This window comes from Allobosea eneae (genome assembly GCF_042657265.1).
Taxonomy (GTDB): Bacteria; Pseudomonadota; Alphaproteobacteria; order Rhizobiales; family Beijerinckiaceae; genus Allobosea; species Allobosea eneae.
Genome location: NZ_JBHSLW010000052.1, coordinates 1 through 55841, shown reverse-complemented (window position 1 = coordinate 55841; position 55841 = coordinate 1). Strand labels below are relative to the sequence as shown.

Genomic DNA, 55841 nt, shown 5'->3' with positions numbered 1-55841 from the left:
CGCGCCACCCAGCCATCCGGATCGGCCCGGTTGGCCGCGACCGCGGCGTCGAGATCGGCCAGCGCCCGCTCGTATTCGCGGGCATGCTGCAGCAGCAGCGCCCGGTTGAGCAGGGCCGCGGCGTTGGCGGGCGCGACCGCGACGACGTCGTCATAGGCCTTGAGAGCGGCGCTGAGCTGGCCGCGCGCCGTCAACGCCCTCGCCCGCTGGAACAGCGCCTCGATCGAGAGCGGCTCGCTAAGCAGCGCCGTTTCCGCATCGGCCTGCGCGGCGGCGAAGGCACCGTCGCGGAAGCTCAGCCGGGCGCGCTGCACAAGCGCCGCCGGATTCTTCGGCTCGAGCAGCAGAGCGACGGCGAGATCGGCGCGCGCCTGCGCCTCCCGCTGCGGCTGGCCGATGCTGAACTGGGCCCGGCGGATCAGACGCGGCACGTCGAAGGCGTCGAGCGCCAGCGCCGCATCGAGCGCCGCGAGTGGATTCGGCGGGGTCGGCAGGGCCAGGGCCGGCTGCGGATGCTGCGGCCGCAGCATCCGATAGATTCCCCGAAGTGCCTCGCGCTCCCGCTCATAGGCGCCACCCGCATCGCGCCACAGCCCGGCGAGGCGCGCCGGCCAGACCTCGATCGAGCGGCCGAGCGCCGGCAGCAGCTCCTCGCGGCGTTCGCGCGCTCCCTCGTGCTCCGGATCGACCGCAAGCAGCGCTCCATAGGCAGCGGCAGCCGCGCTGCGATCGCCGCGGATCTCCTGCGCCAGCCCGAAGCCGAATAGCGTGGCGCGGTCCTGCGGCTTCAGCGCCAGCGCGGCGCGATAGGCTTCCAGCGCCGGCTCCGGCCGGCCGAGCGCCAGCAACGCATCGCCGCGCATGCCATGCCAGGCTCCGGCGTCGTGCCCGGGACCGGCTTGGTCGAGATCGCGCAGCGCCTTGTCGTTGCGGCTAAGCGTGAGCAGCAGCTGCGCTCGATTGCGCAGCGCATTGCCGTCGCCTGGAACGAGCGCGATGGCCCGGTCGAGATCGCGCAGCGCCTCTTCTCGCTTGCCGAGCCCGGCAAGCAGGCCGGCCCGGTTGTTCAGGCCGAAGGCAGCGCGCGGCTGAACCGCGAGCAAACGATCATAGGCCGCAATCGCCTCCTCGGTGCGGCCGATCCGCTGCAGCAGGAAGGCGCGTCGCGACAGCGCAGCTTCGTGCCGGGCATCGAGACGCAAGGCCCGCTCATAGCTTGCGAGCGCCGGCCCCTCGTGGCCGAGGGCCTCGAACGCCCGCCCGCGCTCCAGCCAGACCTGCACCACGGTCGGCTCCAGACGGAGCGCGCCGTCGAAAGTGGCGATCGCCTCTCGCGACCGCCCCAGCACGGCAAGCGACAGACCGCGGCGGTAATGATAGGAGGTGACCTGCGGCTCGAGCGCCAACGCGGCTTCGAAATCGGCCAGAGCGGCCTCGTGCTCGTTGTCGTCCTGCCGGAAGCGCCCCCGCGTCCCGCGCGCCCAGCTATTCGAGGGATCGAGCGCAATGGCGCCATCGAGATCGGTCCGGGCCCCGGCAAGATCGCCGGCGCGCTCACGCAGCAGAGCGCGATCTGCCAGCAAGGTTGCGCGCCCGCCGACCGCCATCGCCCGTTCGATCAGCGCTGCGGCTTCGACATGCCGGCCCAGCTCGGACAAGGCATGGGCTCGGCCACGTAAGGCCGCCAGGTGATTCGGCACCGCTTTGAGGGCCGCATCGAAATCGCGCAGCGCATCCTTCAGGGCGTTCTCAGCTTCGGACAGCCAGCCACGGCTGGCGAGCAGATCGGCGCGGAAGGCTCGGTTGAATTCGCTGCTCAGGCTCTCGTCGCAGGCAGCCCGCCGCTCGGCACGCTCGGCCTCGATGGCGCCCATGCAGATGCGCACGCGGTCCTGGGCTCGCTCGGCCCACTCCGGAACCGAGGCCGGCGCATAAGCCGCGGCTGACTGAATGCCCGCCATGGCAAACGCGCCGAGCGACATCAGGCGCAGCAACTTCATCGACGGACTCTCACCCTTAGCTCCCAGGCCGATCATGATGATGATCGGCAAAGGGCGCCAAAGGTCCAGAGGGCGCCGCGCCGGCAAAGCGAAAAAGCAGCCGCTGTGCCGCGCCGGTGACAGCGGCACGGGCGAACGCCTTCCATCCCTTCACACCGCCATTCCAGCTGAAGCGAAGCGGAGCGCCGGAACGACAGAGGATAGGATCTCGAGCGGGTGCGATCGGAGCAACCGATCCCGCCTTCGGGTCCCAAATGGCATCTTCGCGGATTGTCCCCGTCATGAGCGCCTGATACCAGCCTTGCACGCCGTCCCGGCGCGTCGTGGAGTTCGATCTTGACCTATTGCGCCGGCATCCTCGTGCAGGACGGGCTCGTGATGATTGCCGACACCCGAACCAATGCCGGGCTCGACGACATCTCGACCTTCCGCAAGCTGCACGTCTTCTCCTGGCCGGGCGAGCGGACGATGGCGCTCGCCACCGCCGGCAACCTCTCCGTCACCCAATCGGTCGTCAGCCTGCTGCACGAGGGCATCCCCAATCCGGAAACCGGAGAACCGGAGACGCTGCAGAACGCCCCCTCGATGTTCCGCGCCGCCCAGCTCGTCGGCCGCGCCGTCCGCAGCGTGCGCGAGAGCGATGGCGAGGCCCTGCGCGAGGCCGGCATCAAATACGACATGTCGTTCCTGTTCGGCGGCCAGATCCAAGGCCAGCCGATGCGGCTGTTCATGGTCTATTCGGCCGGCAACTTCATCGAATGCGGCATGGACGCGCCGTTCCTGCAGATCGGCGAGCACAAATACGGCAAGCCGATCCTCGACCGCGCCGTCACCTTCAAGACCCATCTCTACGACGCGCTCAAGGTCGGGCTGATCTCGATGGATTCGACGATGCGCTCCAATCTCGGGGTCGGCCTGCCGATCGACATGATCGTGCTGCGACGTGATGCCGCGGCTCCCGAACTCAATCGCCGCATCGAGGCCGGCGAGCCCTATTTTCACGATCTGCGCGAGCGCTGGTCGGCAGCACTGCGCGCCGCCCATATGGCCATTCCCCGCCCGCCCTATGAGCCGACCGGCGAATAGGGGCTAGTGCAGGCAAAAAGAAATGCAACTTCCGTGATTTCTCGGCTTCTCCGGAAACCGGATGGCAAGATTCCGCTGTGAAGGTCGGCTGTCTGCGCGCCACAGGTCAGGGCCTTTGCCGTTACTCGTCAAGATCGCGAATAGTGAATCCTCGGCACGCACGCTGACTCGGACCCTGCCGATGTTGGCGATCGCCTTCGCGCTCGTGCTCGCGGCGATCCTCGGCGTGATGATCGCCATGGTCCGGGATGCGAATCTGATCGAGGCGGAGCGGCAGCGCGACCGCGTCGAGGCGGCGCTCACGACCCAGGTCCATCTGCGCCGCCTGCGCTTCGAGAACCTTCAGGCGGCCGGCGTACTGACCCCTATCCTCAACAGCGTTCTGCCGAGCGCGACGCTGCAATGGGCCTTCGCCCAGCTGGCCAATCGCTTCCTCGACTTCGACGGGACCTATCTGGTCACGGCATCGGGCCGTGTCCTCGCCGGGGTCGAACAGCGCCAGACCGCCGCACAGACCAACTACGACGCCCTGGTCCGGCTCAGGCCGGACTTGCCCGGCGGCGGCGCCCGGGGCGCGATGCCGGGTATCGAGAACGGACCGGTCAGGGCCGTTCTCGTCTATCATGGCTCCGACACCTTTGGCATCATCTCAGCCGATCTGCGCCGGCCCGAACAGGCCGGTCAGCAGGAAGGTGGTGCCGAGACCGCCGCCTTCATCGTCGGCTATCGCAAACTGGTCCAGTCCCAGCTCGACGAGCTCGGTCAACGCTATCGCGTGCCGCGCCTGGAAATCGTGACCGAGCGGCCGGCCGACCCGTTGCGCCGCCGCGATGTTCCCTCGCCCGACGGCTCGGTCAATGCCTGGCTGAGCTGGACGCCGGAACGCCCGGGCGATGCCATGATCAGCCAGTTTGCTGGAGCGCTCGGCGCGGTCATCGCGCTGTTCATCGCCTTGTTCGCCTACGTCTACCATCGCTTGCGCAGCGCCGCGCAGCAGATCGCCTCGCGAGAGCGGCAGATCCACCGGCTCGCAGCCCAGGACGAGCTCTCCGGCCTACCCAACCGCCGGACCTTCGACCTCCGGCTCGATCAGGAGCTTGCGCAGCTCGGCCGGACCAAGAGCGCGCTCGCCGTGCTGCTGCTCGATCTGGACCGCTTCAAGGCGGTGAACGACACCTATGGCCACAATGCCGGCGACGAGCTGATCCGCCAGGTCGCCAGCCGCCTCACCACGATCCTGCGCCTCGGCGACACCGTCGCCCGCCTCGGCGGCGACGAGTTCGGCATCATCCAGACGCATATGACGGCGCCGAACGCCAGCGCCGCACTCGGTCAGCGCATCCTCGACGCGCTGACCGCGCCCTTCGAGATCGGCGGCGTCGCCGTCACCATCGGCTGCTCGATCGGCATCGCCCATGCGCCGCAGGACGGCGCCGACCGCAGCACGCTGCTGCGCCTGGCCGACACCGCCCTCTACCAGGCCAAGAACGAAGGCCGGAACCGCTATTCCTTCTTCGAGCCGCAGATGAACCGGGCGTTGCAGATGAAGCGCATGGTCGAGGAAGACCTGCGCAACGCCATCGCCAGCGATCAGCTGTTGCTCCACTTCCAGCCGCAGGTCTCGATCGACGGCGCCAGCATTGTCGGCGTCGAGGCCCTGGTGCGCTGGCCGCATCCTGAACACGGGATGATCCCGCCCTCCGAATTCATCAGCATCGCCGAGGAGCGCGGCCTGATCGTGCCGCTCAGCGAATGGGTGCTGCGCCGCGCCTGCGAGCAGGCAAGGCAATGGCCGGGCATCAAGCTCGCGGTCAACGTCTCGCCGATCCAGTTCCGCCACAAGGATTTCGTCGCCAGCGTGATCCGTGTCCTCGAGGAGACCGGCTTCGATGCCGAGCGGCTCGAGCTCGAATTGACCGAGGGCGTCGTCGTCGAGGATGCCGATGCCGCCGAAGCGGCGATGATGGATCTGCGCGCCCATGGCGTCAGCCTGGCGCTCGACGATTTCGGCACCGGCTATTCGAGCCTGATCTATCTGCGCCGCTTCGCCTTCGACAAGATCAAGATCGACCGTTCCTTCCTCGAATACATGGAGGCGACCGGGGAGTCGGCGATCCTCGTCCATTCGGTCGTGCATCTCGGCCGGGCGCTCGGCCTGCGGGTCTGCGCCGAGGGCGTCGAGACTGCCGAGCAGCACCGTTTCCTGCAGGCGATCGGCTGCCACGAACTGCAGGGCTTTCTGTTCTCCAAGGGCGTGCCGCCGGAGGAGATCGACCGGCTGCTGACCCTGGAACGGCCGTTCGAACAGGCGCTCGCAGCCTGAGCGAGAGGCTTAGAAGAAGCTCGCCAGCCAGCTCACCAGCGCATAGGCGAAGCCCGCCGACAGAGCGAGACCGGCGGCGCCGACCACGGCCCCGGCGATGATCAGCAAGCCGTCACGCTCGACCAGGCCGAGCCCGACTAGGCAGACGGCGAGTCCGAGTGGGATCTGGCCGATAAACGGCGCCGCCACGATCAACCCGAGCGCCAGGAACAGCAGCACCGCGCCAAGCACCGGCAAGGCGAAGGGGCCGCCGAGCATGGTCAGTCGCGGCCTCGAGAAGCGTTCGAGCCGGATCAGCGGCGGCAAGGCGCGCTGGACGGCGCGCGCGAGATCCGCTTGGGCGATGCTCCTGTCGAGCAGCCGCTGTGGCAGCCAGGGCGTGGTGCGTGCCATCAGCATCTGCGCCGCGACGAAGGCGAGAACCAGGCCGCAGACCAGCGGGATCGGCGGCGGCATCGGCAGACAGTTCGGCAGGCCGAGCAGCACGACCAGCAGCGCGTAGGCCCGGTCGCGCAGCGCGGCGACGATGTCACGGACGGCGACACGCGGGCCCGGCAGATGAGCGAGCGCGATCAGCAGTCCGGAGGTGCGCAAGGGGGAGGACAAGCAGGCTCGCCAAGCGATGAGCAGGGCCTGCGGCCTAGCATGCCCGGCGGCGGGCCAACAACCCCGCCGACTGCATGCCGGTCAGTGCAAGGTCAGGACGCCGTTCACATTGACGATCTCGGCCGGGCGGATCAGGTGCGAATGCGCCACCGTGACCGAATGTAAGGGACCGTCGAGCTCACGCCGCCAGAAATCGAGGAACCTATGCAGTTCCGGGAAGCGCGGGGCGAGATCGTACTCCTGCCAGACATAGCTCTGGAGGAAGTCGGGGTGATCCGGCATCCGGTAGAGGATTCTGGCGGTCGTCAGCCCGTAACCTGCAAGTTGGCGTAGGAAATCCTGCGAAACCATGACTGATACCCTCCTTGACCCAGGAAGACGATGAGCCGGCTGCCATCAGGCTGCGCCGCGATGGTTAACAAACACTTGCAGGAATTCTGCCAACTGCCACACTCATGACGTGTGTTGGCGCCGTCTGAGTATGCAACGGAAGGGGCGTGGGCGTGGCTTGGGGGGTCGCGAAGCGTTCGGGGTTGCTCGCGCGTGGATTCGGCGCGGCGGTTGCGCTTGCCTCATCGCCCCTGAAAGCCGATCCGGCGCTGATGGAGCGCAGCCCGCTCTCGCTGGCGATCTTCGGCTCGCTCGAGGCCGACGCCAGCAAGACCTACGGCTCCGTCGGGCTGAAATGGGCGTTTGGCAATAGCGGCGGGCTCGATGCCAGCGGCTTCCGCCTCGGCCTGAAATGGGGCGAGAGCGTCGAGCCGGCCCGGCGCAGACCGACGCAGGGGCGCCTCTACAAGACCGAACTCCAGGCGCTGCTCGGCTATGAATGGCGGATCGGCGACAGTTTCCTGTCGTTCGCTGCCGGTCCCGAGATCGAGGCCCAATATAGCGAGACACGCTCCGAGCGCAGCTTCGAGCAGCGCGGCATGGTGCGCTTGCAGGCCGATCTCTGGTCCAAGCCCATCGAAAATTGGTTGGTGCAGGCCAATGCCTATACCGTCCTCGCCGATGGCAACCGCTACTGGGGCCGCCTAGCCGGGGGCTGGCGGCTGACAGGCGAGCTTTATCTCGGCCCCGAGCTCGAAGCCTATCGCGAGCGCGCCTATCACAAGCTGAGGATCGGCCTGCATCTCACCGGCCTGCACCTGTTCGGTCTCGACTGGCGCTTCGCAGGAGGGCTTCAGAAGACGAGCGACGAAAAGTCTGGGGCCTATGTCACGCTGGGGCTACTCTGGAAGCGCTGACGATCAGCCGTGCGGCCCCTGCCCCGTCAACGCCCTGAGCGCTTCCGGCGTATCGATGTCGAGCGCAATGGCGGGGTCGTCGAGCGCGATCTCCTCGACCGCGTCGCCGGCTGCATCGAGCAGGCGGCGCGCGCCTTGATCGCCATCGAGCTTGGCGACCTCCGGAAAGAGCTTGCGCGCCAAAAGCACCGGGTTGCCACGCTGGCCTAGCAGGGTCGGCGCCACGGCGAGCGCATCGGGCCGGTCGGCGAAGGCCTGGGCCAGCCGATCGATCACCCCGGCCGTGACATTCGGCATATCGCCGAGCGAGACGACGACGCCCGGCACCTCCCCCGGCAGCGCTGCGAGCCCGGCCTTGAGCGAGCCGGCAAGTCCTTCGGCGAAGCCAGGGTTGTGCACGAAGCCGACATCGAGCCCGGCGAGCGCGGCCCGGACCTCATCCTGCTGGTGGCCGGTGACGACGAGCACCGGAGCAGCACGTGAGGCGAGTTGCGCCTCGACGGCATGGCGGACCAGCGGCTTGCCACGGACCTCCTGCAACAGCTTGTTGCCGACGCCCATCCGGGTCGACCGGCCCGCGGCCAACACGATGCCGGCGACGGGCGCCGCATCGCCGTGCCCCGGCGCGCGCGGCTGCGGCCGCGAGACGATCTCCATCAAGAGGCCGCCCACACCCATCTTCTGGATCTCGGCCCGCGTCACCGGCACGCCGGCGAGGCTGCGCTGCAGCACCCAGTCGAAGCCGTTCTCCTTGGGCGAACGGGCACAACCCGGCGCACCAATCACGAGCTTGCCGTCCAGCGCACCCAGCATCAGCAGATTGCCGGGATCGACCGGCATGCCGAGATGCTCGACCGTGCCGCCAGCCTCCACCAACGCCTTCGGCACGACATCGCGCCGATCCGTGATGGCGGACGCGCCGAAGACGACGACGAGCTCCGCCGACCCGGCCACCGCTTCGCGGATCGCCTGCGCCAGCGGCGGGCTCTCATGCGGGACGCGGGCGTCGCGCTCGATCGCGGCGCTGCCCGGCTGAAGCCGCTCGCCCAAGGTCCGCAGCGTCTTGTCGACCACGCTGGTCTTCAGGCCCGGCAGAAGGGTCGAGATCACCGCTACCGACTTTAATTTGTACTCGGCGATCGCGATCGGCTTGTCGGCGCCGAGCCGTTCGAGCGCCTCCGAGATGCGTTGCTCCGGCACGGCGTAGGGAATGATCTTGACCGTGCCGACCATCTCGCCTGCGACGACCGGCTTCAGCGCCGGCAAGGTCGCGACCGTGATCGCCTCGTCGACGGCGTTCAGCGCATCGATTACGCTTGCGTCGATCTGCAGCACGCCCGCCGCCGCAGCGAACAGGTTGACCCGGCCGGTGAACGGCGCCTCGGTCACCACCGCCCGGCCGGCCAGCGCCCGCGCCAATTGCTCGGCGGCGGCGTTCTCGTCGATGTCGCCGGTTTCGAGCTGCACCGCGACGATCTCGGTGAGGCCGGCAGCCGCGAGCTTGCGGGCGTCCTCCTCGCCGATCGTCGCGCCCTTGCGCACGATCGCCTCGCCGGCGCGCACGGTATGGGCTGCAACAGCGCCGGCGGCCTCAGCGATGGGGATGGGACCGAACTTCATCAGGCGTAGTCTCTCAAACCGGCTTGCGGCGCGGGCCGCGCAGGGCCTGCACGATCTCGGCGAGAATCGCGAGCGCGATCTCGGCCGGCGAGACCGCGCCGATGTCGAGCCCGATTGGCGCATGGATGCGTTTCACATCAGCCTCGCCGAAACCGGCCGCGGCCAGCCGCTCCAGACGCTTGCCATGCGTCTTCCGGCTGCCGAGCGCGCCGATATAGAAGCAGTTCGAGCGCAGCGCGGCGATCAACGCGGGGTCGTCGATCTTCGGATCATGCGTCAGCGCGACGAAAGCGGTGTATCCGTCAAACGGCACCTTCTGCAGCGCTTCCTCCGGCCATTCAGCCAGCAAGGTCACCTCCGGGAAGCGCTCCTGCGTCGCGAAGGCTGTGCGTGGATCGATGATTGCAACATCAAGATCGAGCAGCTTGGCCATCGGCGCCAGCGCCTGCGAGATATGGACCGCGCCGGTGACGACGATGCGCGGCGGCGGCGCCTGCACGGTCAGGAAATAGGCCTTGCCGTCGACCTCGACAGTGCCGCTCTTGCCGCTGCGCAACTGCTTGTCGAGCGCCTCCGCCATCTCATCGCCGGCAAGATCGGCCTCCTTGACCAGCCGCTGCTCGCCTGTCGCAAGATCAGTCACCAGCACCGTCGCGCGTCGCGCGGCGCGCTCGGCATTGAGCGTGGAGAGAAGCTGGATATCCACGGCGTCAACCCTTGTCGGTGGCGAGCTTGAGGCCGAGCCCGATCATCAGCGAGCCGCCGAGCCAGCGCCCGAGTGCGAAGCCGGCGCGGCTCGCCTTCATCGTCTTCATCACCAGGCTGGCGCCGAGCACGGTGACGAGATCGGCCGAGGAGAAGGCGAAGTTGACGATGGTGCCGAGGATCAGGAACTGCGCCCAGACCGGCAGCGCCGCCGTGGGATCGACGAACTGCGGCAGGAGCGCGATGAAGAACAGCGCGACCTTCGGGTTCAGCACCTCGACGATGAAGGAATCGACCAAAGCGCGCCGGACCGTCTTGGCCGGCGCTACGGCCTGCATCTCCCCACCCAGTTTGGAGCGAATCATGCCGATGCCGAGCCAGACCAGATAGAGCGCGCCGACGATCTTCACCGCGAGATAGAGCTCGGGCACGTGCTTGAACACGGCCGAGAGCCCGAAGGCCGCAGCGACGACATGGACGTAGCAGCCGAGATGGATGCCGAGCATCGCCATCAGCCCGGCCTTGCGGCCATGGGCAATGGTCTGCGCCGCCGTATAGAGCAGCGCCGGACCAGGAAAATAGGCGATCAGCAGCGTCACCGTCGCGAAGGCGAGGAGCGTTTCCCAGGAGGGCATCGACAGGCTCCCTTAAGCCCGGACCGGCTCGACATAGACCTTGATCCGGCCGCCGCAGGAGAGGCCGACCTGCCAGGCCGTCTCGTCGGCGACGCCGAATTCGAGCGTGCGCGGCTTGCCGTCGGCAATAACGTCGCCGGCTTCCGCGACGACCGCGCCCTCGACGCAGCCGCCCGAGACCGAGCCGAGGAAGTTGCCCTCGCCATCGATGACGAGATGCGAGCCGACCGGGCGCGGGGCCGAGCCCCAGGTCTCGACCACGGTGGCGAGCGCGACGCCGCGGCCAGACTTGGCCCAGGCCTCGGCGGTGGCGAGAATGTCGGTATCGGTGCTGATCATGGCGCGACCTCGTGAAACGAGCGGATGGCCGCTTCCGTCATTGCGAGCGCAGCGAAGCAATCCAGGAGCGGCCGAGCTCTACGACTCCTGGATTCCTTCGTCGCTATGCTCCTCGCAATGACGTTGGAGCCATCGACAAAACAGATCATGCCTCAACCCGCCTTCTTCAACCACTGGCGCGGATCGTTGATCTGCCGTGCGTCGGAGGACAGCGCGGCGCAGAGATCGGCCATCGCGGCGAGATTATGGATCGGCCGGAACTGGTCGACATGCGGCAGCATTGCCCGGATTCCGCTGGCCCGCGCCTCGAAGGCGTCGTAGCGCAACAGCGGGTTGAGCCAGGTCAGCTGCCGGCAGGAGCGATGCAGACGGTCCATCTCGAACGAAAGGTCAGGGCCGAGATGCCGCTCCAGCCCGTCGGTGAAGAGCAGCACCACCGCCCCGCCCGTGAGCACGCGGCGCGACCAGACCCGGTTGAAGGCGTGCAGCGCCGAGGCGATGCGCGTGCCGCCCTCCCAGTCCGGCGCCGCCTTGCCGGCGAGCGCCAGCGCCTCGTCCGGGTCGCGGGCGCGCAAGCTGCGCGTGACATTGGTCAATCGCGTGCCGAAGACGAAGGAATGCACGCGCCGGCGCTGCTCGGTGATGGCGTGCAGGAAATGCAGGAAGATGCGCGAATACTCCGCCATCGAGCCGGAGATGTCGACGAGCGCGACAACCGGTGGATGGATCTCGGCGCGCTCGCGGAAGGCGAGATCGATCGAGGCGCCGCCGCCTCTGAGCGAGCGACGGAAGGTGCGGCGCGGATCGATCCGCGCGCCCGCATGCGCCGCCTGGAAGCGCCGCGTCGGCACGGCGTCATCGGGCAGCCTGAGCTCGGCGATGAGCTGCCGCGCCTTGGCGATCTCGGCCGCGCTCATCTGAGCGAAGTCGCGCGATTTCAGCGTCTCGCGCTCGGAGACGGTGAGCCGCGCGCTGAGCTCGGTCAATTCGACCGGCGGCTCCTCCTCACGCGGCGGCGGGGTGAAGGCCCCGGCGACGCGCAAGGCTCCCGCCTCGGGTTTCTGCGGTTCGCTGTCGACCCGCGGCGTCACCGGCGACATCTGCGCCATCAATTTCTCGATCAGCCCGCGCCGGCGCCAGAACAGCCGGAACGCCTGATCGTAGACCACCGAATCCTCGTGCTTCTTCACGAAGATCGCATGCAGCGCCCAGTACACGTCCTCTCGCCCGCCGAGCGCGCCGTCCGCCAGCGCCTCGACCGCCTCGACGACGGCGCCCGGCCCGACGCGCAGGCCGGCGCCCCGCAAAGCGCGGGCGAAATAGGCGACGTTCTCGGGGAGTTTGCCGCTCAAGCGGCCGTCTCGGTCATGAAAACCTTCTGGGCCACGACCCATTTGCCATCGACTTTCAGGAAGGACAGAAGGTCGGTGAAATAGCGCGGTGGCATCTGGCACTTGACCTTGACCAGCGCCATGGACGGCCCGACCAGGTCGATCGCGAGGATATGGTCGCCGCGCTCCAGCCCGGACTCCCTCGGCGATTTGCGGCCGCGCACCGCTTCGAACCACTGCTCGCGCGGCACGACCTTGAGCTCGCCGTCGAGCGATTGGGTGAGCGCGCTGGTCGGATGAAAGACCGAGGCGAGCTTGTCGACATCGCCCTCGTACAGCCCGTCGAGATAGGTCCAGGTCGCGGCCTCGATCGCCTTGATGTCGTCGTTCATCGCTTGCTCCCGCTGCACATCATGGTCGGCCTTGAGCCGACCATCTCGGAAACCAGTGTTCTCTCGTCATGAGATTCTTGGGTCTGCGCGGAGTTTATCCTTGGGCCGGCCAAAGGCCGGATCCGAGGGCTGCACCCGAGAATGACGGCGAAAACTCATCCCCGCGCCGCCTGCTTGGCCTGGTCGAGCAGTTCGCCGACCTTCGAGCCCTGCATCGCCTGGATGTCGTCCTGATACTTCAGCAGCGCCCCGAGCGTGTCGGAGACGATGGCCGGATCGAGCGCCACCGCATCGAGCTCGACCAGCGCGCTGGCCCAGTCCAGCGTCTCGGCGACGCCCGGCGCCTTGAACAATTCCTCCTTGCGGATCGCCTGCACGAAGGACACGACCTGCTTGGCGAGCTTGGCGGGAGCGCCCGGCGCCTTCGCCTTCAGGATGGCGAGTTCGCGCGCAGCGTCGGGATAGCCGACCCAGTGATAAAGGCAGCGGCGTTTCAGCGCGTCATGGATCTCGCGGGTGCGGTTCGAGGTGAGGATCACGATCGGCGGCTCGGCAGCCTTGATCGTGCCAAGCTCGGGGATCGTGACCTGCGCATCGGCCAGCACTTCGAGCAGGAAGGCCTCGAAGGCCTCGTCGGTGCGGTCGAGCTCGTCGATCAGCAGGATCGGCGCGCCGCCCTCCTGCGGCTCCAGCGCCTGCAGCAGCGGGCGCTTGACCAGATAGCGCTCGGAGAACAGGTCGCTCTCCAGCTGCGCACGATTCCCCGCGACGCCGCCGGCCTCGGCGAGACGGATCGCCATCATCTGGCCGGCATAGTTCCACTCGTAGACGGCCGAGGCGAGGTCGAGCCCCTCATAGCATTGCAGGCGGATCAGCCGGCGCCCGAGCGCGGCGGACAGCACCTTGGCGATCTCGGTCTTGCCGGTACCGGCTTCCCCCTCGAGCAAGAGCGGGCGCTTCATCCTGAGCGCCAGGAAGAGCACGGTCGCCAGCGCCCTGTCGGAGACATAGCCCTGCGATTGCAGCAGGGAGAGCGTGGCGTCGATCGAGGTCGGAAGGCGCGATGAGGTCAGCATGGACAAGGTCTAGCGCGGCGCGGGAGGTGACGGAAGCCGCGCTGGCGCAGGGCGAGCGCCGCAATATGCAGGAGATCGGGCTCTACACGTTGAAGGACGGCAAGATCGTCGAGGAGCGGTTCTTTTGTTGAAGAAGCGCTCCATCCCGTTCCGTGTCATCCCGGACAAGCCGCGTCAGCGGCGCCGATCCGGGATCGATGCCGGAACCGTTCAGGAATGGCTCCCGGCTCTCCGCTTCGCTACGGCCGGGATGACCAGGCCATGTTGGGTCGGCTCAAGCCTTCCCAGTCGCCTGCGCCACCGCCTGCTTCGCCATCACGCCGATCAGATGGGCGCGGTATTCGGCATCGGCATGGATGTCGCCATTGATGCCCTTGGCGGTGTGCTTGAGCCCGTCGAGCGATTTCACCGCAAAGCGCGCCTTCAGCGCCGCTTCTGCTTCCGGCCAGCGGAAGACACCGCCCTCGCCCGCGCCGATGATGGCGACAGCGACCTCGCTGCCGCGCTTGGCGACGAAGACGCCGACCAGCGCATAGCGCGAGGCCGGATTGCGGAACTTGGCATAACCCGCCTTGGACGCGACCGGGAACGAGACCTTGACGATGATCTCGCCCTCGTCCAGCGCCGTCTCGTAGAGACCGGTGAAGAACTCGTCAGCCGGCAGCTTGCGCTTGTTGGTCACCACCGTCGCGCCGAGCGCCAGCAACGCCGCCGGATAGTCGGCCGCCGGGTCGTTGTTGGCGACCGAGCCGCCGATCGTGCCGCGATGGCGCACATGCGGATCGCCGATATGGCTGGCGAGATAGGCCAGCGCCGGAATCGCCTGCTGCACCTCGGGGGACGATGCGACCTCGGCATGGGTCGTCATCGCGCCGATGACGAGGTTGCGGCCCTTGCGGGCCATGCCCTTGAGGTCGGCGCAGGAGGAGAGATCGACCAGCGCGCCGGGCGAGGCCAGGCGCTGCTTCATCGTCGGCAGCAGCGTGTGGCCGCCGGCGAGCAGCTTGGCGTCCTCCTTCTTGGCGAGGAGGCTGGCGGCCTGTCGCGCGGTCGCCGGGCGGTGATAGGTGAAGGCGTACATGGTCTCGTCCTTTCAGATCACTCGGCAGCCATGCGGCTGAGCGTTTTCTGCGCGGCGCGCCAGACGGCCTGCGGCGTCGCCGGCATGGCGATGTCCTCATGGCCGAGCGCGTCGGTGATGGCGTTGATGACCGCGGGTGGCGAGGCGATGGCGCCGGCCTCGCCGCACCCCTTGATGCCCAGCGGATTCGACGGGCATGGCGTGACGGTCATGCCGACCTCGAAGGACGGCAGGTCGTCGGCGCGCGGCATGCAGTAATCCATGAAGCTCGCGGTCACGAGCTGGCCGTCGGCATTGTAGCGGGCGCCTTCGAGCAGCGCCTGGCCGACGCCCTGCGCGATGCCGCCATGGACCTGGCCCTCGACGATCATCGGGTTGATGACGTTGCCGAAATCGTCGACCGCGGCCCAGCGCTCGATCCGGGTCACGCCCGTGTCGGGATCGATCTCGAGCTCGCAGATATGGACGCCGGCCGGGAAGGTGAAGTTGGTCGGATCGTAGAACGCCCCCTCCTTCAGGCCCGGTTCGAGGTCCTGGCCGTTGAACTTGTGCGCGACATAGGCCTGCAGCGCGCAGGAGCCGAAATCGAGCTTGCGGTCGGTGCCCTTGACGGTGAAGTTGCCGTCCTTGAAGTCGATATCGGCCTCGTCCGCCTCCAGCACATAGGCCGCGACCTTCTTGCCCTTGACGATCACCTTGTCGATCGCCTTGAAGATGGCGGACATGCCGACCGCGCCCGAGCGCGAACCATAGGTGCCCATGCCCATCTGCACCTTGTCGGTGTCGCCATGGACGATCGAGACATTCTCGAGGGGCACGCCGAGCCGGTCGGAGACGAGCTGGGCGAAGGTGGTCTCATGGCCCTGCCCGTGGCTGTGCGAGCCGGTCAGCACCTCGATCGTGCCGATCGGATTGACCCGAACCTCGGCCGATTCCCATAGGCCCACGCCCGCGCCGAGCGAGCCGACCGCAGCCGAGGGCGCGATGCCGCAGGCCTCGATATAGGCGGATAAGCCGATGCCGCGCAGCTTGCCATTGCGGGCCGAGTCGCGGCGGCGCTTCGGAAAGCCCTTGTAGTCGATGATCTCCATCGCCTTCTTCAGCGAGGCCCCGTAATTGCCGGTGTCGTACATCATGATCACCGGCGTCTGGTGCGGGAACTTCCTGATGAAGTTCTGCGTGCGGAACTTGGCCGGGTCCTTGCCGAGCTGGCGCGCCGCGACCTCGACCAGCCGCTCGACCACGAAGGTCGCCTCCGGCCGCCCTGCCCCGCGATAGGCATCGACCGGGGCGGTGTTGGTGTAGACCGCGTCGACCTCGCAATAGATCGCCGGGATGTCGTACTGGCCGGACAAAAGCGGCGCGTAGAGATAGGTCGGCACCGACGACGAGAAGGTCGAGAGATAGGCGCCGAGATTGGCGGTGGTGTGCACCCGCATCGCCAGCATCTTGCCGTCGGCGTCCATGGCGAGCTCGGCATGGGTGACATGGTCGCGACCATGGGCGTCGGAGAGGAAGGCCTCGGTCCGGTCAGAGGTCCACTTCACCGGCCGGCCGACCTTCTTCGCCGCCCAGACGCAGACCGTCTCTTCGGCATAGATGAAGATTTTCGAGCCGAAGCCGCCGCCGACATCCGGCGCGATAACCCGAAGCTTGTTCTCAGGTGCGATGCCGATGAAGGCCGAGAGCACCAGCCGCGCCACATGCGGGTTCTGGCTGGTGGTGTAGAGCGTGAAGGCGCCCTCGCCCTGGTCGTAATCGCCGACCGCGGCGCGCGGCTCCATCGGGTTCGGCACCAGCCGGTTGTTGACGATGTCGAGCTTGGTGACGCGCTTGGCCGCCTTGAAGGCCGCGTCGGTCGCAGCCTTGTCGCCGAGATGCCAGTTGAAGACAGTGTTGTCCGGCGCCTCGGCATGAACTTGCGTCTTGGCCTTGGCCGCGGTTGCGGTATCGACCACCGCCGGCAGCACGCCATAGTCGACGACGATCGCCTCCGCCGCGTCACGCGCCTGCGCCAGCGTCTCGGCCACCACCACCGCGACATGGTCTCCGACATAGCGGACCTTGCCCTGGGCGAGCGCCGGATGCGGGCCTGCCCGCATCGGCGAGCCGTCCTTGTTGTGGATCATCCAGCCGCAGATCAGCCCGCCGACCTTGTCGGCGGCGAGATCGTCGCCGGTGAAGATCCCGAGCACGCCCGGCATCGCAGCGGCGGCCTTCGTGTCGATCTTGTCCAGCGTCGCGTGCGCATGCGGCGAACGCAGGAAATAGGCATGGGCCTGGCCGGGCCGGTTGATGTCGTCGGTGTAGCGGCCCTGGCCGGTGATGAAGCGGTGGTCTTCCTTGCGGCGGACGGGAGCGCCGATTCCGGTGGCGGACATGGATTCCTCCTGGCGTGACGCCTCTTGAGCGGGCGTTGAAGCAACTATGGCTGGATCACATCGGCGAGGGCCGCATCACGGCGCGGCCCAAGACGGCGCTTACTCGGCGGCCTGCCGCGGCGGCTCACGGTCCCTGGTCGAGCCACCCGCCATTGCCTCGGCGCCGGCGGCGATCGCCTTGACGATGTTGTGGTAGCCGGTGCAGCGGCAGATATTGCCGTCGAGGTCCTCGCGGATCGTCTTCTCGTCGAGGCTGTTGCCGCGGCGATTCACGATATCGACCGCCGCCATGATCATGCCTGGCGTGCAGAAGCCGCATTGCAGGCCGTGATGCTCGCGGAAAGCCTCCTGCATCGGATGCAGCGCCCCGCCATTGGCCAGCCCCTCGATCGTCGTCACCTGGGCGCCCTCGCAGGACAGCGCCAGCGTGGTGCAGGCCTTCACCGCCTTGCCGTCGAGATGGACAACGCAGGCGCCGCACTGGCTGGTGTCGCAGCCGACATGGGTGCCGGTCAGTCGTAGATTTTCGCGCAGGAACTGCACCAGAAGGGTGCGTGGATCGACATTCGCGGTGACGGCCTTGCCGTTCACCGTCATGGACAGATTGGCCATGGGGCACTCCTCCGAAAGCCTGTTTTCTGCACGGCCCGCGACATCCCGAAGGCCGCACGATCCACTCGCAGGCCCGTCACGAGCCAGCGGAGAATTTCCTTGGAACAACTTCAAAAAGCAGTGTGGACCCGGGATTTTCCGCGGTCAAGCGGGTGGCCATCCCGCAACGGGGCTCGTTTGGCGGCGTTTTTATATGGTTTTGAACACCGGCATGGGAAGGCGACGTTCGGCAGCTCGCAACCGGCGAGCGAACTCTTTGCGGAATCTTAACCACACATCTGCAACATCGCTGGTCGGAATGACGATCTCCGATCGTCCCGCTCACGGATGGCGCGGTTGGCCTCGATCCTCGAACACGTCCAGCGTCGCCTTACGGCGATCGGCTATGACGAGCGTCAGCGCAAGCGCCTGCGCCGCTATCGCGCCATCGTCGAACGCGTCATCGTCGAGGTGGTCGAGCAGGATTTCGCCCGCGCCTTCGCCATCCACCCGCTGCTGAAGCCGGCCGTCGAGCCGGTCGCGGCCGAGCTCTATGCCGCCGAGGCCGATCATTTCCGCCTGCTCTTCGACGGTGATTTCGACCAGCGCTATTGCGATTCGCTGGAACGCCTCACCGGGCTCGAACGGCACGGCCAGGTCGGCGCCCGCGCCCGCGCCTCGATCGCGTTCACGCTGTTCCGGATCTTCCTGGAGGAGAGCCGTACGCGGCTGGTTCTCTCCCGGCGCGACATCCCGCATGATCTCTTCATCATCGAGCGGGTGCTGACCTACGACGTCAACACCGCCATGTCGCTCGACCGCGAGTTCGAGGCGGCGGAGGCCCGCCGGCGCGGCGTCGCGCTCGACGAGGTCGCCGCGACGCTGACCTCGCGGATCGGCCAGCTCGACGGCGCGATCAGCAAGGCGGTCGATCTCTTCGTCGAAACCGCCGGCGAGACCTCGGCTGCCAGCAGCTTCATCAAGGACCAGGTCGGCTCGGTCACCCAGAGCTCGCTGCTCGTCCGCGAGAAGGCGATGCAGACCGCGGCCGCGACCGAGGAGATGTCGGCCAACATCGCCGAGATCGGCCAGCGCGCCCGCCAGAGCCTCGAGATCGCCAACCGCGCCGTCACCGACGCGCAGGCGATGGACGAGGCGATCACCCGCCTGCGCCATGTCACCAGCAGCATCGGCACGGTGGTCGGCATGATTGCCGACATCGCAGCGCAGACCAATCTGCTCGCGCTCAACGCCACCATCGAGGCGGCCCGCGCCGGCGAATCCGGCCGGGGCTTCGCCGTGGTGGCGGCCGAGGTGAAGTCGCTGGCGACGCAGACCGCCTCGGCGACGCAGGAGATCGCGGCCCAGATCGCCGAACTCTCGGCCAGCGCCGAGGCCTGCGGCGTGCGCGCCGCCTCGATCGGCGCGACGATCGGCGAGATCAAGGCGGATTCGGAGGCGATCTCGGACGCGGTCGCCCAGCAGAGCAGCGTCACCGGCGGCATCGCCCGGCACGCGGCCGAGGTCGCGCACGGTTCGGACGAGGCGATCGGCAGCGCGACCCGCGTCAACGACAGCCTCGGCACGACCGAGAAGGCGCTGGAGCGCGCCAATGCGGCGGCGGCCGACATCGCATTGCAGGTCGGCGCGGCGGAAGCGACCGTCAGCGAGGCGCTCGCGGCGCTGCGGCGGGCGTCGTGAGCCTCAGCCCTCGCTGACCGCCTTGGCGAAATTGGCGAAGAACTCGTCGGCCAGCTTCTTCGAGACCGAATCGATCAGGCGCGAGCCGAGCTGCATCAGCTTGCCGCCGACCTGGGCCTCGACCTCGTAGCGCAGCAGGGTCTGCCCGCCCTCGGCATCCTCGAGCATGACCTTGGCGCCGCCCTTGGCGAAGCCGGCAATGCCGCCCTCGCCCTCGCCGACGATGCGATAGCCGTTCGGCGGGTCGAGGTCCTGCAATTCGACCTTGCCCTTGAACGTCGCCTTCACCGGGCCGAGCTTGACCTTCACCACCGCCGAGAAATGCGTGTCGTCATCCTTGGTGAGCTGCTCGCAGCCGGGGATGCAGGCCTTCAGCACCTCGGCGTCGTTGAGCTTTGCCCAGACCACCTGCTTGGCTGCGGGCAGCGTCGCCTCACCGGTCATCGTCATCGCCATGGGCTTGCTCCTCACCGTGCTCCGAGGTCCGCAGGTTGCAGGCCGGCCCGCCTCGGGTCTATCCAAGTCTGCACAATCCATGGCCGGAAAGCACCGGCGCGCACAAGGGGACGAAACTCGGATGTGGATTGCACCGACCGCTCCGCACCAAGGCGCGCCCGGATATGGCTGAGGGCAGCCTCTATGGCGAACTTTTCGCCGATCGTGAAATGGCGGCGGTCCTCGACGACCGCGCCGCGCTGCAGGGCATGCTTGATTTCGAGATGGCGCTCGCCCGCGCCGAGGCGGAGACCGGCGTCATTCCCGCCGCGGCAGCCGACATCATCGCCGCCCACTGCAAGGCGGAACTCTACGACATCGCCGCGATCGGCAAGGCCGCGACGCTGGCCGGCAATCCCGCGATTCCGCTGGTCAAGGCGCTGACGGCCCGCGTCGCCGCTGCCGATGCCGAGGCGAGCAAATGGGTGCATTACGGCGCGACCAGCCAGGACGTGATCGATTCCGGCCAGGCCCAGCAATATCGCACCGCGCAGGACCTGATCCTCGCCCGCTCTGCCCGCCTCGCCCACGCGCTGGCCGAGCTGGTCCGGGAACACCGCCGCACACCGATGATCGGCCGAACTTTTCTCCAGCATGCCGTCCCGATCTCCTTCGGTCTCAAGGCGGCGAACTGGCTGAGCCCGATCGTTTCCTTTCATGACGACTTCATGATCGGGGGAGAATCCGCTCATCAGCTCGGCGGTGCCGCCGGCAGCCTCGCCTCGCTCGGCGACAAGGCCGATGCGGTCTCGGAAGCCTTCGCCCGCATCATGCCCTCGATCGGCGCCGTGCGCGTGCCCTGGCACACCCAGCGCCGGCGCCCGGCCCGGATCGCGACCGAGCTCGGCCTGCTGCTGGGCCATCTCGGCAAGATGGCCGGGGACATTGCGCTGATGGCGCAGACCGAGATCGGCGAGCTCGCCGAGCCGGAAGCGCCGGGCAAGGGCGGCTCCTCGGCCATGCCGCACAAGCGCAACCCGGTGCTGTGCACGCTGATCCTGACGGCTGCGAAGCGCGCGCCGGGGCTGGTCGCAACCATGCTCGCGGCGATGCCGCAGGAGCACGAGCGCGCCATGGGCGGCTGGCATGCCGAATGGCCGACCTTGCGCGAGCTCTTCCTGATCGCCGGCAGCGCGCTCAACCATGCGGTCGCGCTGGCCGAGGGGCTGCAGGTCTTCCCGGAGCAGATGCAGTACAATCTCGACCTCACCAACGGACTGGTCATGGCCGAGCGTGTCTCGCTCGCGCTGGCGCAGACGATCGGCCGCGGCGAGGCGCATCATTTGCTCGAGGAGGCCAGCCGCGACTGCATCGCCAGCGGCCGCCATCTCAGGGACGTCCTGGCCGAGCATCCAAAGCTGGCCGGCAGGCTCAGCGGCGAGGAACTGGACGATCTGTTCGATCCGACGACCTATCGCGGCGCGACCGACGCGATCATCGACCGCATCCTCGTCCTCTACGAGGAGGAGCGGGAGTACATGAGCGGCAGCGGCTGAACGAGATTGGGGCGCTCCCCGTCATTGCGAGGAGCGCAACGACGAAGCAAACCAGGGAGCGTCGAGCTCGACAGCCCTGGATGGCTTCGCTGACGCTTGCAATGACGAACGGAGCCGAGACGCCCTTTCAGAACCCGCCGAAGCGGCGATGGCGATAGACCAGCCCCGGCCCGGAGCCACCGCCGCCGATTGCGACCACCTGGCCGATCAGGATGCGGTGCGTCGTGACCCGGTGGACGGCGGATACACGGCAGTCGAAGCTGGCGAGCGCGCTCGCCAGGACGGGCGCGCCAGTCGAGAGCTCGCCCCATTTGCCGGCAGCGAAGCGCTCTTCGCCAGCCAGCCCACGCTGCCCCGAGAACACGGCCGCGAGCTCATGGTCGGCTGCCGCCAGCGTGTTGATGCAGAAGATGCCGCTCTCTTCGATGGCCGAGAGTGTGCGGCTGGCCGCCTCGATGCAGACCAGCATGGTCGGAGGAGCAACCGAGACCGAGCTCACGGCGGTCGCCGTCAGCCCCGAGCGGCCGCCGGGCCCCAGGGTCGTGACGATATGGGTGGCGCTCGCCACCTGCGCCATCGCCTCGCGAAAGGCCTGCGCATTCGGGAGCACCGCGCGAAGGGCGGCATCGACCATGCTGTTCATCGCCCAACTCTGCGCGAGAATACTGCCTTTATCTAGGCACGCAGCGGTAAAAGGCGAGTTGCATCAATTGTCGAGATCATGGCCAATCCCGTCGCAGGGTTAAGATATATCAGCATGCCGCCGCGATCCCCGGTCATTCCCGCTGCAGCGCCGCCAACAGCCCCTCGCGCAGATGCTGCATCAGGGTATCGCTCGCCTGCGCGGCGGCGCCCGGCTCGCCCGCGACCAGCGCCTGCGCCAGCGCTACGTGGTGATGCGCTGCCGGCACCAGATCGATCTGCCGGTCGAAGAAATACCAGGCTCGGCGGATCAGCGCCTGCAGCGGCTCGACGGCCCGATTGGCATAAGGGCTGCGTGCCGCCGCCGCGACCAGCGTATCGAGCTCCTTGTCGAGGCGCATATAGGCGTTGACGTCGTCGGCCTGCGCCGCCTCGCGCATGGCCCGGGCCTTGGCCAGGATGGCGCTGCGCTCGCTTGGTCCGGCGCGCTTCGCCGCCTCCACCGCGATCAGGCGTTCCAGCACTTCGCGCGCGTCGAGCGCCGCCATCACGTCGATCGCATCGATCGCGGTGACCACGACACCCTTGCGCGGGAGGATCTCCACCAGCCCCTGCTGCGCCAGCCGTATCAGCGCCTCGCGCACCGGCGTGCGGCCGACGCCGACGAGATCGATCATCTGCGCCTCGGTCAGCACTGCGCCCGGCCGCAGCGACAGGGTCACGATCGCTTCCTCGAGGCGGCGATAGGCCAGGTCGGACAGGCTGGCGGAGGCGCGGGCGCCGACGGAATCCTCGCCGGCAACGCGGGCATCCTCAGTCATGGGCAGCCCCCGTGATGCTTGACGCGTCAGACAGCATTGATATATCAGAACTTTAACCAGAACCGCAAGGCGGGCAAGCCGGCCGATCGACGGTAAATAATCCGCGCATGGAGGCGACATGGCGTTTACCTGCACGATCCCCGCCGTCGCCACGCTTCAGCAGGACGACGACACCGTGCGGATCACGCGCTGGGACTTCGAACCCGGCGCGGTCACCGGCTGGCACAGCCATGGCTGGCCCTATTTCGTGATCATGCTGGTCGCCGGCACCTTGCGCATCCACGACGGCACCAAGCAAACAGACGTGCCGCTGGCACAGGGCCAGGCCTATATGCGCCAGGCCGGCATACAGCACGACGTGATGAACGGCTCGCCCCACCCGATCGCCTTCGTCGAGATCGAGGTGAAGCAGCCGGCTGCGCTCAAGCTGCTGCCCACCACATGAAGATCGCGATCATCGGCGCCGGTATCGTCGGCACGGCGACCGCCCACGCCTTGCTCGACGAGGGCCACGAGGTCCTGATCCTCGACAAGGAGGGGCCGGCCTTCGGCCCTTCGCGCGGCAATGCCGGCATCATCGCGCATACCGACGTGCTGCCGATCGCCAGCCCGAACATGCTGCGCAAGGTGCCGGGCTTCCTGCTCGATCCTCTCGGGCCGCTGGCGATCCGCCTCGGCTATCTCCCGCAATTGCTGCCCTGGCTGGCGCGCTTCCTGCTCGCGGCCCGCCCGGCCGCCTATGAGCGCTCGATCGCCGGCATGATCGCCATCCAGCAATTGGCGCTGCCGGCCTGGCTGGCTCGTGCCGAAAAGGCCGGCATCAGCAACCATATCCATCGCCGCGGCGCGCTCTACACCTACAGCAATCCGGGCGACACCGCCGGCCTCGAAGCGCTCGCCCGGCGCCAGCGCGCCGCCGGCATCGCCGTCGACATGCTGCCGCCGCAGGAGCTGCGCCAGCTCGAGCCTGCGCTCAGGGATCGCCTCGCTGGCGCCGCCTTCCACCCCGATTGCGCCCATATCAGCGACCCGCTCGCCCTTACCATGGCCCTGTTCGAGACGGCACTGGCGCGCGGCGCCACCTATGAGAAGGCGGAGGTCACCAACATCTCCATGGGCGAGCGCCCTGCCTTGGTCGGCCCCGATGGCTGGCAGCGTGTCGTCGATCGCGTCGTCGTCGCGGCCGGCGCCTGGTCCAAGCCGCTGGCGGCGGCAATGGGCGATACCATCCCCCTCGACACCGAGCGCGGCTACAATGTCAGCTTCCCGGGCGTGACCGGCCTGACCAGCCGCCCGATCGGCTTCAAGGATGACGGCTTCGTCATGACCCCGCTCGAAAGCGGCTTGCGCATCGGCGGCGCGGTCGAGTTCGGCGGTCTCAAGGCGCCGCCCAACCATGCCCGCACAAGGGCGCTCTACGACAAGGCAACAAGGTTGGTGGACGGCCTGCCGGCTTTCGACAGCGGCAGGGTCTGGATGGGTTTCCGGCCCTCGTTGCCGGATTCCTTGCCGGTGATCGGCAAGGCAAGCCGCAATCCCAATGTCGTCTACGCCTTCGGCCATGGCCATTACGGCATGACCCAGTCGACCGCGACGGCCGATCTCGTCGCCGCCCTGATCGCCGGCCGTTCGCCCGCGATCGACATCGGCCATTTCAGACCACAGCGCTTTTGAAGCAGCGATACCTACTGCATCGATCTCTCAGCCGGCAGGGGCAAAGCCATGATCCGACTCAGCTTTGCGCTTTTTCTCGCAAGCACTCTCTCAGGCTGCGCCGGCCTCGGGCCGCAGACCTGCGCGCCCGGCCAGCAGGCAATGCTGAGCGCCGAACTCCTCTTCGGTCGCAAGATCGGCGACCGTGTGGGCGTCAGCGAAGGCGCCTTCCGCCGCTTCGTAGACGAGGAGGTGACGCCGCGGTTCCCCGATGGCCTCACCGTCCTCGACGCCAGCGGGCAGTATCGCGACCGCGAGCGCGGCGTCCTCATCCGCGAGCCCAGCAAGCTCGTATCGATCGTGATCTCGGACGAAACAGCGAATCGTGAGAAGTTCACAGCCATCGTCGAAGCCTACAAGCGCAGCTTCAACCAGCAATCGGTCGGGCTGATCTTGAAGCCGGCCTGTGCTTGGTTCTGACGTTTGTTCGGCAAATCAAGGAAAATGGAAACCTTACCGCCAAAAGACTCCATGCGATCAGTGGCGTAGCCAAGGGTCCTCAACTAGCCTGACGCTGCGGCATAGAAAATGCCGGCCAAAGGGGAACGCGCATGCAGGGCTCGATCCTGACCGATCTGCTGTTGCCGCTCGCCATCGGCATCGTCATGCTCGGACTGGGCCTCAGCCTGACGCTCGAGGATTTCCGCCGCGTCGCGCGCTATCCGCTCGCCGTCGGCTTCGGCCTCTTCCTGCAGGTGCTGCTGCTGCCGCTCGCCGCCTTCGCCATCGCGATCGGCCTGAAGCTGTCGCCGGATCACGCCGTCGGCCTGATGCTGCTCGCCGCCGCGCCCGGCGGCGCGACCGCCAACATCTACAGCCACCTCGCTCGCGGCGACGTCGCGCTCAACATCACGCTGACGGCGGTCAACAGCCTGCTCTGCCTCTTGACCCTGCCGATCGTGCTCGACATCTCGCTCGCCTATTTCCTTGGAGCCGACCAATATGTGCCGCCGCCGCACCGCAAGGTAATCGAGGTCGGGGCGATCATCCTGATCCCGGTCGCGCTCGGCATGCTGCTGCGGGCGCGGGCCGAGGGCTTCGCCCTGCGCGCCGAGACACCGATCAAGGTCTTCTCGATCCTCGTCCTCGTCGTGCTGATCGCCGGCGCCATCTATATGGAGCGCAAGGCGCTTCTGCCGAGCCTGGTCGCGGTCGGCGGCGCCTGCCTCGCCTTCAATGTCGTCAGCATGCTGGCCGGCTATCTCGCTCCGCTGGCGCTGCGCCTGCCGCAGGGCCAGGCGGTGGCCATCGCCATGGAAATCGGCATCCACAACGCCGCGCTGGCGATCTTCATCGCCCTCAACGTGCTGCGCAATCCGGCTGCAGCCGTGGTGCCCGGCATCTACAGCCTGATCATGTACGTGACCGCCTCGGCCTTCGCCATATGGTTGGTGCGGCGGAACGCGGCATTGCGTCCCGCCTGACCATCAGGCGAACCGCGCCGGCGCAAACGGCGTCGGATCGACGAAGACCTTCTGGCCACTGATCATCTCCGCGACCATGCGGCCGGTCACCGCCGCCAGCGTCAGCCCGTGATGGGCATGGCCGAAGGAGAACCAGAGATTCCGGTGCTTGGGCGCCGGGCCGATGATCGGCATCATGTCCGGCGTGCACGGCCGGTTGCCGAGCCAGGGCTCGGCGTCGAGCCGCTCGCCGAGCGGAAACAGGGTCTTGGCGATCGGCTCGGCCCTTGCAAGCTGCACCGGCGTCTTCGGCGCATCGCGATTGGCGAATTCGGCGCCGGTGGTGAGGCGCACGCCCTGGCGCATCGGCGCCAGGAAATAGCCGCGCTCGGTGTCGAGCACCGGGTGGTTCAGCACGGCTTTGCCGAGCGGCTTGTAGTGCATGTGGTAGCCGCGCTTGACCGCGAGCGGCAGGCGATAGCCGAGCCGGTTCGTCAGCACGTCGGCCCAAGGGCCGAGCGCGACGATCGCATCCATGCCGAGCGCCTTGGTGCTGTCGGCCAGCGTCACGCTCCAGCGGTCGCCATCCTGCGTCAGCGTGCCGGCATCGCCCTGGGCAAAGCGGCCGCCAAGCTTTTCGAACAGGGCGAGATAGGCCTTGGACAGGCCAAGAGGGTCGATCACCGTCACCGGATCGGTCCAGTGCAGGCCGCCGATCAGGCTCTGGTCGAGATGCGGCTCCTCGGCCCGCAGCGCCTCGGCATCGAGCGCGCGATGGTTCAGGCCGAAATCGCGCTTCCAGCGCTGCGCCTCGGTCAGGCGCGCATCGCGCTCGACCTCGGTCCGGAACACCTTCATCCAGCCCTTGCGGCGCAGCAGGTCGGTCGCACCGGCTTTCTGCGCCAGCGCGTCGTGCTCGCTGACGCAATGCTCGATCAGGGTCGCGTATTTATGGGCGATCGCCTCGTGCTGCGAGGCGCGCGAATGCATCCAGTACGACCACAGGAAGGGGGCGAGCTTGGGGATCGCGTTCCAATGGTAGTGCGCATCGATGGTGTTGTTCATCGCATAGCGGATGAGCGCGCCAAAATCATGCGGGAAGCCGTATGGGTAGACGCCCTCGCGCTGGATCAGGCCGGCATTGCCGTAGCTGGTCTCACCGCCGGGCTGGCCGCGATCGACCAGCAGCACCGAGCGGCCTGCCTTTTGCAGATGCAGCGCCACCGAAATCCCGACGATGCCCGCCCCAACAACGATCGCGTCCGTACGCATCGGCCCTATCTCCGCCAGCCTTCCCCGCCAGCAAGAATAGCGCCAGCCGCAGCGCTGTCAGCCATTTCGTTGAATCTTGCGAATAAACCGGCAAAGTTTCGCAGCTTCCGTCTCCATTCCGGAGATATCGCCTGCGCGGGCCATCTATCCATGAATGCAGCGCAACTTTCTGCGTAGAGCTAACCCGCTGTTGCGCGCCTCGCAACGGGAACTGCAAGTCATCGCGCGAGCGGGCTCGCATATCGTCGTTGCGTCGCGCTTCGCGATGACGGCGGAGCCACCCTGCACTACCGCCAGATGACGCAGCCCTCCGGATCAGCCAGTGTGGCGCTCCGTTCTTCTGCTTCGGTCTCGATGCTCGCCGCCCTCGCCTCCGCCCTCGCTCTGCTCGGCCGCTACGGCACGCAGGGCTTCGCGCTCTCGATCTTCCTTGGCCTCGCTCTGCCGCAATTCTCCGCGGCGGCGCGCCCGCTCCTGCCGATCACGATCTTCTGCTTCACCACCGTCGTGTTCATGCGCGCCGACCTGCGCGTCATCGGCGGTTTGGTGCGCCGGCCGGCGAAGCTGGTCGTGACCTGCCTCTGGCTGCTGTTCGCCCCTGCGCTGTTGATCGCCGCAGCCCTCGCTGTGCTCGGGCGCGAGGCACTCGACCCCGGCCTTCTGCTCGGCATCGCTATCATGGGCGCGGCGCCGCCGATCATGTCGTCGCCTGCGGTCGCCATCCTCTACGGCTTCGAGCCTTCGCTGATCATCGCAGGGGTGATCGTCACCACCATCGTGAGCCCGGTCATTGCGCCGTTCCTGGTGGACTGGCTGGCGGGGGCCGCCGTCCCACTCGACCGGCTGGCGCTGGCCCTGCGGCTCGTCATGTTCATCGGCGGCGGCATGGCCGTCGCCTTCGCGATAAGGCGTTGGCTCGGGGCGGAGCGCATCCGGGAGCTCAAGCCCAATCTCGATGGCTTCGGCGTGCTGATGTATTTCGTCTTCGCCATCGCGGCGATGGACGGAGTGACCAAAGCGGCAATGGACCGGCCGGGCCAGGTCGCGCTGTTCCTGGCCGTCGCCTTCCTGGTCTCCGCGGTCGGCCTCGCCAGCGCCTGGCTCACCTTGCGCCGCTTCCCCATCTCCGAGCGCTTCATGATCGGCTACGGCACCGGGCAGCGGAACATGGGCCTGCTGGTTGCGGCGCTCGGCGCCGGCGTGCCGCCGACCACCTATCTGTATTTCGCGCTGGCCCAGTTCCCGATCTATCTGCTGCCCTGGCTGCTGCGCGGCATCGCGGCGCGGATCAGGCGCAAGGAAGCCTCTGCTGACGCGAGCTGACTGCAAGCTTTGCCAGAGTTCAGGCAAGCAAAACCGGAGTTCCTGTTATGATCACGCTCTATTCGGGACCGCTCAGCCTGTTCTCCCGCAAGGTCGAGATCGCACTGCGCGAAAAAAATCTCGCCTTCGAGCGCATCATGGTGCCGTTCAACCAGACCACCGGCTACGATCCCAAGCATCCCGAAGTCGTCGCCATCAACCCCAAGCGCCAGGTCCCGGTGCTGAACGATGACGGGATCGTGCTCTACGATTCCACCGTGATCCTCGAATATCTCGAAGACGCCTATCCCGAACCGCCGCTCTTGCCGCTCTGCCCCGGCGCCCGCGCCCGCTGCCGGCTCGATGAGCTCTATGCCGACGAGATTATGCTGCAGGCGCTGAAGCCGCTGATGCACCGCACCACGCCGCCCTCGACCGATCAGACCCGGCGCCTCGCCCAGGAGGCCGACGCGCTGATCGCCGAGCAGGCGCTGGAGAAGCACTATGCGGTGCTCGAAGACCGGCTCGCCGGCCGCGACTTCTTTGGCGACGCTGTCTCGGTCGCCGACATCGCCCTGTTCATGAGCGTGCTGTTCTCGCTTCGCCTCGGCGGCCCCTCGCTCGCGCCATTCGACGGGCTGTCGCGCTGGTTCGAGCGGCTGAAGCTCCGGCCTGCCTTCACCCAGGCCGCCGTCGAGATCGCCGAGGCCGACCGGCGCCTCTCCTTCCCGTTGAAACGGGCCTGACGGCAGCCTTTCGCGATTGCGAGAGCAGCAACGCGGCGCTAGACCACGCCGCATGAGCACGATCCGCATCGCCCCTTCCATTCTCTCCGCCGACTTCGCCAAGCTCGGCGAAGAGGTCCGCGCCATCGACGAGGCCGGCGCCGACTGGATCCATTGCGACGTGATGGACGGGCATTTCGTGCCCAACATCACCTTCGGCCCCGACGTGCTGAAGGCGATCCGCCCGCATACGAAGAAGTTCTTCGACGTCCACCTGATGATCGCGCCGGTCGATCCCTACATCGAGGCCTTCGCCAAGGCCGGCGCCGACCTGATCTCCTTCCATGTCGAGGCCGGCGCGCATCCACACCGGACGCTGCAGGCGATCAAGGCCCAGGGCAAGCAGGCCGGCATCGTGCTCAACCCCGGCACGCCGGCGAGCGCGGCCGAGCCGCTGATCGGCGATGTCGACCTGATCTTGCTGATGACGGTCAATCCCGGCTTCGGCGGCCAGAGCTTCATCCATTCGGTGGTCGAGAAGATCGCGCAAGTGCGCGCCTTGATCGGCGAGCGGCCGATCGCGCTCGAGATCGACGGCGGCGTCACGCCGCAGACGGCGCCGCTCTGCAGCAAGGCCGGCGCCGATACGCTGGTCGCCGGCTCGGCCGTGTTCAAGGGCGGTCCGTCCGCCTACGCCGGCAACATCGCCGCCATCCGCAAGGCGGCCGAGACGGCGCGGGGCGACTGGGTCTGATAGCGGCCACGCGTCATGCTCGGGCTTGCCCCGAGCATCTCAGGCCGAAAGAGGCTCCAGCCGGCGCCTTCTCGTCATGAGATTCTCGGGTCTGCGCTACGCTCCGCCCGAGAATGACGGCGTCTTCTACAAATCAATCCCGGCGAAGCCGCCATAGATCATCCGGGCACCGTCGAAGGGCATCGGGTTGGCGCCCGGCGCCATGCGCGGATCCTCCGTCATCTTCTGCCAGGCGGCGTCGCGCGCCTCCTTGCTTGGCCACTCGACCCAGGCGAAGACCACGACCTCGTCATCCTTGGCCGCGACGGCGCGATAGAAGTCGGTCTGCTTGCCGTGCTGGACATCGTCGCCCCAATTCTCGGCGACCCGCGTCGCGCCGAATTCCTTGAAGATCGGCGCCATCTTGCGGGCGTGCTCGGCATAAGCGTCGCGATTGGCGGCAGGCACGGCCGCAACGAAACCATCGACATAGGACATCGGTCTTTCCTCCTTGGGTCTGTCGACGCTCCAGAGATACGGAGCGTCCCGCCCAGCCGGCGCGGACGCTAGGCACGATAAAGGTCCGAAGCTGTCAGCAGCAGCCCTCCGGCATTCCGTCGGCGGCCCGTCCGTGCTAGCGAGCCGGCGAGCCATTCATCGTCACGTCGCGAGCCCGCTATGATCCCCCGTTACTCCCGCCCCGAAATGGTCGCGATCTGGGAGCCGCAGACGCGCTTCCGCATCTGGTTCGAGATCGAGGCGCACGCCACCGACAAGCTCGCCGAGCTCGGCGTCGTGCCGAAGGAAGCGGCGGCGACGATCTGGGCCAAGGCCAAGGACGCCACCTTCGACGTCGCCCGCATCGACGAGATCGAGCGCGTCACCAAGCATGACGTCATCGCCTTCCTGACCCATCTCGCCGAGATCGTCGGCCCCGAGGCGCGCTTCGTCCACCAGGGCATGACATCCTCGGATGTGCTCGACACCACGCTCTCGGTGCAGTTGGCGCGCGCCACCGACATCCTGATCGCCGATGTCGACGCGCTGCTCGCCGCCATCAGGCGCCGCGCCTTCGAGCACAAGCTGACCCCGACGATCGGCCGCTCGCACGGCATCCATGCCGAGCCGGTGACCTTCGGCCTGAAGCTCGCCCAGGCCTATGCCGAGTTCGACCGCTGCCGCGCCCGGCTCGTCGCCGCCCGCGCCGAGATCGCCACCTGCGCCATCTCCGGCGCCGTCGGCACCTTCGCCAATATCGATCCGCAGGTGGAGGAATATGTCGCGCAGAAGATGGGCCTGACGCCGGAACCGGTCTCGACCCAGGTCATCCCGCGCGACCGCCACGCCATGTTCTTCGCCACGCTCGGCGTCGTGGCCTCCAGCGTCGAGCGCCTCGCCACCGAGATCCGCCATCTCCAGCGCACCGAGGTCTACGAGGCAGAGGAGTATTTCTCGCCGGGCCAGAAGGGCTCCTCGGCGATGCCGCACAAGCGCAACCCCGTCCTGACCGAGAACCTGACCGGCCTCGCCCGGCTGGTGCGCGGCATGGTGACGCCTGCGCTGGAGAACGTCGCGCTCTGGCACGAGCGCGACATCTCGCATTCCAGCGTCGAGCGCATGATCGGCCCCGATGCGACCGTGACGCTCGATTTCGCGCTGGCCCGCCTCACCGGCGTCGTCGACAAGCTGCTGATCTACCCGCAGAACATGAGGAAGAACCTCGACAAGCTCGGCGGGCTGCATAATTCGCAGCGCGTCCTGCTCGCCTTGACCCAGGCCGGCGCCAGCCGCGAGGACAGCTACTCCATGGTCCAGCGCAACGCGATGCGCACCTGGGAGCACGGCGAGGACTTCCTCACCAACCTCAAGGCCGACAAGGACGTCACCGCGAAGCTCTCGGTGGCCGAGCTCGAGGCGATGTTCGACGAGGGCTACCACTTCAAGCATGTCGACACGATCTTCCGCCGGGTGTTCGGGGAGGCTTGATCGTTGAGCTTGGAGGGAGAGCGGTCTACGCTGCTCATATGCAGGTATCCGTCACCGAAGCACGAAAGCGCTGGAGCGAAATCCTTGATCGTGTCGAGGCCGGCGAGGCTATCCACATTGTTCGTCGCGGCAAGGTAGTGGCGCGCTTCGAACCGGTTCAGACTGCCAATCCTCCGCAGACTCTCGCCAGCGGCAAAAGGCACCCTGTGCGCTAGACCGACCAGATGAAAACCTCCGACACCGACATCCTGATCGTCCCCGGCTGGTCGGGCTCCGGCCCCGACCATTGGCAGAGCCGCTGGGAAGCCAAGCTGCCCACCGCCCGCCGCGTCGAGCAGGAGGACTGGTACAAGCCGACCCGCGACGGCTGGGCAAACCGTATCGTCGCCGCCGTGCGCGCCGCGACGAAGCCAGTCGTCATCGTCGCCCATTCGGCCGGCTGCAGCGCCGTCGCGCATGCGGCCGAGCATCTGAAACCGCATGAGGTCACCGGCGCCTTCCTGGTCGCACCGGCCTCCGAGCGGGCCAAGCGCGCCATCCCCGGCATGGCGCATGACTTCGCCGCGATCCCGCAAAAGCCCCTGCCCTTCCGCTCGGTGCTGATCGCCAGTGCGACCGATCCTTATTGCACGCCGGAGGAGGCCAAGGCGCTGGCCGAAGCCTGGGGCTCTGAATTCGTCGATGCCGGCGACAGCGGCCATCTCAACACCGAATCCGGCCATGGCCCCTGGCCGGACGGGCTGCTGCGCTTCGCCGGCTTCATGAAGAACCTGACGGTCGCGTGAGCGGCGCGGATAGCGCTCCTCCCAACGGATCGCCGTCACTCCGCTGCGGCGGCGTCGAACACCGCGCGTTGCGCTTCGAAAGCACGCCTATAGGCCGGCCGTGCTTCGGCGCGGGCGATGTAGGCGGCGAGGTTCGGCCGCGCTTCCAGCATGCCTGAACCTTGCAAACGACGCAGCACCGTCACCATCAGCAGGTCGCCGGCACTGAACGCGCCATCGAGCCAGTCGGCCTCGCCAAGATGGTTGACGAGACCATCGAGCCGTTTGCGGATGATCTCGTCGAGAGCTGAGAGACGCTCCTCGTACCAGGGTTTGTCACGCTCCAAAATCCTGACCAGGCTGCGGTCGAAGATCGGCGGCTCGAGCGTATTGAGCGCGGCGAACATCCACATGATGGCCCGCACACGGGCATTCGGATCGCTTGGCAGCAGGCCGGGGTGACGCTCGGCGATATGGAGCACGATCGCCCCCGACTCGAACAAGGCGAGATCGCCCTCCTCATAAGTCGGTATCTGCCCGAAAGGCTGAAGCGCCAGATGCGCCGGCTCCTTCATTGCCTTGAACGACAGCAGGCGGACCTCGTAGGGCTGGCCGACCTCTTCGAGCGCCCAACGCAGGCGCATGTCGCGCGCCAGGCCGTTGCCGCGGTCAGGCGAGCGTTCGAAGGCGGTAATGGTGGCGGTCATCGGCAGCTCCCATTGTCCTGTCGCGCTTTGCCCTGCGAGGACGAACCGGCATCGCACCTTCCGACAACCCATCTCTTTTTCGACAGTGGAGTTTCGCGATCCGGCGCAGCCCGGCGTGAGACCGCAAAAGAAAAACCCGCCCCGGATCGCTCCGGAGCGGGGCCTGTCTCATGCCTTGCGGCGATCAGAGACGATCAGTTCTCGACATAGGTGATCTTGCCGTCGGCACCCTTCTTCCAGGTGTAGACGGTGTAGTCCGGGCGGGTGATGTCGCCCTTCTTATCGAAGCCGATCTTGCCGATGACCGTATCGACCGGCTGGCCGCCATGCAGCGCCGCGGCGACCTTCTTCGGGTCGAGCGAGTTCGCGCGCTTTGCGCCCTCGGCCATGATCTGGACTGCGGCGTAGCTGTAGAGGGTGTAGGCTTCCGGCTTGAACTTGCGGGCCTCGAACTTCTTCAGGACCGCAGCCGCCTCCGGACGCTTCTGCGGGTCCGGCGGGAAGGTCATCAGCGTGCCTTCGACGCCGGGGCCGCCGATCGTGGCGAACTCGTCGGTGGTGATGCCGTCGCCGGAGATCAGCACGGTCTTCAGGCCCTGGTCGCGCATCTGGCGCACGATCAGGCCGCCTTCGGTGTGCAGGCCACCCCAGTAGAGGTAGTCGGCGCCCGTGGACTTCAGCTTCGAGATCAGCGCCGAGAAGTCCTTCTCGCCGGCGTTGACGCCTTCATAGAGCACGTCCTTGATGCCGGCCTTGGTCAGGCCCTTGCGGGTCTCGTCGGCGAGGCCCTGGCCATAAGTCGTCTTGTCATGGACGATCGCGATCTTCTTGTCCTTGAGGTTCTTCGCGATGTACTCGGCCGCCACCGAGCCCTGCTGGTCGTCGCGGCCGCAGGTGCGGAACACGTTCCAGAGGCCACGCTCGGTGATCTTCGGGTTGGTGGCCGACGGGCTGATCATCAGGATGCCGTTCTCGGCGTAGACTTCCGACGCCGGCATTGTGACGCCGGAGTTGAAGTGGCCGAGCACCCATTTGACGCCGTCGCCGACGAACTTGTTGGCGACCGAGACGCCCTGCTTCGGATCGGAGACGTCGTCGCCGACCGAGACCTGGATCTTCTGTCCGAGAACGCCACCGGCGGCGTTGATGTCTTCGGCAGCCTGTTCCGCCCCATTCTTCAGCTGCGCCCCGAACGCCGCGTTCGGACCCGTGATCGGGCCGGCGACGCCGAGCTTGATCTGTGCGTTCGCTACGCCCGAGAAGGCGAGGACCGCGCCAAGGGCAATTCCGCCCAAGAGCAGCTTCTTCATGCGTTGTGACTCCCCTGTGAGTATAGTACGGGCCGGCTTGGCCGTCCCGTCTCGGCGCGTGGTGCCACCGTGAGACGCAGTCTTGCGCTTTTTCGCGGTGCTGTCACGCGGCAAGCCCCGTGAACTTTGGTGGTGTTTCCAGCAAATTTAAGCGCTCGCGCGCGCCTTCCAGCTGAAAGGCCCGGTGCGCTCGTAGAGCCAGCGATATTGCGTCGTCATCTGGCGCGCGCGGTTGTAGCGCCAGCCGGCGAACGCGAAGGCGAGTAGCACGATCGTGTCGACGATATAGAAGTGCAGCGTCAGCAGCGTCGCCTGGAACAGGGCGAAATGGATGAAGCGGATCACCGCCCCCAACACCAGCGTATAGGCGACGAGCTGGAAGGGCGGCCGCCAGGTGACCGCCACCGCCCGCCCCGTCATCCAGGCGGCCCAGCCCCCCATCACCACCGTCACGAGAAGGAAGAGCCAGATGGTCGGCTCCTCGTAGAGAATGCCCTGCATCACCGTGCTCCGTTCAAGCTCGCGGCGCTCAATGCCGCCCGCCTTCGAGATAGGCCGCCCTCACCTGCGGATTGGCGAGCAGCTCCTTGCCGGTGCCGCTCATGGTGATGACGCCGTTGACCATGACATAGCCGCGATGGGCGAGCTTGAGCGCATGGAAGGCGTTCTGCTCGACCAGGAACACGGTCAGCCCCTGACTGCGGTTGAGTTCCTTGATCGCCTCGAAGATCTGCTTGACGATCAGCGGCGCCAAGCCGAGCGAGGGCTCGTCGAGCATCAAGAGTTTCGGCCGCGCCATCAGCGCCCGCGCGATCGCCACCATCTGCTGCTCGCCGCCCGAGAGCGTGCCGCCGCGCTGCTGCAGCCGCTCCTTCACGCGGGGAAAGAGCGTGCAGATCGTCTCGAGGTCCTCGTCGAAATGCTGCATGCCGGCGACGGCAGCGCCCATCTGCAGGTTCTCGAACACCGTCATGCGCGGGAAGATGCGCCGTCCCTCGGGCGATTGCGCGATGCCGAGGCGGGCGATCTCGTGGCTCGGCATCCTCGTGATGTCGCGCCCTTCATAGGTGATCGAGCCTTCGCGGGCCTGCGGCGCGCCGAAGATCGTCATCATCAGGGTCGATTTGCCGGCGCCGTTGGCGCCGATCATCGTCACGATCTCGCCCTGCCGGACGTCGACGTCGACGCCCTTCAGCGCGATGATCTTGCCGTAATAGGTTTTGACGCCGCGGACGGAGAGGAGCGGCCCTGCCTCGCTCATAGGCCGACCTCCGCTTCCACCTGCTCGACCTCTTCGTCGTCGACACCGAGATAGGCGGCGATCACCTTCGGGTCAGCCTGCACTTCGGCCGGCGTGCCGTCGGCGATCTTGGTGCCGTAGTCGAGCACAACGACATGATCCGATATTTCCATCACCACCGACATGTCGTGTTCGATCAGCAGGAGCGCCGTGCCGTGGTCCTTGCGGATCGACAGCAGGAGGTTGTTGAGGTCTAGGCTTTCGCGCGGATTGAGGCCCGCGGCCGGCTCGTCGAGGCAGAGCAGCACCGGATCGGTGCACATCGCGCGCGCGATCTCGAGGCGGCGCTGGTCGCCATAGGGCAGATCGGCAGCCGGATCATCGGCGCGATGGATCAGGTTGATCTTCTCCAGCCAGAACTTGGCCTTCTCTATCGCCTCCTTCTCGCGCGCCTTGTAGCCGCCGATGCCGAGGACGCCGAGGAAGGTGAAGCCCGAGGCGATCATCAGCGGATTGTGCTGCGCGACCAGCAGATTCTCCAGCACCGTCATGCCGCCGAAGAGGCGGATGTTCTGGAAGGTGCGGGCAACCTTGGCTTTCCAGGCGATGCGGAAGTCGGGCATGCGCTCGAGCAGGTAGCTGTCTCCGCTGTCCTGCGTCAGCGTCATCATGCCTTCGGTCGGCTTGTAGAAGCCGGTTATGCAGTTGAACACCGTGGTCTTGCCGGCGCCGTTCGGGCCGATCAGCGCCGTGATGTCACCCTTGCGGGCCTCGAAGGAGAGGTCGTTGACGGCGGTCAGGCCGCCGAAGCGCATGGTGACATGCTCGACCTGGAGAAGGGGCTTGGTCGTCATCAGCCGTGCCCTTCCTGGACCATGTCGGACGAGATGGCCTTCTTCTCCTTGAGGAAGGCGGTCGGCTCGCGGGTCGAGATCAGCCCGCGCGGCTTCCAGATCATGATCACCACCATGGCGAAGCCGAAGATCAGCATGCGATACTTGGTCGGGTCGAAGTCGGGACCGAAGATCTGCTTCAGCCAGTCGAGCTCGCGCAGCAGCTCCGTGCCGCCGATCATCGCGATCGCGGCGATGGCACAGCCCCAGAGCGAGCCCATGCCGCCGAGCACGACGATGGCGAGGATGATCGCCGATTCCATGAAGACGAAGGATTCAGGCGAGATGAACCCCTGCCGCGCCGCGAAGAACGAGCCGGCGAAGCCGCCGAACATCGCCCCGATCGAGAAGGCGGTCAGCTTGGTGTTGGTGGTGTTGATGCCGAGCGAGCGGCAGGCGATCTCGTCTTCGCGCAGCGCCTCCCAGGCGCGGCCGACCGGCAGGCGCCGCAGCCGCAGGCTGACATAGGCGGTCAGCAGCGCCAGCATCAGGATGACGTAGTAGAGGAAGATCGTGCGATAGAGCGGCGAGAATTCCAGCCCGAACACCGCCGCGAAGCCGGTGTCGCTGGCATTGAACGGTATGCCGAAGAAGGTCGGCCGGGGGATGCCGGAGATGCCGGCATAGCCGTTGGAGAAATCCGTCCAGTTGATCAGGACGAGGCGAATGATCTCGCCGAAGGCCAGCGTCACGATGGCGAGATAGTCGCCGCGCAGGCGCAGCACCGGGAAGCCGAGGATCATGCCCCAGAAGGCGGCGAGGATGCCGGCGAGAGGCAGCAGGATCCAGAAGGACAGGCCGAAATTCTTGGCCAGCAGCGCATACGAATAGGCGCCGACCGCGTAGAAGGCGACATAGCCGAGATCGAGCAGGCCGGCGAGGCCAACAACGATGTTCAGCCCCCAGCCGAGCATGACGTAGATCAGGATCTGGACGCCGAAATTGTCGATCCATTTCAGCGCCCCGCCCCAGCCCGCGAGGTTGATCGCGATGATCGGGAAGGTCAGCAGGAAGCCGAGCCCGAACAGCGAGAACAACTTCGAGTTGCGCTGGAAGAAGCCGATGGTGCCATGCGGCAGGAGCCGGACGACCGACTTGCCCTCGCCGCGCGTCTGCTGGCGCAGCGCCATCAGGAAGCGGCCGACGAAGACGATCGCCACCGCCCAGGCCACCGCGTCCCAGCGCGGGTCGAGCACGAGCTGGTTGTCGAGGTTCTGGCGCGTGCCCCAGGCGATGATCGGGATGCACAGGCCGAAGGTGATCAGCGCCGCGAAGGCCGCCTCCTTCAGCGCCTTCGTCATGTCGGCGTGGCGCTTGGCCGGCGTCGATGCGTCCATGGCCATGGGCTTCAGACCTTCTCGACTTCGGGCCGGCCGAGGATGCCGGAGGGCATGAACACGAGCACGACCGCGAGGATGCAGAAGGCGGCGACGTCCTTGTAGTCGATGGTGAAATAGGCCGACCACATCACCTCGATCAGGCCGATCAGCAACCCGCCGAGCACGGCGCCTGGCAAGGAGCCGATGCCGCCGAGCACGGCCGCGGTGAAGGCCTTCACACCCGGCACGAAGCCATCATGGAAGGAGACCACGCCGTAGAGCACGAGGTACATGACGCCGGCGACCGCGGCGAGCGCCGCGCCCATGACGAAGGTGATCGAGATGGTGCGATCGACGTCGATGCCCAGGAGCGAGGCCATCTTGCGGTCCTGCTCGCAGGCGCGCTGGGCCCGGCCGAGCGGCGTCTTCTGCACCAGGTACCAGAAGGCGGCGAGCAGCACGATCGTGGTCACGATGATCGCGATCTGCTTGTAGGAGATCGAGACCGGATAGGTTGCGCTATCGATCAAGAGGATCGACTGGTTCAGCATCGGCGGCGTCGGCTTGTTGCGCGGCCCCTGCACCACCTGGACGAAGTTCATCAGGAAGATCGACATGCCGATCGCCGAGATCAGCGGCGCCAGGCGGAACGAGCCGCGCAACGGCCGGTAGGCCACCCGCTCGATCGTCCAGTTCCACAGCGAGGTGAAGAACATCGCCAGGATCAGGACGAAGAACAGTGACAGCACGATCAGGCCGGCGCCGAACCAGGCCGAAATCAGCATGAAGAAGATCAGCGCGATGAAGGCCGACAGCATGAACACGTCGCCATGGGCGAAATTCACCATGCCGATGATGCCGAAGACCATCGTATAGCCGATGGCGATGAGGCCGTAGATCGACCCCAGGGTCAGCCCATTGATGAGCTGCTGGACGAAGACTTCCATTGAACGACGCCTAACCCCTCGAATCAGTTGCCCGTTCTTGTTGCGCGGCATGACACCGGCGCATGCGGGATGCGATTTCGGCGCAGAGCTACCAACCGTCTGCGCGCTCGACAATCACCCCACGCCACATTTCTGTCAAAAGCAATCTGCGCGACATTGCATATGCAATAGGCAGCCGATGCTGCGGCCCTGCGTCCATTCCGCGCAAGATGATTGCTCGGCATGCAGCACACGATCCCGCGATATCGGGCCCGGCTGTCGCCGATGTCGCACCACCTGCACGCGAGATACCGGAATGGCGGCTCCGATCGCGCCCAAAGCTCACGCATTAGGCCTCGCGCACGGCCGCGCCCGCTGCCACGATCGTGCTCCCGCGAATCCCGCTGTCCAGGTGCGCCATGGTCCTCGCCGCCCCTCCCCTCGCCGATGCCGCCTACGAGAAGGCGCTCGCCTTGCTCGCCCGTGTCCCGCTGATCGACGGCCACAACGATCTGCCCTTTGTCGTCCGGCTCGACAGGACTGCGAAAGGCGATCTCGGCGTCTATGATCTCGGCAAGCTGCATCCCGAGACCGATACCGACATTCCGCGCATGCAGGCCGGCAAGCTCGCGGGGCAGTTCTTCGCAGCCTATGTCCCGCCGAACCATCCTAAGCCCGCCGGTTTCGCGCTGGCTCAGATCGCACTGATGCGCCGGATCTGGGAGCACCATGCCGACGTGTTCCGGCCCGGCCTGTCGGCCGACGACGTCGAGGCGGCGAAGAAGGAGGGGCGGATCGCATTGTTCATGACGATCGAGAACGGCTCGGCGCTCGACAACGAGCTCGACGCGCTCGACGCCTATTGGGATCTCGGCGTCCGGCTGATGACGCTCTGCCACAACGACAGCCATGACTGGTGCGATTCGGCGACGGACGCGCCGCGCCATAACGGGCTCGCCGCCTTTGGCAAGGAAGTCATCGGCCGGATGAACCGGCTCGGCATGATCGTCGACCTCGCCCATGTCTCGCCCAAGGTGATGCACGACGTGCTCGACATCAGCCAGGCGCCCGTCGTCTGGTCGCACTCCAATGCTTTTTCGCTCTGCGATCACCCGCGCAACGTCCCGGACGACGTGCTCGACCGGGTTGCCGGCAAGGACGGGCTGGTGATGGCGACCTTCGTGCCCGACTTCATCAGCCAGGCCTCGCGCGACTGGCATCGGCCGGCCAAGGACCAGTACGGCAAGACGCCGGAGGGGCTCGACTACAGGAAGGCCGAGGCCGAGATCGCCCGCACCGCCGGCCCCCGCCCGAAGGCGACGCTGGCGCAATACTGCGACCATGTCGAATACCTCGCCAAGCGTATCGGCCACGACCATATCGGCATCGGCTCCGACTTCTTCGGCGGCCTTACGCCGGAGGGCATCGAGGACGCCTCGACCTTCCCCGCCGTGATCGCCGAACTGATCAGGCGCGGCTGGTCGGAGGAGAACCTCGCCAAGCTTGCGAGCGGCAACATGCTGCGGGTGATGCGGGCGGTCGCGAGCGCTGCGGCACGCTGAACGGACCGTCGCGACAAGGCAAAATTGAGGCAAAATTTTAAGGGTGTGATGTCAATCCTGCGGGGCCCGACATTGCGAGCGGGGGCGGAGCGCTAGCGATTCCCCTGTCCCGCGCCAGAACAGCCCGGACAGGACCCGTGAACCTCTTCTCCACCTCCATCAGAAACTACCTCGTCGCCACCATGGCGTGCCTGTGCGTGCCGGGCCTCGGCGCGCTCGGCTATCTCGCCGGACAGGCCGTCGAGGATGTCCTGACCAGCCGGCGCCTCGTCGAGCTCGTCGCAGCCGACGAAGCCCTGCTCGTCGCTGGCAACACCATCCGCTCTAACCGTGGCCAGGCCCAGACCGCCATCCAGGTCGCGGACGATCCGACGCCGACGCTGAAGAGGATCGAGCAGGCCAATCGGGATGCGCTCGCCAGCGCGATCGCCCGCCTGCGCAGTACCGATCTGTCCGACCGCAATGCGCTCGCCGACGCGATCGACCAGAAGGAAAAGGCGACCGCGTCCAAGCTGCCGGAAATGTATGCCGAGGCTGGCAAGCCCAAGGCGCAGCGCAGCCTTGCCGCCACCATGCCGTGGTACAATGGGGTCGGTGACATCGAGACCGCGATGACCGCGGCTTCAGACGCCACCTCCACCGCAGTCCGCCTGTCCGACCCGGCCCTCGCCGATCTGCAGAACTTCAAGGCGGCCGGCTGGCGCGTGCGCTCGAACTACGGCACCCAGTGCTCGATCCTGCGTCCGGTCTTTGGCAGCAACAAGCCGATGGAGCCGGCGCAGCTGCGTCGGCTCGGCGAGATGCGCGGCGCCTCGGATGCCGGTGTCGCCCAATTGACCCAGCTCGCGGCGCGCCCGGGGGTGAGCCCCGAGCTGGTGCGCAAGGTCGGTGCGATGAACGCCGAGGTCACCGCCGCCAACCGGCTGATGGACGAGCAGCTCGGGCGCGTCGGCCAGGGCAGCAGCCCGGTCGTCGGCGCCGAGGACTGGACCAAGCAGTGCAACGGTCCGTTCAGCACCATTCTCGCCGCCGTCGGCCAGTCCTTCGACGAGATGGAGAACGTCACGCAAGCGACGCTGACGCGCGCCTGGACCCGGCTCGCCATCACCGGCGGCCTCTTCCTCGCTTTGCTCGCCATCTGCGTCGTGAGCTGGCGCGGCGTCCAGCGCCGCATCGCCCGGCCGCTGGTGCAGCTGCAGACGGCGCTGGCCGGCATGCAGGCCGGTGACTTCGCCCAGAAGATCCCGGCCCCGCCCTGCCCCGACGAGATCGGCACGCTGAGCGAGGCGCTGGAGGACTACCGTCAGAACGCGCTCGCGCTCGAAACCAACCGACGCGACCGCGAGGTCGCCATGCTGGCCGACGCCGAGCAGGCAGCCAAGGTCCGCGCTCTCGTCGGCGAGGTCGCCGGAATCGTCGCGGCGGCCCGCGCCGGCGACTTCTCCGGCCAGGCCGAGGCCGGCGATGTCGACGGCCCGCTGCGCGAGCTGGTCGAGGGCGTCAACGAGATCAACGCCGTCGTCGATGCCGCGACCACCGAGTTCGCCGATGCGATGCAGTCGCTTGCCGCCGGCGATCTGACCCATCGCGTGACGACCGGCTATCGCGGCCGCTTCGCCGCGCTGCAGGAGGCGATCAACCAGACCGCCGAGCGGCTCTCGACGACGATGCGGACGATCCAGGCCAACGCCTCGGATGTCGGCCTGTCCGCCCGCGAGATTTCGACCGGCGCCGACGACCTCTCCAAGCGCACCGAGGAGCAGGCCTCGTCACTGGAGGAAAGTGCCGCGACCACAGAAGAGCTCGCCGCCTCGGTCAAGGCGTCCGCCCAGGCTTCGCAGCAGGCGGTACGCCAGGCTGGCCAAGCGATGCAGGTCGCCCAGGACGGCGGCGCCATCGCCAGCGAGGCAGTCGCCGCCATGGCCCGGATCGAGGATGCCTCGAAGAAGATCTCCGAGATCGTCTCGGTGATCGACGGCATCGCCTTCCAGACCAATCTTCTTGCGCTGAACGCCGCGGTCGAGGCCGCCCGCGCCGGCGATGCCGGCAAGGGTTTTGCGGTCGTCGCCTCCGAGGTCCGCACCCTCGCCCAGCGCTCGGGCGAGGCGGCCAAGGACATCTCCGGGCTGATCTCGTCCTCCAACAGCGAAATCGAGTCCGGCGTGAAGCTCGTCCGTCAGGCCGGCGATGCGCTGACCCGCATCGTCGAGGCCTCGCGCGGCGTCCAGACCACCATCTCCGAGGTCGCGACCGCCTCGGCCGAGCAGGCCAACGGCATCGAGGAGATGAGCCAGACCGTCGCGCATATGGACGAGATGACCCAGGCGAACGCCGCGCTCGCCGAGCAGAGCGCCGCCTCGGCCAACGCACTCGCCGGCAAGATCGCCGAGCTCAACGCGCTGGTCGCCGCCTTCAGGACCGGCGACGAGCTCGCGCCAGTCGCCAGGGCGTCGGCCGCTTCCTATGCTCCCCCGCCTTTGCGTACCTCTGATCTGGCGGCGATCGCGACCGGCCAGGGCGCGGAGCCGGAGCGCCTGCGCAAGCTCGCCGCGGCCATCGCCGAGCAGAAGAAAGCGCCCAGCCGCGAATCTCCCGCCCGCAAGCGCGCCAACACGCGCTCCGACGACGCCGGCTGGGAAGAGTTCTAGGCGCTCCAGCGTCGCGGACTAGGAAAAGCGGGCGCGGCCTTGGCCGTGCCCGCTCTGCGTTTAGCGGATCATTAAGCCTGTTTTGGCAGGCTTTCGCCTGATCTCGACAGGCAAGAGGGCCACCGCGTTGTCTACCGGAAATTCGCGCTCGGCCGCGTCCCGCCTGACGATCCAGCTCCGGATCGCGCTGGTCAGCGTCGTCTTCGTCCTCGGCCTCGTCCTGATCGGCCTGGCGTCCTGGACCGGCAGTGGCCGGCTGACGGCCGCCTTCGAGGACCACAAGGCCTATTCAGCCCTCGCCGCCCGCTCGCGCGAGGTCCGGGCCAGCAGCTTTGCGCTGAAGGCCTTGAGCCGCGATGTTCGCTTCCGGCAGGAAACGACTGATATCAATGACTTCAAGGCCGGCCTTGAATCGCTCAAGCAAGCGGTTGGCCGCCTGGGCGGCGCCACTGGAGCCGAGCGCGTGCGCGACAGCATCGCCGCGCTCGGCGCGCCGCTGAAGGCGATCGAGGCCGACTTCGCCACGATCAGCACGATGCAGCTCGCCTTGCGCTCGGCTGCGCCCGAAGGCCTCGCCGCCCGGCTCGAAGATGCCGCCGATGCGCTTGGCACGAAGGTTCGCTCCAACAGCATGGGCTCGGATTCGCCCGATCTTGCCCGGCTACCCGGCATTCTCGCGGCGCTGCGCCGGATCGATGCTGCCTATCGTCTCTCCCTTGACGAGAGCCTGCTCGGGCAATGGGAGGTCGAGCAGGGCCGCTTCGAGCGCGCGCTCGGCCGCCCGGGCGTTCCCGCCGAGGCCAAGGCCGAGATCGAACCGGCCTTCAAGGCCTATGCCGAGATCGTCCCCGTCTGGAGCAAGGCGGAAAAGGACTTCATGCTCGCCGGCGAGAAACTCTCCGGCGAGTTCGACCTGATCGCGCCGCCGCTGCAGGAGCTCGAGACCCGGCTCTCCAGCGAGGAGGCCCAGGCCGGCGCCCGGCTCGCCGAAGCACAGAGCTGGACGCAGATGATCATCCTGGGCACGATCGCGGCCGCGCTGGTGCTCGGCCTGATCGCCGCCCTTGTCGTCGGCCGCACCACCGCCCTGCCGCTGCGCCGCCTGCGCGACGCCATGCTGAAGCTCGCCGCCGGCGATTACGATGTCGCGATCGCCGGCCTGTCGCGCCGTGACGAGATCGGCCAGATGGCGCAGGCCGTGCAGGTGTTCAGGGACAACGGGCTGGCCGTGCGGCGGCTCGAAGCCGAGACCAGCGAAAGCCGCGCCGAGGCGGAGCGCCAGAACCTCGCAATCGCCAGGCAACGCGAGGAGGCCGCCGCCGCACAAGGCTCGCTGCTCGCCGAGCAGCGCGAGGTTGTCGCGCTTCTGGCTGAGGCGCTCGCCCGTCTCTCGCAAGGCGATCTCACCGTCCGGATCGAGGATGCGGTCGCGCAGGACTACGAGACGCTGAAGCAGGACTTCAACAGCGCGATCGAGCGCCTCGCCGCGACCGTCGACGCGATCAAGGCGACCTCGGTCGAAGTCGCGATGGCCGGCCGCGAGATCACCAGCGGCGCCGACGATCTCTCCAAGCGCACCGAGGAGCAGGCCTCCTCGCTGGAGGAGAGCGCGGCGACGACCGAAGAACTCGCCGCCTCGGTCAAGGCCGCGGCCGATGCCTCGCGCCAGGCCGCCAGGCTCTCGCATGAGGCGAGCGGCATCGCCCGCAAGGGCGGCGCCATCGTCGACGATGCGGTCCAGGCCATGACCGGCATCGAGGCAGCCTCGCGCAAGATCTCCGACATCACCTCGGTGATCGACGAAATCGCCTTCCAGACCAATCTGCTGGCGCTGAACGCAGCCGTGGAAGCAGCCCGCGCGGGTGACGCCGGCAGAGGCTTCGCCGTGGTCGCTTCGGAAGTACGCACCCTCGCCCAGCGCTCCGCCGAAGCGGCAAAGGGCATCTCGGCTTTGATCCAGGCCTCGAACACGCAGATCGGCGATGGCGTCGAGCTGGTGCGGTCGGCCGGCGCCGTGCTCGGCCAGATCGTCGAGGCCTCGCAGCGCGTTGCGACGACCGTCACCGAGGTCTCCTCGGCCTCGTCCGAGCAGGCGAGCGGCATCGACGAGATGAGCCAGACCATCGCCCATATGGACGAGATGACTCAAGCGAACGCCGCGCTAGCCGAACAGAGCGCCGCCTCGGCCACCGCACTGGCGCAGCAGATCGAGCGGTTGAACGAACTGGTCGCGGCGTTCCGGACGCATGACAGCGGCCAGATCGGGCAAGTCGACCTGTCCCGCGAGCGCCGCCGCGCGTGATCATCGCTGAGCGGTTGACGGAGGGCGCACCGCCGGCGCATGGCTGCGGCCTCTTTCAGGACAAAGCCTTCACATGACCGGTTCCGGCACCGACCGCACACGCCCGTCCATCGCGGGACAAGCCCCCATCGTCATCCTCGTCGAACCGCAGCTCGCCGAGAATATCGGCATGTGCGCCCGCGCCATGGCGAATTTCGGCCTGACCGAGCTGCGGCTGGTGGCGCCGCGCGATGGCTGGCCGAGCGGCGGCGGTCTCAAGAAGGGCGCGACCGCCGCTGCCTCTGGCGCCACCCATATCCTCGACAACGCCCGGCTCTTCCCCGATGCCGCGGCGGCAATCGCCGATCTCAACCATGTTCTGGCGACGACGGCGCGCGAACGCGGCCAGATGAAGCGCGTCTTCACCCCGGCCGAAGCCATGCCTGGCCTCAGCGAACGCATCGCCACTGGTGAGCGCGTCGGCATCCTGTTCGGGCGCGAACGCATCGGCCTCACCAATGAGGAGATCAGCTTCGCCGACGCGATCCTGACCTTCCCCGTCAACCCCGCCTTCGCCTCGCTCAACCTGGCGCAGGCGGTGCTGCTCTGCGGCTATGAATGGCTGAAGACCAATGGCGGCGAGCCGGCTTTCCGCGAGAACAACCCCTCCCCGCCCGCGAGCCGCGCCACTGTCCTCTCGATGTTCGATTATCTCGAGGGCGAGCTCGACCGCTGCGGCTTCTTCCCGCCCGGCAAGAAGCCGATCATGACCGCCAATCTGCGCGACATCCTGCACCGGCTGGACATGACCGAGCAGGAGGCCCGCACCCTGCGCGGCGTGTTCAAATCACTGGCCGAAGGACCACCGGCACCACGCAAGGGCACGCCGGGCGAATGAGCCTGCCGGAGCCCGCAACGAAAAAGGGCCGCCCCGAAAGGCGGCCCGAAGTCCGGTCTCGAAACAATGACGCTCAGAACTGGTATTTGAGCGTCGCCTTCACGGTGCGGCCGGGCTCGCTGTAGTAATCGCGCGGCTGCGGTCGCGAGAGTGGCACGTTGACCGCGTCCCAGTACTTGCGGTCGAAGATGTTGTAGACGCCGATCTGCAGTTCGAGATCGGCGATCTCCGGCACCGGCCGCCACCAGGCCGTCGCATTGAAGATCGCATAGCCGGGCGCCTTGAAACCCGTGGTCGGCGGCGTCCCCGCGACCGTCGAGACGTCGTCGCGCTTGCCGGCCATCTTGGCGGACACCTCGGCGCCCCAGCGATCCGTGCCATAGGCGACGGCGACGATGCCCTGCACCGGCGGGATCGAGTTCAGGAAGGTGTTGTCGTCCTTGTTCTGCCCGCGGGTATAGGCGAAGGAGCCGCGCACCAGCCAGTTCGGCGCGAAGGCGTATTGCCCGTTGATCTCGACACCCTGGATCTCGGCGCGGGCGATGTTGCGGTAACCCAGGACACCCCCCTGCAGATACATCCCCATGAAGCCGGCAGGCAGAACCTGATAGGACTCGATGAAGTTGCGGTAATTGGTGTGGAAATAGGTGATCGAGCCGCCGAGTTGCTTGTCGCCGAAGCGCGCGCCGACGTCGATGCCGTTGCCGGTCTCGGGCCGCAATTGTGGATTGCCGGTGCGCAGATAGGTTGCCGGTCCGCCGAAGCGGCCATAGAGCTCGTCCGCTGTCGGGGCCCGGAAGGTCTTGGCCCATTGCGCAAAGAGCGTGACGTCCTTCACGAAAGGCGCGTTCCGCAGGATGTCGTATTCGAGCCGGATGCGCGGCGACCAGGCCGAATCGCTCGACGAGGGCGGCAGGCTGGTCGGTCTCGAGCCGCCAGCGAAATAGGATGCCGTGTATTGCGGCACCTCCTCATACCAGTCGTAGCGCAGGCCGGGCGTCACCCGCAGCCGGTTGTCCAGGAAACCGATCTCGTCCTGCAGATAGAAGCCGGCGAGCTTGCCGTCGATCTTCGGCATGTCGGCCTGGTTGGTGTGCAGGTTGTTACAGGTCGTGAAGGCCCCCGTGTACGTTCCGGAGGCAGGACGCGGCGGGCAGTTGTCGACGCCGGTCGAGTACTGTTCGAGCGTGGACATGCGCAGTTCGGTGCCGAACGTCACGCGGTGCGAAGCCGGCCCCGTCTGGAAGTTCTTCACCCCATAGCCGACGAAGCCGTAGGAGTTCTCTTCGTTTTCGTTGTCGCGCGCGAAGGGGCCGACGATGCTGGTGTAACGCCAGGCATTGGTGAGGTCGTTGCGCTTGATGCGCTGCCAGTACAGGTTCGCATGCGCCTCGTCGAGGAAGCCGCCGGGCTGCTTGTAGTCATAGGTCAGCGAGACGCGGTTGCGCTCGACATCCTCGCCCGTCCGGTGGGCGCCGGGACGATAATTGCCGGTGAGCGAGACCGTGTTGTTTCGGGTCTGAAAACGGTCGGAGCGCTTGAAGAACTCGCCGGTGATGCCGAAGCGGTGCGCCTCGCCGACCTGCTGATAGATCTTGCCCAGGAAGCTGTACTGGTTGAAATCGTCTGGGTTCGGCGCGGTGCGGGTCGCGCCGATCGTCTTGACGTTGCCCTTGTTGTCGATTTCGTGGCCATTGCGGAAGCCGCCCTGGAGCAGGACGGAGGTATTGCCCATGCGCGCCGCTGCCGCCGCACTGCCGAACCAGGCCTGATCCGTGCTGTCATAGCCGGTCTTGGCGAGCGCGCCATAGGAGCGGCCGTTGCGGATCAGGTCCTCCGGATCGAGCGTGCGGACCGCCAGCGCACCACCCAGCGAGCCGCCACCGAGCGTGCCGCCGCCGCTCGGGCCGCGCAGCAGGTCGAGCGACGACAGGGTGTCGAAGTCGAAGGCCGGACCGATTCCGCGACCGTTGACGCGTGTGTCCGTGGTGAAAGGCAGGCGGATGCCGTCGATCGTCGTCAGCACGCGGGCGCCGTCGAGGCCGCGGATGTTCAGCGAATTGGTCACGCGGTTGAAGGTGATGCCGGCCTCGATCCGGTTGGACAGGTCCGTCAGGCTTTGAATCTGTTGCCGGTCGAGCTCGGCGCGCGTCGTCGTCGTGGTCGTCGGCCCCTGCAGCAGGGGCGCAGCCTGCCGCTCGCCCTGAACATTGATCTGGTCGAGCTGCAGCTGATCGACCGCTGGCGGCGGAGCGGGATTGCGCTGCTGCTGCGCGAGCACCGGCGTCGCCGCCAACATCAAGGCGCCAAGCGCCACGCCATGGCGCAGCCCGCTGCAGTTCGTCCCCATCGCCCATATCCCGTCGCTGAGAAGCAATTGTCCCTGCCAAGACACCTTGCCAAGTTAAATTGCTTTTTGTAATGGCTGAAAACTAGGCCAATCGCCTTACTTTCACCATCAGCGGTTATTAAAGCTCAATTTAACTGTCAATAGACTCTTGGCTGCGTGATACATTACTTAGTTATTGGAATTCCAGTCTAAGATTGTCATTCGTCTAAACTGAAAGACGATGCGCCGGCAAAATCGTTGGACCGAGCACCTCGCAAAGCTGTGATGGCCCTGCTCCCGCCGCACTCGCAGTCGTGTATTGCAGCGCAAAGGGAGGCTGCCATCTTGATGCGACCGCAGATCGGAACCCGTTCCTGATGCTTGACCGCCGGAGACTTCTGATGGGCGCGAGCGCGCTGGCGACGGGCTTCGCCGGCGCGTCCTTCCCCGTCCGTGCCTCCGAGCCTGACGTGATCGTGATCGGCGCCGGCGCCGCCGGCATCGCTGCAGCCAGGCAGCTCCAGGCGGCCGGACGTTCGGCCATCGTGCTGGAAGCGCGTGACCGCCTCGGCGGCCGCACGTTCACCGATGCCTCGCTCGGCCCGTCCTATGACGCCGGGGCGATGTTCATCCACTGGGCGGAACGCAATCCCTGGACCGAGATTGCCCGCGAGCTCGGGGTGGCGACGCCGAACGAAAGCTGGGGCAGCGGCTTCCAGCTCTTCCAGGGCGGCAAACCCATGCCTGCCGGCGATCGCGCCCGCCGCCGCGGCGCCTTCGGCGAGATCGACCGGCGGCTGGACAATGCCGATCTCGAGACGCGCGACCTTTCGGTCGCGGAGGTGCTGAGCGATCTCGGCCCGGACCTCGCGCCGGTTGCGGCCTCCAGCATGCTGCTCTCGATCGGCGAAGAATCGGCGCGCATCTCCGCGCTGGACTATCAGCGGCTCTGGGCCGGCGAGGACTATGTCGTGCCGAGCGGCTACGGCAACCTGGTCGCTCGCTATGCTGAAGGACTCGACATCCGCCTGAACCAGCCGGTCACCGCGATCGACTGGAGCGGCCGTGGCGTCTCCGTCACCACCGCCTCGGGGACGCTCAGGGCGCGCGCCTGCATCGTCACCGTGCCTGTCGGGGTGCTGAAGGCCGGCGCGATCCGCTTCGTGCCGGAGCTGCCTGCCCGCAGCCGCGACGCGCTCGCCGGAATCGGCATGGGTGCTCTCACCAAGATCGCGCTCAAGGTCGACGAGCGTTTCGGCATCATGCCGGGCACGACCTATTTCGAGGCCGGCTCGGCCGACCGACTGATCAGCTTCGAGCTCTTCCCCGGCGACCAAGGCATCGTCATCGGCTATTGCGGCGGCGATTTCGCCCGCGACCTCTCGACCGCCGGCCCCACCGCTGCGCGCGAGCAGGTCGTCGACCTGCTCACCGCGATGATCGGGTCCGAGTTTCGCAAGGCGGCCGGCCCGGTCTCGTTTCCGGCCTGGTGGACCGACCCGTTCTCGCATGGCTCCTATTCGGTCTGCCGGCCCGGCCATGCCGGCGCGCGTGACGTCCTCGCCGAGCCGATTGGCGGCAAGCTCTGGCTCGCTGGCGAGGCGAGCGCCGGCGGCGGCGCCATGACCGCCGGCGGCGCCACCCTCGCCGGTCGGAGCGCGGCAGCTGCCGCAGCGCGCCTCAAGGTCTAGGGAATCCGAGACAAGCGCCAGGGAACCCGGAGACCGGCTCTAGCGTCGACAAGGGTTGCGCAACCCTGCCCGGTTTTGCCACCATGGCGGCGCTGGGGATCGATGCGGAGCTTGATAATGCGCCTGTCGCTCGTTCTCGCCGGTGTCTTGCTGGCCTCGCCGGGGCTCGCCGCCGGGCCTTATGCGAAATTCTCGGTCGGCAACTGGGCCGGCGGCGCTTTCACCAACAACCAGACCGGTGACTTCTCGCATTGCGCCGTCTCGGCCAGCTACAAGAGCGGCGTCACCATGCACGCCTCGCTCAACAGCAATTACGGCTGGAATCTCGGCTTCTCAAACCGGGCCTGGGGGTTGAAGCCGGGCGACAATGTACCGATGGAGCTTGTCTTCGACCGCAACGACACCGTTCGCATCAATGCCAAGGCGGTGCAGCCCCAGCTCGTCGTCGTGACCATGCCGGCGAACTCCAACATCGTCCGCGCCTTCCGCGGCGCCGAGTTCCTCGAAGCCAACATGCTGGGCGCGCGCTACACCTTTCGCCTGACCTCGACGGCCGAGATCATGCCGGCACTGCTCGATTGCGTGAAGATGAACGCCAATCTCAAGGTCGCGCCCGGCACGCCGGCTCCCGCGCAAGGCGGCGGCACGACCACGGCCGCGGCGGCCGACCCGGCGATCCAGCTCGAGGCGGTGACGCTCGCGACCAATTTCCTGCTCAAGACGCAATTGCCCGAGCCGAAGGTGTTGAGCGGCCCGGAGGCGCCGTCCGGCCTCGGCAGCAACGGCGCCGGCTGGCGGGCCAAGGGCGCGACCGGTGTCGTGCGCATCCTGGCGAACCCGAACCAGAAGGACGTCGACGTCGCCGCCGCGGTCTCCGCCGCCGATGCCCGCGGCTGCCAGGGCAGGTTCGCCTCGGGCCGGACCACCGACACGGTCGAGGGCGCCAGTGTGCTGCGCGGCTTCTCCTCCTGCGAGAATGGCGGCGATGCCCGCTATTCCGAATTCTACGTGCTGCCGCGCAAGCAGGGCGGCTTCGTGATGTTCTCGGTGGTGACGACCGGCGACGGCGCGCTGCACCAGCAGCGCCGCGCCGACTTCCAGCGCGCAGCGCTGACCTCGGTGCAGTGACGTATCAGGGATGCTGTCCGGTCTCTCCCGCCTCTGGCGGCGCGACGGCAGGCTCGGTCGGCCCGCTTTTGCCGGCCATCTGGCTTTGGCCTGCGCCATGCTGCTGGCCGTCGCCCTGGCTGCCGAGCAGCTGCTCGATCTGACCTGGGCTGAGGACGCGGACCCGCGCCTGTTCGTCGAACCAGTGCCCAACGCGGCCATCCAGGCCCTGCTCTATGGGACTTTGCTGGCTCTCTCGATCCAGCGCATCCGCGATACCGCTTTCCCGGTCCTACCGGTCATCGCCGCGATGGCCGCGATCGAATTGCTCGAACACGGCGTGCTGCCGTCGCTGACGCAAGCGCGCCTTCCGGCACCGCTCGAGACGATGACGCCGCTCGGTGGCGCGCTTTCACTCGCCTCGCTGCTGTTCCTGCTGCTCTGGCCAAGCGCTAAAGCTCCCGCTCCCAGTTCTGCCCGACCAGATCCTTCCCGAAGGAGTGGTGCTTCTCCTCCGCCACCAGCCTGAAGCCCTCAGCGATGTAGATGGCGCGGGCGGCGTGCAGGATATCGTTGGTCCAGAGCGTCATGCGGCGATAGCCGGCCGCGCAGGCAAAGGCGATCGCCTCCCGCACCAGGCGCTTGCCGAGGCCCAGCCCCTGCGCCCGCGTCTCGACCAGCACGAGCCGAAGCTTCGCCACCTCGTCGCTCTCGCGCACGACGAAGGCCGAGCCGACCGGCACGCCATCGATCTCTGCGATGAGGCAACGCTCCTGCCCCGGCCTGAACTCGCGCAGGAATTTCGCCGCGATCTCGGCGACGAGCGCTTCGAAGCTGATGTCCCAGCCATAGACCTCCGCATAGAGCCGGCCATGGGCCGAGATCACCCACCCGATATCGCCGGGGCGATGCTCGCGTATGATCACCGCCGGCTGCGGGCTGGCGGCGCCCGACAAGAGCGTCTGCGCCCGTTCGAGCGCGGAGACCAGGCTCGCCTGCTCGCTGCCCGCCAGACGCGACAGGATCGTGTCGGCCTGCCGGCGCGAGGCTTCGTCGAGCCGGACGAATGCGACCTGCCCGGCTTCGGTGAGCCTCAACTCGTACGCGCGCCCGTCGCCAGCCGCCCTCGCCCGCTCCAGCCAGCCCACGTCGACGAAGCGCTTCAGCAGGCGCGACAGATAGGCCGGATCGAGCCCGAGCTCGCGCGCCAGCTCGCCGGCCCTCCAGCCATCGCGCTGCGCCAGCTCGTAGAGCACCCGCCCCTCGGTCAGCCCGAAACCGGAGCCGTGCAGATCGTCGCCAAGGGCCCCGATGAAACGGGTATGGAAGCGGCCAAACCGGCGGATCGTCGCGATGGGGGATGGATCGATGGCGGACATGGCACAGCCTCCTCGGGGCGGGAGGATCGCTAATTAATGGACAGAATCAACTAAATTATTGCCTCGTCGGGCGAAAGCCCGAACTTGCAAGCCGGGCCATGTGACGGCAATGTCCGCCCGGCTAAGACGTTCAGTGGGTGCACGCCGGCGTAGTCTCTCGTCGGGCATCAGGACATGGGAAGTCCAAGAGCATGATCATCGACGATAGCAAGGCCGATGCCCGCAAGATGCACGAGATCGCCCTGCTCGGGAGCCCGACTGGCCTCCTGAGCCGCCGTTCCTTCCTGACCGGCTCGGCCGCCGGTCTCGGCGCGCTCGCGCTCGGCGGTTGCACGACCGACGGGATGAGCCTCGCCGAGGCACAGAAGCTCTATGGGCCGGTGCCGGAGGAGAAGTTCCCGATCCCGGCGATCGACATAACCCATGTCGATCCGAAATATTTTCGCCGGACGGTCGCCTACAACACCAAGGAAGCGCCGGGCACGATCATCGTCGATCCCGCCAATTACTACGTCTACCGCGTCGAGGACGGCGGAAACGCGACCCGCTACGGCGCCAATGTCGGCCGCGACGGCTTCCGCTGGAACGGCGACGCCTATGTCGGGCGCAAGTCCGAATGGGCGACCTGGACGCCGCCCAAGGAGATGATCAAGCGCCAGCCGGAGGCCGCCAAATACGCCCGCGGCATGCCCGGCGGCCTCGACAATCCGCTCGGCGCGCGCACGCTCCATCTCTACCAGAACGGCGCGTATACGCTTTATACGATCTACGCCTCGCTCGACGCGGAATCGATCGGAAACGGCATCACCAGCGGTTGCATCGGCCTGCTCACGCAGGACATGATCCACCTCTACAATCAGACGCCGGTCAAGACGAAGGTGGTGGTGCTGCCGGCCTGAGGCAGCCACGTCAGAACATGATCCGGGTGCTGCCGGCGCCGGCAGCAGCCACGGCGGCTCCACGCAACTTTATCGAACGCCGACACAGTCCGTTCACCTCTCCTTAACGGCTGCGGCGCCCAATCGGTGCTTGGCGGACGCGATGGATATGTGTGCGATGCGGGTCGATCTTCTGGCCGGAGCCGGCTATGCCGCGCCGGTGCTGCCCTTGCGGATCCCGACCATCCTCGTCTTCGATTCCGGCCTCGGCGGCTTGACCGTGCTGCGCGAGCTCATGCGCCAGCGCCCGGACGCGGACATCGTCTACGCCGCCGACGATGCGGCCTTCCCCTATGGCCGTCTCGATGAGCCCGCACTGGTCGCGCGTGTGCTCGACGTGATGGAACGCCTCGTCGAACGCTTCCATCCCGATCTCGTCGTGATCGCCTGCAACACCGCCTCGACCTTGGTGCTGCCGGCGCTGCGGGCCCGTTTCGCCATCCCCTTCGTCGGCACCGTTCCGGCGGTGAAGCCGGCGGCCGAGCGCACCCGCACTGGGCTGATCTGCGTGCTGGCGACACCAGGCACCGTCGCCCGCGACTACACGCACGACCTGATCGAGCGCTATGCCGCCGGCTGCGAGGTCATCCTGGTCGGTGCGCGCAATCTCGCCGGCCTGGCGGAATCTGCCCTGAAGGGCGAGCCGGTCGACGATGCGCAGATCGCGGCCGAGATCGCGCCCTGCTTCGTCGCCCGCGACGGCAGGCGCACCGATGTGGTGACGCTGGCCTGCACGCATTACCCGCTGCTGCTGCCACGGCTGCAACGGCTCGCGCCCTGGCCGGTCGACTGGATCGACCCCGCGCCGGCGATCGCGCGGCGCACGGCGCAATTGCTCGGCCCGGCAATGCCACGCCAGGAGCCGGCCGAGACCGTCGCGGTTTTCACCGACGGTACCAGCCTCTCCGGCCCGGCACATATCGCGCTAGCCGGCTTCGGCCTGGCGCGGATCGAGACCGAGCCGCTGCCAATCTAAAGTCGTCATGCTCGGGCTTGTCCCGAGCATATCCTGAACGAGATTCTCGGGCCTGCGCTTCGCTTCACGCGAGAATGACGAGCCGGGGGTTTGACTTTTACCGCCAGCAATGCTTGTAAGCCGGCGTCGCGCGGCTCCTCACGGGGCCGCGTGGCTTTTTCCGCACCCGTGATCCGCTTCTCTTCGGAGGCCGGATCTGTCGCCCCGGAGACGGGGAGGAGGAGGGCGCGGTCCTCAACTCGCGAACCACAGAGGACACGCGACATGTCGAAGCGCCATGAGGCGAAGTACAAGATTGACCGCCGTCTCGGTCAGAACATCTGGGGCCGTCCGAAGTCCCCGGTCAACCGCCGCGAATACGGCCCCGGCCAGCACGGCCAGCGCCGCAAGGGCAAGCCGTCCGACTTCGGCACCCAGCTGCGCGCCAAGCAGAAGCTGAAGGGCTATTACGGCTCGATCTCCGAGAAGCAGTTCCGCCGCTACTACGCCGAGGCGATCCGCCTCAAGGGCGACTCGGGCGAGAACCTGGTCGGCCTGCTCGAGCGCCGTCTCGACGCGGTGATCTACCGCGCCAAGTTCGTCCCGACCGTCTTCGCCGCCCGCCAGTTCATCAATCACGGCCACATCACCGTGAACGGCAAGCGCGTCAACATCGCCTCGTACCAGGTCAAGCCGGGCGACGTGATCGCGATCAAGGAGAGCTCGCGCCAGCTCGCCATCGTCATCGAGTCGGCCGCCCTCGCCGAGCGCGACGTGCCTGACTACATCGACGCCGATCACACCAAGTCGACCGCCACCTACACCCGCACCCCGACCCTGTCGGACGTGCCCTATGCGGTGCAGATGGAGCCGAACCTGGTCATCGAGTTCTACTCGCGGTAACAGGTTTGAAGCGGGAACGAATGCCCGTTTATTTTCGATAATGTGGGGGACGGCGAGATCTCGCCGTCCCCCTTTTGTTTTCCCGGCCGGACAGGCTGGGGCATGCGCAGGTCACTGCAACCTTCGCCGCTCCCTCTCCGCTTTCTCCGCTTCCTCGTCGGTCGGCTTCCGTCGCGCCTCGCGCCGCACCTGACCTGAGACCCTGATCTTCCTCCAGATTTGAGTAGAGTCCGTCACTCACGGAGACGGACGATGCGCCCCTCACGATTCACGGAAGAGCAGATCATCG

52 protein-coding genes and 1 pseudogene (1 of these 53 running past the window's edge) are annotated in these 55841 nt (G+C 67.1%); 26 read left to right on the top strand and 27 right to left on the bottom strand.

Going from position 1 to position 55841, the window contains the following annotated elements; genetic code table 11:
* On the bottom strand, positions 1-2000 hold the 5' portion of the coding sequence (locus tag ACFPOB_RS24900; protein ID WP_377801034.1) for a tetratricopeptide repeat protein. The gene continues 220 nt to the left of window position 1, outside the view; only the first 2000 of its 2220 coding nucleotides appear in the window; its start codon is at positions 1998-2000; its stop codon lies beyond the left edge, outside the window.
* A gap of 336 nt (positions 2001-2336) precedes the next feature.
* Between ACFPOB_RS24900 and ACFPOB_RS24895 the strand changes: the two genes are divergently transcribed.
* Complete coding sequence (locus ACFPOB_RS24895; protein WP_377801033.1) at positions 2337-3086, top strand: proteasome-type protease; 750 nt, start codon at positions 2337-2339, stop codon at positions 3084-3086.
* A gap of 181 nt (positions 3087-3267) precedes the next feature.
* Complete coding sequence (locus ACFPOB_RS24890; RefSeq protein ID WP_377801032.1) at positions 3268-5409, top strand: putative bifunctional diguanylate cyclase/phosphodiesterase; 2142 nt, start codon at positions 3268-3270, stop codon at positions 5407-5409.
* Between the two features lie 9 nt (positions 5410-5418).
* Here ACFPOB_RS24890 and ACFPOB_RS24885 read toward each other — a convergent pair whose 3' ends face one another.
* Both ACFPOB_RS24885 and ACFPOB_RS24880 read right to left on the bottom strand, forming a co-directional pair.
* Positions 5419-6015 (bottom strand): exopolysaccharide biosynthesis protein, encoded by a 597-nt coding sequence (locus ACFPOB_RS24885; RefSeq protein WP_377801031.1) that lies wholly within the window; start codon positions 6013-6015, stop codon positions 5419-5421.
* A gap of 81 nt (positions 6016-6096) precedes the next feature.
* Complete coding sequence (locus ACFPOB_RS24880; protein WP_377801030.1) at positions 6097-6366, bottom strand: usg protein; 270 nt, start codon at positions 6364-6366, stop codon at positions 6097-6099.
* A 152-nt stretch (positions 6367-6518) separates the two neighbouring features.
* Between ACFPOB_RS24880 and bcsS the strand changes: the two genes are divergently transcribed.
* Positions 6519-7262, top strand: a complete 744-nt coding sequence (gene bcsS, locus ACFPOB_RS24875; protein ID WP_377801029.1) for a cellulose biosynthesis protein BcsS — start codon at positions 6519-6521, stop codon at positions 7260-7262.
* Positions 7263-7265: 3 nt separating this feature from the next.
* Here the strand turns inward: bcsS and ACFPOB_RS24870 are convergent, their stop codons facing one another.
* The 7 genes from ACFPOB_RS24870 to ACFPOB_RS24840 all read right to left on the bottom strand — a co-directional run bounded on the left by ACFPOB_RS24870 (position 7266) and on the right by ACFPOB_RS24840 (position 13360).
* A complete protein-coding gene (locus ACFPOB_RS24870) occupies positions 7266-8882 on the bottom strand; it encodes an NTP transferase domain-containing protein (RefSeq protein ID WP_377801028.1) in 1617 nt (538 codons plus the stop codon).
* Positions 8883-8895: 13 nt separating this feature from the next.
* Positions 8896-9588 (bottom strand): XdhC family protein, encoded by a 693-nt coding sequence (locus ACFPOB_RS24865; protein WP_377801027.1) that lies wholly within the window; start codon positions 9586-9588, stop codon positions 8896-8898.
* A gap of 4 nt (positions 9589-9592) precedes the next feature.
* On the bottom strand, positions 9593-10222 hold the full coding sequence (locus ACFPOB_RS24860; RefSeq protein ID WP_377801026.1) for a LysE family translocator: 630 nt from the start codon (positions 10220-10222) through the stop codon (positions 9593-9595).
* Positions 10223-10234: 12 nt separating this feature from the next.
* Positions 10235-10561, bottom strand: coding sequence for an XdhC family protein (locus tag ACFPOB_RS24855; protein WP_377801025.1), 327 nt, complete (start codon positions 10559-10561; stop codon positions 10235-10237).
* A gap of 152 nt (positions 10562-10713) precedes the next feature.
* A complete protein-coding gene (locus ACFPOB_RS24850) occupies positions 10714-11913 on the bottom strand; it encodes a vWA domain-containing protein (protein WP_377801024.1) in 1200 nt (399 codons plus the stop codon).
* Positions 11910-12284, bottom strand: coding sequence for a nuclear transport factor 2 family protein (locus ACFPOB_RS24845; RefSeq protein ID WP_377801023.1), 375 nt, complete (start codon positions 12282-12284; stop codon positions 11910-11912). Before ACFPOB_RS24845 ends, ACFPOB_RS24850 begins: the two co-directional genes overlap by 4 nt.
* 155 nt (positions 12285-12439) lie before the next feature.
* Positions 12440-13360, bottom strand: a complete 921-nt coding sequence (locus tag ACFPOB_RS24840; protein WP_377801022.1) for an AAA family ATPase — start codon at positions 13358-13360, stop codon at positions 12440-12442.
* 26 nt (positions 13361-13386) lie between these two features.
* On the opposite strand from ACFPOB_RS24840, the gene ACFPOB_RS24835 reads away from it, so the two are divergent.
* Positions 13387-13491, top strand: a complete 105-nt coding sequence (locus ACFPOB_RS24835) for a SnoaL-like domain-containing protein (RefSeq protein WP_377801021.1) — start codon at positions 13387-13389, stop codon at positions 13489-13491.
* A gap of 143 nt (positions 13492-13634) precedes the next feature.
* Here the strand turns inward: ACFPOB_RS24835 and ACFPOB_RS24830 are convergent, their stop codons facing one another.
* From ACFPOB_RS24830 to ACFPOB_RS24820, 3 genes are all read right to left on the bottom strand, one after another.
* A complete protein-coding gene (locus ACFPOB_RS24830; RefSeq protein WP_377801020.1) occupies positions 13635-14441 on the bottom strand; it encodes an FAD binding domain-containing protein in 807 nt (268 codons plus the stop codon).
* Positions 14442-14458: 17 nt separating this feature from the next.
* Complete coding sequence (locus tag ACFPOB_RS24825; RefSeq protein WP_377801019.1) at positions 14459-16822, bottom strand: xanthine dehydrogenase family protein molybdopterin-binding subunit; 2364 nt, start codon at positions 16820-16822, stop codon at positions 14459-14461.
* A gap of 99 nt (positions 16823-16921) precedes the next feature.
* The gene (locus ACFPOB_RS24820) at positions 16922-17434 is read right to left on the bottom strand and encodes a (2Fe-2S)-binding protein (protein ID WP_377801018.1); all 513 of its coding nucleotides are present in this window, start codon (positions 17432-17434) and stop codon (positions 16922-16924) included.
* A 336-nt stretch (positions 17435-17770) separates the two neighbouring features.
* Here ACFPOB_RS24820 and ACFPOB_RS24815 point away from each other — a divergent pair, with 336 nt between their 5' ends.
* Positions 17771-19114, top strand: coding sequence for a methyl-accepting chemotaxis protein (locus ACFPOB_RS24815; RefSeq protein WP_377801017.1), 1344 nt, complete (start codon positions 17771-17773; stop codon positions 19112-19114).
* Positions 19115-19117: 3 nt separating this feature from the next.
* Here ACFPOB_RS24815 and ACFPOB_RS24810 read toward each other — a convergent pair whose 3' ends face one another.
* Positions 19118-19570 carry an SRPBCC family protein gene (locus ACFPOB_RS24810; protein WP_377801016.1) on the bottom strand — a complete coding sequence of 151 codons (453 nt, stop codon included), beginning with the start codon at positions 19568-19570 and terminating at the stop codon, positions 19118-19120.
* Positions 19571-19734: 164 nt separating this feature from the next.
* On the opposite strand from ACFPOB_RS24810, the gene pcaB reads away from it, so the two are divergent.
* A complete protein-coding gene (gene pcaB / locus ACFPOB_RS24805) occupies positions 19735-21105 on the top strand; it encodes a 3-carboxy-cis,cis-muconate cycloisomerase (RefSeq protein WP_377801015.1) in 1371 nt (456 codons plus the stop codon).
* Positions 21106-21232: 127 nt separating this feature from the next.
* On the opposite strand, the gene ACFPOB_RS24800 is transcribed toward pcaB, so the two are convergent.
* Positions 21233-21748: a flavin reductase family protein gene (locus ACFPOB_RS24800; RefSeq protein WP_377801014.1), complete on the bottom strand. Its 516-nt coding sequence runs from the start codon at positions 21746-21748 to the stop codon at positions 21233-21235.
* Positions 21749-21881: 133 nt separating this feature from the next.
* Positions 21882-22568 carry a GntR family transcriptional regulator gene (locus ACFPOB_RS24795; protein WP_377801013.1) on the bottom strand — a complete coding sequence of 229 codons (687 nt, stop codon included), beginning with the start codon at positions 22566-22568 and terminating at the stop codon, positions 21882-21884.
* 118 nt (positions 22569-22686) lie between these two features.
* On the opposite strand from ACFPOB_RS24795, the gene ACFPOB_RS24790 reads away from it, so the two are divergent.
* From ACFPOB_RS24790 to ACFPOB_RS24775, 4 genes are all read left to right on the top strand, one after another.
* Entirely contained in the window at positions 22687-23013 is a 327-nt protein-coding gene (locus ACFPOB_RS24790) for a cupin domain-containing protein (protein ID WP_377801012.1), read from the top strand.
* Positions 23010-24242: an FAD-binding oxidoreductase gene (locus ACFPOB_RS24785; RefSeq protein ID WP_377801011.1), complete on the top strand. Its 1233-nt coding sequence runs from the start codon at positions 23010-23012 to the stop codon at positions 24240-24242. Before ACFPOB_RS24790 ends, ACFPOB_RS24785 begins: the two co-directional genes overlap by 4 nt.
* A gap of 141 nt (positions 24243-24383) precedes the next feature.
* Positions 24384-24701: a DUF3574 domain-containing protein gene (locus ACFPOB_RS24780; protein WP_377801010.1), complete on the top strand. Its 318-nt coding sequence runs from the start codon at positions 24384-24386 to the stop codon at positions 24699-24701.
* Between the two features lie 131 nt (positions 24702-24832).
* On the top strand, positions 24833-25705 hold the full coding sequence (locus ACFPOB_RS24775) for a bile acid:sodium symporter family protein (protein WP_377801009.1): 873 nt from the start codon (positions 24833-24835) through the stop codon (positions 25703-25705).
* A gap of 3 nt (positions 25706-25708) precedes the next feature.
* On the opposite strand, the gene ACFPOB_RS24770 is transcribed toward ACFPOB_RS24775, so the two are convergent.
* Positions 25709-26956 carry an NAD(P)/FAD-dependent oxidoreductase gene (locus ACFPOB_RS24770; RefSeq protein WP_377801008.1) on the bottom strand — a complete coding sequence of 416 codons (1248 nt, stop codon included), beginning with the start codon at positions 26954-26956 and terminating at the stop codon, positions 25709-25711.
* A 324-nt stretch (positions 26957-27280) separates the two neighbouring features.
* Here ACFPOB_RS24770 and ACFPOB_RS24765 point away from each other — a divergent pair, with 324 nt between their 5' ends.
* Genes ACFPOB_RS24765 through rpe form a run of 3 tightly spaced genes read left to right on the top strand, consistent with a single transcriptional unit; the run spans position 27281 to position 29737 of the window.
* The gene (locus ACFPOB_RS24765; RefSeq protein ID WP_377801007.1) at positions 27281-28279 is read left to right on the top strand and encodes a hypothetical protein; all 999 of its coding nucleotides are present in this window, start codon (positions 27281-27283) and stop codon (positions 28277-28279) included.
* Positions 28280-28326: 47 nt separating this feature from the next.
* Positions 28327-29004 (top strand): glutathione S-transferase family protein, encoded by a 678-nt coding sequence (locus ACFPOB_RS24760; protein WP_377801006.1) that lies wholly within the window; start codon positions 28327-28329, stop codon positions 29002-29004.
* A 52-nt stretch (positions 29005-29056) separates the two neighbouring features.
* On the top strand, positions 29057-29737 hold the full coding sequence (rpe, locus tag ACFPOB_RS24755; protein ID WP_377801005.1) for a ribulose-phosphate 3-epimerase: 681 nt from the start codon (positions 29057-29059) through the stop codon (positions 29735-29737).
* Between the two features lie 126 nt (positions 29738-29863).
* On the opposite strand, the gene ACFPOB_RS24750 is transcribed toward rpe, so the two are convergent.
* A complete protein-coding gene (locus ACFPOB_RS24750; RefSeq protein ID WP_377801004.1) occupies positions 29864-30214 on the bottom strand; it encodes a DUF1428 domain-containing protein in 351 nt (116 codons plus the stop codon).
* 180 nt (positions 30215-30394) lie between these two features.
* On the opposite strand from ACFPOB_RS24750, the gene purB reads away from it, so the two are divergent.
* The 3 genes from purB to ACFPOB_RS24735 are packed head-to-tail and all read left to right on the top strand — an operon-like array spanning position 30395 to position 32487.
* Entirely contained in the window at positions 30395-31702 is a 1308-nt protein-coding gene (gene purB, locus ACFPOB_RS24745; protein ID WP_377801003.1) for an adenylosuccinate lyase, read from the top strand.
* A 38-nt stretch (positions 31703-31740) separates the two neighbouring features.
* Positions 31741-31917, top strand: coding sequence for a type II toxin-antitoxin system Phd/YefM family antitoxin (locus tag ACFPOB_RS24740; RefSeq protein WP_377801002.1), 177 nt, complete (start codon positions 31741-31743; stop codon positions 31915-31917).
* 9 nt (positions 31918-31926) lie between these two features.
* Positions 31927-32487 (top strand): RBBP9/YdeN family alpha/beta hydrolase, encoded by a 561-nt coding sequence (locus ACFPOB_RS24735; RefSeq protein ID WP_377801001.1) that lies wholly within the window; start codon positions 31927-31929, stop codon positions 32485-32487.
* Positions 32488-32522: 35 nt separating this feature from the next.
* On the opposite strand, the gene ACFPOB_RS24730 is transcribed toward ACFPOB_RS24735, so the two are convergent.
* The 7 genes and pseudogenes from ACFPOB_RS24730 to ACFPOB_RS24700 form a co-directional block, all read right to left on the bottom strand.
* Positions 32523-33173: a glutathione S-transferase family protein gene (locus tag ACFPOB_RS24730; protein WP_377801000.1), complete on the bottom strand. Its 651-nt coding sequence runs from the start codon at positions 33171-33173 to the stop codon at positions 32523-32525.
* 194 nt (positions 33174-33367) lie between these two features.
* The gene (locus ACFPOB_RS24725; protein ID WP_377800999.1) at positions 33368-34483 is read right to left on the bottom strand and encodes a branched-chain amino acid ABC transporter substrate-binding protein; all 1116 of its coding nucleotides are present in this window, start codon (positions 34481-34483) and stop codon (positions 33368-33370) included.
* A gap of 147 nt (positions 34484-34630) precedes the next feature.
* Positions 34631-34984, bottom strand: coding sequence for a DUF6867 family protein (locus ACFPOB_RS24720; protein ID WP_377800998.1), 354 nt, complete (start codon positions 34982-34984; stop codon positions 34631-34633).
* A 28-nt stretch (positions 34985-35012) separates the two neighbouring features.
* Positions 35013-35744 (bottom strand): ABC transporter ATP-binding protein, encoded by a 732-nt coding sequence (locus ACFPOB_RS24715; RefSeq protein ID WP_377800997.1) that lies wholly within the window; start codon positions 35742-35744, stop codon positions 35013-35015.
* 26 nt (positions 35745-35770) lie between these two features.
* Positions 35771-36577, bottom strand: a pseudogene (locus ACFPOB_RS24710) (ABC transporter ATP-binding protein); the annotation flags it as partial.
* On the bottom strand, positions 36577-37953 hold the full coding sequence (gene livM / locus ACFPOB_RS24705; RefSeq protein WP_377801119.1) for a high-affinity branched-chain amino acid ABC transporter permease LivM: 1377 nt from the start codon (positions 37951-37953) through the stop codon (positions 36577-36579). The pseudogene ACFPOB_RS24710 and the gene livM, both read right to left, overlap by 1 nt.
* An 11-nt stretch (positions 37954-37964) precedes the next feature.
* Positions 37965-38882 (bottom strand): branched-chain amino acid ABC transporter permease, encoded by a 918-nt coding sequence (locus ACFPOB_RS24700; RefSeq protein ID WP_377800996.1) that lies wholly within the window; start codon positions 38880-38882, stop codon positions 37965-37967.
* Between the two features lie 398 nt (positions 38883-39280).
* On the opposite strand from ACFPOB_RS24700, the gene ACFPOB_RS24695 reads away from it, so the two are divergent.
* The 4 genes from ACFPOB_RS24695 (at position 39281) to ACFPOB_RS24680 (ending at position 46250) form a co-directional block, all read left to right on the top strand.
* The gene (locus ACFPOB_RS24695) at positions 39281-40423 is read left to right on the top strand and encodes a dipeptidase (RefSeq protein ID WP_377800995.1); all 1143 of its coding nucleotides are present in this window, start codon (positions 39281-39283) and stop codon (positions 40421-40423) included.
* A gap of 137 nt (positions 40424-40560) precedes the next feature.
* Entirely contained in the window at positions 40561-43071 is a 2511-nt protein-coding gene (locus ACFPOB_RS24690; RefSeq protein ID WP_377800994.1) for a methyl-accepting chemotaxis protein, read from the top strand.
* 127 nt (positions 43072-43198) lie between these two features.
* Positions 43199-45373: a methyl-accepting chemotaxis protein gene (locus tag ACFPOB_RS24685; protein WP_377800993.1), complete on the top strand. Its 2175-nt coding sequence runs from the start codon at positions 43199-43201 to the stop codon at positions 45371-45373.
* 73 nt (positions 45374-45446) lie between these two features.
* A complete protein-coding gene (locus ACFPOB_RS24680; protein ID WP_377800992.1) occupies positions 45447-46250 on the top strand; it encodes an RNA methyltransferase in 804 nt (267 codons plus the stop codon).
* 73 nt (positions 46251-46323) lie between these two features.
* Here the strand turns inward: ACFPOB_RS24680 and ACFPOB_RS24675 are convergent, their stop codons facing one another.
* Positions 46324-48600, bottom strand: a complete 2277-nt coding sequence (locus ACFPOB_RS24675; RefSeq protein ID WP_377800991.1) for a TonB-dependent hemoglobin/transferrin/lactoferrin family receptor — start codon at positions 48598-48600, stop codon at positions 46324-46326.
* Between the two features lie 380 nt (positions 48601-48980).
* On the opposite strand from ACFPOB_RS24675, the gene ACFPOB_RS24670 reads away from it, so the two are divergent.
* The 3 genes from ACFPOB_RS24670 to ACFPOB_RS24660 all read left to right on the top strand — a co-directional run bounded on the left by ACFPOB_RS24670 (position 48981) and on the right by ACFPOB_RS24660 (position 51906).
* Positions 48981-50270: a flavin monoamine oxidase family protein gene (locus tag ACFPOB_RS24670; RefSeq protein WP_377800990.1), complete on the top strand. Its 1290-nt coding sequence runs from the start codon at positions 48981-48983 to the stop codon at positions 50268-50270.
* A 117-nt stretch (positions 50271-50387) separates the two neighbouring features.
* On the top strand, positions 50388-51398 hold the full coding sequence (locus ACFPOB_RS24665) for a hypothetical protein (protein ID WP_377800989.1): 1011 nt from the start codon (positions 50388-50390) through the stop codon (positions 51396-51398).
* A 97-nt stretch (positions 51399-51495) separates the two neighbouring features.
* Complete coding sequence (locus ACFPOB_RS24660; protein ID WP_377800988.1) at positions 51496-51906, top strand: hypothetical protein; 411 nt, start codon at positions 51496-51498, stop codon at positions 51904-51906.
* Here the strand turns inward: ACFPOB_RS24660 and ACFPOB_RS24655 are convergent.
* A complete protein-coding gene (locus ACFPOB_RS24655; protein ID WP_377800987.1) occupies positions 51830-52756 on the bottom strand; it encodes a bifunctional helix-turn-helix transcriptional regulator/GNAT family N-acetyltransferase in 927 nt (308 codons plus the stop codon). The two genes, ACFPOB_RS24660 and ACFPOB_RS24655, sit on opposite strands and share 77 nt — an antisense overlap.
* 191 nt (positions 52757-52947) lie before the next feature.
* Between ACFPOB_RS24655 and ACFPOB_RS24650 the strand changes: the two genes are divergently transcribed.
* The 3 genes from ACFPOB_RS24650 to rpsD all read left to right on the top strand — a co-directional run bounded on the left by ACFPOB_RS24650 (position 52948) and on the right by rpsD (position 55552).
* On the top strand, positions 52948-53655 hold the full coding sequence (locus tag ACFPOB_RS24650; protein ID WP_377800986.1) for a L,D-transpeptidase: 708 nt from the start codon (positions 52948-52950) through the stop codon (positions 53653-53655).
* A 157-nt stretch (positions 53656-53812) separates the two neighbouring features.
* Complete coding sequence (gene murI / locus ACFPOB_RS24645; RefSeq protein ID WP_377800985.1) at positions 53813-54670, top strand: glutamate racemase; 858 nt, start codon at positions 53813-53815, stop codon at positions 54668-54670.
* A 264-nt stretch (positions 54671-54934) separates the two neighbouring features.
* The gene (rpsD, locus tag ACFPOB_RS24640; RefSeq protein ID WP_091841016.1) at positions 54935-55552 is read left to right on the top strand and encodes a 30S ribosomal protein S4; all 618 of its coding nucleotides are present in this window, start codon (positions 54935-54937) and stop codon (positions 55550-55552) included.
* The last annotated feature ends 289 nt before the right edge of the window (positions 55553-55841 follow it).

Bases quoted from the DNA above. Each gene is read 5' to 3' on its own strand.
- ACFPOB_RS24890 (WP_377801032.1), top strand. From the start codon at position 3,268: ATGTTGGCGATCGCCTTCGCGCTCGTGCTCGCGGCGATCCTCGGCGTG.
- ACFPOB_RS24880 (WP_377801030.1), bottom strand. From the start codon at position 6,366: ATGGTTTCGCAGGATTTCCTACGCCAACTTGCAGGTTACGGGCTGACG.
- ACFPOB_RS24870 (WP_377801028.1), bottom strand. From the start codon at position 8,882: ATGAAGTTCGGTCCCATCCCCATCGCTGAGGCCGCCGGCGCTGTTGCA.
- ACFPOB_RS24860 (WP_377801026.1), bottom strand. From the start codon at position 10,222: ATGCCCTCCTGGGAAACGCTCCTCGCCTTCGCGACGGTGACGCTGCTG.
- ACFPOB_RS24855 (WP_377801025.1), bottom strand. From the start codon at position 10,561: ATGATCAGCACCGATACCGACATTCTCGCCACCGCCGAGGCCTGGGCC.
- ACFPOB_RS24845 (WP_377801023.1), bottom strand. From the start codon at position 12,284: ATGAACGACGACATCAAGGCGATCGAGGCCGCGACCTGGACCTATCTC.
- ACFPOB_RS24840 (WP_377801022.1), bottom strand. From the start codon at position 13,360: ATGCTGACCTCATCGCGCCTTCCGACCTCGATCGACGCCACGCTCTCC.
- ACFPOB_RS24830 (WP_377801020.1), bottom strand. From the start codon at position 14,441: ATGTACGCCTTCACCTATCACCGCCCGGCGACCGCGCGACAGGCCGCC.
- ACFPOB_RS24825 (WP_377801019.1), bottom strand. From the start codon at position 16,822: ATGTCCGCCACCGGAATCGGCGCTCCCGTCCGCCGCAAGGAAGACCAC.
- ACFPOB_RS24820 (WP_377801018.1), bottom strand. From the start codon at position 17,434: ATGGCCAATCTGTCCATGACGGTGAACGGCAAGGCCGTCACCGCGAAT.
- ACFPOB_RS24810 (WP_377801016.1), bottom strand. From the start codon at position 19,570: ATGGCGATGACGATGACCGGTGAGGCGACGCTGCCCGCAGCCAAGCAG.
- pcaB (WP_377801015.1), top strand. From the start codon at position 19,735: ATGGCTGAGGGCAGCCTCTATGGCGAACTTTTCGCCGATCGTGAAATG.
- ACFPOB_RS24800 (WP_377801014.1), bottom strand. From the start codon at position 21,748: ATGAACAGCATGGTCGATGCCGCCCTTCGCGCGGTGCTCCCGAATGCG.
- ACFPOB_RS24795 (WP_377801013.1), bottom strand. From the start codon at position 22,568: ATGACTGAGGATGCCCGCGTTGCCGGCGAGGATTCCGTCGGCGCCCGC.
- ACFPOB_RS24790 (WP_377801012.1), top strand. From the start codon at position 22,687: ATGGCGTTTACCTGCACGATCCCCGCCGTCGCCACGCTTCAGCAGGAC.
- ACFPOB_RS24785 (WP_377801011.1), top strand. From the start codon at position 23,010: ATGAAGATCGCGATCATCGGCGCCGGTATCGTCGGCACGGCGACCGCC.
- ACFPOB_RS24780 (WP_377801010.1), top strand. From the start codon at position 24,384: ATGCTGAGCGCCGAACTCCTCTTCGGTCGCAAGATCGGCGACCGTGTG.
- ACFPOB_RS24775 (WP_377801009.1), top strand. From the start codon at position 24,833: ATGCAGGGCTCGATCCTGACCGATCTGCTGTTGCCGCTCGCCATCGGC.
- ACFPOB_RS24770 (WP_377801008.1), bottom strand. From the start codon at position 26,956: ATGCGTACGGACGCGATCGTTGTTGGGGCGGGCATCGTCGGGATTTCG.
- ACFPOB_RS24760 (WP_377801006.1), top strand. From the start codon at position 28,327: ATGATCACGCTCTATTCGGGACCGCTCAGCCTGTTCTCCCGCAAGGTC.
- rpe (WP_377801005.1), top strand. From the start codon at position 29,057: ATGAGCACGATCCGCATCGCCCCTTCCATTCTCTCCGCCGACTTCGCC.
- ACFPOB_RS24750 (WP_377801004.1), bottom strand. From the start codon at position 30,214: ATGTCCTATGTCGATGGTTTCGTTGCGGCCGTGCCTGCCGCCAATCGC.
- purB (WP_377801003.1), top strand. From the start codon at position 30,395: ATGATCCCCCGTTACTCCCGCCCCGAAATGGTCGCGATCTGGGAGCCG.
- ACFPOB_RS24740 (WP_377801002.1), top strand. From the start codon at position 31,741: ATGCAGGTATCCGTCACCGAAGCACGAAAGCGCTGGAGCGAAATCCTT.
- ACFPOB_RS24735 (WP_377801001.1), top strand. From the start codon at position 31,927: ATGAAAACCTCCGACACCGACATCCTGATCGTCCCCGGCTGGTCGGGC.
- ACFPOB_RS24730 (WP_377801000.1), bottom strand. From the start codon at position 33,173: ATGACCGCCACCATTACCGCCTTCGAACGCTCGCCTGACCGCGGCAAC.
- ACFPOB_RS24725 (WP_377800999.1), bottom strand. From the start codon at position 34,483: ATGAAGAAGCTGCTCTTGGGCGGAATTGCCCTTGGCGCGGTCCTCGCC.
- ACFPOB_RS24720 (WP_377800998.1), bottom strand. From the start codon at position 34,984: ATGCAGGGCATTCTCTACGAGGAGCCGACCATCTGGCTCTTCCTTCTC.
- ACFPOB_RS24715 (WP_377800997.1), bottom strand. From the start codon at position 35,744: ATGAGCGAGGCAGGGCCGCTCCTCTCCGTCCGCGGCGTCAAAACCTAT.
- livM (WP_377801119.1), bottom strand. From the start codon at position 37,953: ATGGACGCATCGACGCCGGCCAAGCGCCACGCCGACATGACGAAGGCG.
- ACFPOB_RS24700 (WP_377800996.1), bottom strand. From the start codon at position 38,882: ATGGAAGTCTTCGTCCAGCAGCTCATCAATGGGCTGACCCTGGGGTCG.
- ACFPOB_RS24695 (WP_377800995.1), top strand. From the start codon at position 39,281: ATGGTCCTCGCCGCCCCTCCCCTCGCCGATGCCGCCTACGAGAAGGCG.
- ACFPOB_RS24680 (WP_377800992.1), top strand. From the start codon at position 45,447: ATGACCGGTTCCGGCACCGACCGCACACGCCCGTCCATCGCGGGACAA.
- ACFPOB_RS24675 (WP_377800991.1), bottom strand. From the start codon at position 48,600: ATGGGGACGAACTGCAGCGGGCTGCGCCATGGCGTGGCGCTTGGCGCC.
- ACFPOB_RS24670 (WP_377800990.1), top strand. From the start codon at position 48,981: ATGGGCGCGAGCGCGCTGGCGACGGGCTTCGCCGGCGCGTCCTTCCCC.
- ACFPOB_RS24665 (WP_377800989.1), top strand. From the start codon at position 50,388: ATGCGCCTGTCGCTCGTTCTCGCCGGTGTCTTGCTGGCCTCGCCGGGG.
- ACFPOB_RS24660 (WP_377800988.1), top strand. From the start codon at position 51,496: ATGCTGCTGGCCGTCGCCCTGGCTGCCGAGCAGCTGCTCGATCTGACC.
- ACFPOB_RS24655 (WP_377800987.1), bottom strand. From the start codon at position 52,756: ATGTCCGCCATCGATCCATCCCCCATCGCGACGATCCGCCGGTTTGGC.
- ACFPOB_RS24650 (WP_377800986.1), top strand. From the start codon at position 52,948: ATGATCATCGACGATAGCAAGGCCGATGCCCGCAAGATGCACGAGATC.
- murI (WP_377800985.1), top strand. From the start codon at position 53,813: ATGCGGGTCGATCTTCTGGCCGGAGCCGGCTATGCCGCGCCGGTGCTG.
- rpsD (WP_091841016.1), top strand. From the start codon at position 54,935: ATGTCGAAGCGCCATGAGGCGAAGTACAAGATTGACCGCCGTCTCGGT.